Origin of the sequence: Balnearium lithotrophicum (genome assembly GCF_900182585.1) — a bacterium.
Classification (GTDB): Bacteria; Aquificota; Aquificia; order Desulfurobacteriales; family Desulfurobacteriaceae; genus Balnearium; species Balnearium lithotrophicum.
This window is the reverse complement of record NZ_FXTM01000006.1, coordinates 1-57671: the sequence shown is the minus strand read 5'-3', so window position 1 is coordinate 57671 and position 57671 is coordinate 1. Positions and strand designations below refer to the sequence as shown.

At 40.1% G+C, this 57671-nt stretch carries 63 protein-coding genes (1 of these 63 running past the window's edge); 36 read left to right on the top strand and 27 right to left on the bottom strand.

All coding sequences use genetic code 11. The annotated features are described in order from the left end of the window. The 8 genes from mutL to FN732_RS03270 all read left to right on the top strand — a co-directional run. Positions 1-378: the 3' portion of a DNA mismatch repair endonuclease MutL gene (mutL, locus tag FN732_RS03305; protein WP_142934688.1), read on the top strand. Its footprint begins 1056 nt before the window's first position; 378 of the gene's 1434 nt are visible here — the last part of the coding sequence; its start codon lies off the left edge, out of view; the stop codon is at positions 376-378. 8 nt (positions 379-386) lie between these two features. Continuing rightward, positions 387-1631, top strand: a complete 1245-nt coding sequence (locus tag FN732_RS03300) for an NCS2 family permease (protein WP_246051312.1) — start codon at positions 387-389, stop codon at positions 1629-1631. A gap of 11 nt (positions 1632-1642) precedes the next feature. Then, complete coding sequence (locus tag FN732_RS03295) at positions 1643-2551, top strand: zinc metalloprotease HtpX (protein WP_142934683.1); 909 nt, start codon at positions 1643-1645, stop codon at positions 2549-2551. Between the two features lie 8 nt (positions 2552-2559). Beyond that, entirely contained in the window at positions 2560-3879 is a 1320-nt protein-coding gene (locus FN732_RS03290) for a chloride channel protein (protein WP_185954225.1), read from the top strand. Beyond that, positions 3876-5057 carry a bifunctional phosphopantothenoylcysteine decarboxylase/phosphopantothenate--cysteine ligase CoaBC gene (coaBC, locus tag FN732_RS03285; protein ID WP_142934679.1) on the top strand — a complete coding sequence of 394 codons (1182 nt, stop codon included), beginning with the start codon at positions 3876-3878 and terminating at the stop codon, positions 5055-5057. The genes FN732_RS03290 and coaBC overlap by 4 nt, the downstream gene beginning before the upstream one ends. A gap of 76 nt (positions 5058-5133) precedes the next feature. Continuing rightward, positions 5134-5457: a NifB/NifX family molybdenum-iron cluster-binding protein gene (locus FN732_RS03280; protein WP_142934677.1), complete on the top strand. Its 324-nt coding sequence runs from the start codon at positions 5134-5136 to the stop codon at positions 5455-5457. Then, positions 5454-6308: a nucleotide-binding protein gene (locus tag FN732_RS03275; RefSeq protein ID WP_142934675.1), complete on the top strand. Its 855-nt coding sequence runs from the start codon at positions 5454-5456 to the stop codon at positions 6306-6308. Before FN732_RS03280 ends, FN732_RS03275 begins: the two co-directional genes overlap by 4 nt. Continuing rightward, complete coding sequence (locus FN732_RS03270; RefSeq protein WP_142934673.1) at positions 6299-7171, top strand: P-loop NTPase; 873 nt, start codon at positions 6299-6301, stop codon at positions 7169-7171. Before FN732_RS03275 ends, FN732_RS03270 begins: the two co-directional genes overlap by 10 nt. On the opposite strand, the gene FN732_RS03265 is transcribed toward FN732_RS03270, so the two are convergent. Beyond that, complete coding sequence (locus FN732_RS03265) at positions 7154-7450, bottom strand: NifB/NifX family molybdenum-iron cluster-binding protein (protein WP_142934671.1); 297 nt, start codon at positions 7448-7450, stop codon at positions 7154-7156. The genes FN732_RS03270 and FN732_RS03265 overlap by 18 nt on opposite strands. A 50-nt stretch (positions 7451-7500) precedes the next feature. Continuing rightward, positions 7501-8220: a 23S rRNA (guanosine(2251)-2'-O)-methyltransferase RlmB gene (gene rlmB, locus FN732_RS03260; RefSeq protein WP_142934669.1), complete on the bottom strand. Its 720-nt coding sequence runs from the start codon at positions 8218-8220 to the stop codon at positions 7501-7503. 68 nt (positions 8221-8288) lie between these two features. On the opposite strand from rlmB, the gene typA reads away from it, so the two are divergent. Then, on the top strand, positions 8289-10094 hold the full coding sequence (typA, locus tag FN732_RS03255) for a translational GTPase TypA (protein ID WP_142934667.1): 1806 nt from the start codon (positions 8289-8291) through the stop codon (positions 10092-10094). Between the two features lie 245 nt (positions 10095-10339). On the opposite strand, the gene FN732_RS03250 is transcribed toward typA, so the two are convergent. Next, positions 10340-11089: a pseudouridine synthase gene (locus FN732_RS03250; protein ID WP_142934665.1), complete on the bottom strand. Its 750-nt coding sequence runs from the start codon at positions 11087-11089 to the stop codon at positions 10340-10342. Between the two features lie 139 nt (positions 11090-11228). Between FN732_RS03250 and FN732_RS03245 the strand changes: the two genes are divergently transcribed. Genes FN732_RS03245 through FN732_RS03185 form a run of 13 tightly spaced genes read left to right on the top strand, consistent with a single transcriptional unit; the run spans position 11229 to position 21817 of the window. Continuing rightward, positions 11229-13286, top strand: a complete 2058-nt coding sequence (locus FN732_RS03245) for a TonB-dependent receptor (RefSeq protein ID WP_185954224.1) — start codon at positions 11229-11231, stop codon at positions 13284-13286. A 1-nt stretch (position 13287) separates the two neighbouring features. Continuing rightward, positions 13288-14355, top strand: a complete 1068-nt coding sequence (locus FN732_RS03240; protein WP_142934661.1) for an iron ABC transporter substrate-binding protein — start codon at positions 13288-13290, stop codon at positions 14353-14355. A 23-nt stretch (positions 14356-14378) separates the two neighbouring features. Continuing rightward, positions 14379-15374 carry a FecCD family ABC transporter permease gene (locus FN732_RS03235; RefSeq protein ID WP_246051313.1) on the top strand — a complete coding sequence of 332 codons (996 nt, stop codon included), beginning with the start codon at positions 14379-14381 and terminating at the stop codon, positions 15372-15374. Between the two features lie 19 nt (positions 15375-15393). Further along, positions 15394-16143: an ABC transporter ATP-binding protein gene (locus FN732_RS03230; protein WP_221928594.1), complete on the top strand. Its 750-nt coding sequence runs from the start codon at positions 15394-15396 to the stop codon at positions 16141-16143. Beyond that, entirely contained in the window at positions 16140-16703 is a 564-nt protein-coding gene (locus tag FN732_RS03225) for a MotA/TolQ/ExbB proton channel family protein (RefSeq protein ID WP_142934655.1), read from the top strand. The genes FN732_RS03230 and FN732_RS03225 overlap by 4 nt, the downstream gene beginning before the upstream one ends. Next, a complete protein-coding gene (locus FN732_RS03220) occupies positions 16681-17070 on the top strand; it encodes an ExbD/TolR family protein (RefSeq protein ID WP_142934653.1) in 390 nt (129 codons plus the stop codon). Before FN732_RS03225 ends, FN732_RS03220 begins: the two co-directional genes overlap by 23 nt. Beyond that, a complete protein-coding gene (locus FN732_RS03215) occupies positions 17045-17911 on the top strand; it encodes an energy transducer TonB (protein WP_185954223.1) in 867 nt (288 codons plus the stop codon). The genes FN732_RS03220 and FN732_RS03215 overlap by 26 nt, the downstream gene beginning before the upstream one ends. Before the next feature lie 13 nt (positions 17912-17924). Further along, the gene (gene deoC, locus FN732_RS03210) at positions 17925-18581 is read left to right on the top strand and encodes a deoxyribose-phosphate aldolase (protein ID WP_246051311.1); all 657 of its coding nucleotides are present in this window, start codon (positions 17925-17927) and stop codon (positions 18579-18581) included. Continuing rightward, positions 18541-19404 carry a riboflavin biosynthesis protein RibF gene (ribF, locus tag FN732_RS03205; protein ID WP_246051310.1) on the top strand — a complete coding sequence of 288 codons (864 nt, stop codon included), beginning with the start codon at positions 18541-18543 and terminating at the stop codon, positions 19402-19404. Before deoC ends, ribF begins: the two co-directional genes overlap by 41 nt. Then, positions 19382-20299, top strand: coding sequence for a GTPase Era (gene era, locus FN732_RS03200; RefSeq protein ID WP_142934643.1), 918 nt, complete (start codon positions 19382-19384; stop codon positions 20297-20299). Before ribF ends, era begins: the two co-directional genes overlap by 23 nt. Positions 20300-20309: 10 nt before the next feature. After that, the gene (locus FN732_RS03195) at positions 20310-20708 is read left to right on the top strand and encodes a hypothetical protein (RefSeq protein WP_142934641.1); all 399 of its coding nucleotides are present in this window, start codon (positions 20310-20312) and stop codon (positions 20706-20708) included. Further along, the gene (locus FN732_RS03190) at positions 20701-21114 is read left to right on the top strand and encodes a hypothetical protein (protein WP_142934639.1); all 414 of its coding nucleotides are present in this window, start codon (positions 20701-20703) and stop codon (positions 21112-21114) included. The genes FN732_RS03195 and FN732_RS03190 overlap by 8 nt, the downstream gene beginning before the upstream one ends. Next, on the top strand, positions 21101-21817 hold the full coding sequence (locus FN732_RS03185) for a pseudouridine synthase (RefSeq protein WP_142934637.1): 717 nt from the start codon (positions 21101-21103) through the stop codon (positions 21815-21817). The genes FN732_RS03190 and FN732_RS03185 overlap by 14 nt, the downstream gene beginning before the upstream one ends. Here the strand turns inward: FN732_RS03185 and hisH are convergent. From hisH to FN732_RS03165, 4 genes are read right to left on the bottom strand one after another with little or no spacing between them, the layout of a single operon-like run. Continuing rightward, entirely contained in the window at positions 21809-22429 is a 621-nt protein-coding gene (hisH, locus tag FN732_RS03180; RefSeq protein ID WP_142934635.1) for an imidazole glycerol phosphate synthase subunit HisH, read from the bottom strand. The genes FN732_RS03185 and hisH overlap by 9 nt on opposite strands. Then, positions 22426-24009 (bottom strand): MCE family protein, encoded by a 1584-nt coding sequence (locus tag FN732_RS03175; RefSeq protein ID WP_142934632.1) that lies wholly within the window; start codon positions 24007-24009, stop codon positions 22426-22428. Before FN732_RS03175 ends, hisH begins: the two co-directional genes overlap by 4 nt. After that, a complete protein-coding gene (locus tag FN732_RS03170) occupies positions 24002-24775 on the bottom strand; it encodes an ABC transporter ATP-binding protein (protein ID WP_142934630.1) in 774 nt (257 codons plus the stop codon). Before FN732_RS03170 ends, FN732_RS03175 begins: the two co-directional genes overlap by 8 nt. Beyond that, positions 24772-25557, bottom strand: coding sequence for an MlaE family ABC transporter permease (locus FN732_RS03165; protein WP_246051309.1), 786 nt, complete (start codon positions 25555-25557; stop codon positions 24772-24774). Before FN732_RS03165 ends, FN732_RS03170 begins: the two co-directional genes overlap by 4 nt. 100 nt (positions 25558-25657) lie before the next feature. Here FN732_RS03165 and ychF point away from each other — a divergent pair, with 100 nt between their 5' ends. The 4 genes from ychF to FN732_RS03145 are packed head-to-tail and all read left to right on the top strand — an operon-like array spanning position 25658 to position 29360. Then, positions 25658-26761 carry a redox-regulated ATPase YchF gene (ychF, locus tag FN732_RS03160; protein WP_142934628.1) on the top strand — a complete coding sequence of 368 codons (1104 nt, stop codon included), beginning with the start codon at positions 25658-25660 and terminating at the stop codon, positions 26759-26761. Next, positions 26761-27408, top strand: a complete 648-nt coding sequence (gene recO, locus FN732_RS03155; protein ID WP_142934626.1) for a DNA repair protein RecO — start codon at positions 26761-26763, stop codon at positions 27406-27408. Before ychF ends, recO begins: the two co-directional genes overlap by 1 nt. Before the next feature lie 45 nt (positions 27409-27453). Further along, positions 27454-28647 carry an NAD(P)/FAD-dependent oxidoreductase gene (locus tag FN732_RS03150; protein WP_142934624.1) on the top strand — a complete coding sequence of 398 codons (1194 nt, stop codon included), beginning with the start codon at positions 27454-27456 and terminating at the stop codon, positions 28645-28647. Then, complete coding sequence (locus FN732_RS03145) at positions 28647-29360, top strand: aminotransferase class IV (protein ID WP_142934622.1); 714 nt, start codon at positions 28647-28649, stop codon at positions 29358-29360. Before FN732_RS03150 ends, FN732_RS03145 begins: the two co-directional genes overlap by 1 nt. Here FN732_RS03145 and FN732_RS03140 read toward each other — a convergent pair whose 3' ends face one another. The 18 genes from FN732_RS03140 to prmC all read right to left on the bottom strand — a co-directional run bounded on the left by FN732_RS03140 (position 29361) and on the right by prmC (position 46611). Further along, positions 29361-29759 (bottom strand): chemotaxis response regulator CheY, encoded by a 399-nt coding sequence (locus tag FN732_RS03140; RefSeq protein WP_142934620.1) that lies wholly within the window; start codon positions 29757-29759, stop codon positions 29361-29363. A gap of 11 nt (positions 29760-29770) precedes the next feature. Beyond that, on the bottom strand, positions 29771-30733 hold the full coding sequence (locus FN732_RS03135) for a chemotaxis protein (protein WP_142934618.1): 963 nt from the start codon (positions 30731-30733) through the stop codon (positions 29771-29773). Positions 30734-30745: 12 nt separating this feature from the next. Then, positions 30746-32617, bottom strand: a complete 1872-nt coding sequence (locus FN732_RS03130) for a methyl-accepting chemotaxis protein (protein ID WP_142934616.1) — start codon at positions 32615-32617, stop codon at positions 30746-30748. Beyond that, positions 32618-33115, bottom strand: a complete 498-nt coding sequence (locus FN732_RS03125; protein ID WP_142934614.1) for a chemotaxis protein CheW — start codon at positions 33113-33115, stop codon at positions 32618-32620. Further along, positions 33108-35060, bottom strand: coding sequence for a chemotaxis protein CheA (locus tag FN732_RS03120; protein WP_142934612.1), 1953 nt, complete (start codon positions 35058-35060; stop codon positions 33108-33110). The genes FN732_RS03125 and FN732_RS03120 overlap by 8 nt, the downstream gene beginning before the upstream one ends. Before the next feature lie 10 nt (positions 35061-35070). Next, complete coding sequence (locus FN732_RS03115; RefSeq protein WP_142934610.1) at positions 35071-35589, bottom strand: hypothetical protein; 519 nt, start codon at positions 35587-35589, stop codon at positions 35071-35073. A gap of 15 nt (positions 35590-35604) precedes the next feature. Continuing rightward, positions 35605-36699, bottom strand: a complete 1095-nt coding sequence (ftsZ, locus tag FN732_RS03110) for a cell division protein FtsZ (protein ID WP_142934608.1) — start codon at positions 36697-36699, stop codon at positions 35605-35607. Between the two features lie 9 nt (positions 36700-36708). Beyond that, entirely contained in the window at positions 36709-37941 is a 1233-nt protein-coding gene (locus FN732_RS03105) for a cell division protein FtsA (protein WP_142934606.1), read from the bottom strand. After that, positions 37938-38570 (bottom strand): cell division protein FtsQ/DivIB, encoded by a 633-nt coding sequence (locus FN732_RS03100; RefSeq protein ID WP_185954222.1) that lies wholly within the window; start codon positions 38568-38570, stop codon positions 37938-37940. Before FN732_RS03100 ends, FN732_RS03105 begins: the two co-directional genes overlap by 4 nt. 65 nt (positions 38571-38635) lie before the next feature. Beyond that, positions 38636-39532 (bottom strand): D-alanine--D-alanine ligase family protein, encoded by an 897-nt coding sequence (locus FN732_RS03095; RefSeq protein WP_142934602.1) that lies wholly within the window; start codon positions 39530-39532, stop codon positions 38636-38638. Beyond that, the gene (locus tag FN732_RS03090) at positions 39529-40839 is read right to left on the bottom strand and encodes a UDP-N-acetylmuramoyl-tripeptide--D-alanyl-D-alanine ligase (RefSeq protein ID WP_142934600.1); all 1311 of its coding nucleotides are present in this window, start codon (positions 40837-40839) and stop codon (positions 39529-39531) included. Before FN732_RS03090 ends, FN732_RS03095 begins: the two co-directional genes overlap by 4 nt. Then, positions 40817-42247 (bottom strand): UDP-N-acetylmuramoyl-L-alanyl-D-glutamate--2,6-diaminopimelate ligase, encoded by a 1431-nt coding sequence (locus FN732_RS03085; RefSeq protein WP_142934597.1) that lies wholly within the window; start codon positions 42245-42247, stop codon positions 40817-40819. The genes FN732_RS03090 and FN732_RS03085 overlap by 23 nt, the downstream gene beginning before the upstream one ends. Positions 42248-42250: 3 nt before the next feature. Beyond that, positions 42251-42550, bottom strand: a complete 300-nt coding sequence (locus FN732_RS03080) for a YtxH domain-containing protein (RefSeq protein ID WP_142934595.1) — start codon at positions 42548-42550, stop codon at positions 42251-42253. Positions 42551-42589: 39 nt separating this feature from the next. Continuing rightward, entirely contained in the window at positions 42590-42844 is a 255-nt protein-coding gene (locus FN732_RS03075) for a hypothetical protein (RefSeq protein ID WP_142934592.1), read from the bottom strand. A 3-nt stretch (positions 42845-42847) separates the two neighbouring features. Continuing rightward, positions 42848-43816 carry a GTP 3',8-cyclase MoaA gene (moaA, locus tag FN732_RS03070; protein ID WP_142934590.1) on the bottom strand — a complete coding sequence of 323 codons (969 nt, stop codon included), beginning with the start codon at positions 43814-43816 and terminating at the stop codon, positions 42848-42850. 29 nt (positions 43817-43845) lie between these two features. Continuing rightward, on the bottom strand, positions 43846-44484 hold the full coding sequence (hisG, locus tag FN732_RS03065) for an ATP phosphoribosyltransferase (protein WP_142934588.1): 639 nt from the start codon (positions 44482-44484) through the stop codon (positions 43846-43848). A 10-nt stretch (positions 44485-44494) separates the two neighbouring features. Then, complete coding sequence (murA, locus tag FN732_RS03060) at positions 44495-45763, bottom strand: UDP-N-acetylglucosamine 1-carboxyvinyltransferase (RefSeq protein ID WP_142934586.1); 1269 nt, start codon at positions 45761-45763, stop codon at positions 44495-44497. Further along, positions 45763-46611, bottom strand: a complete 849-nt coding sequence (gene prmC, locus FN732_RS03055) for a peptide chain release factor N(5)-glutamine methyltransferase (protein WP_142934584.1) — start codon at positions 46609-46611, stop codon at positions 45763-45765. The genes murA and prmC overlap by 1 nt, the downstream gene beginning before the upstream one ends. Positions 46612-46646: 35 nt before the next feature. Here prmC and FN732_RS03050 point away from each other — a divergent pair, with 35 nt between their 5' ends. From FN732_RS03050 to FN732_RS03005, 10 genes are read left to right on the top strand one after another with little or no spacing between them, the layout of a single operon-like run. Further along, the gene (locus tag FN732_RS03050; RefSeq protein ID WP_142934582.1) at positions 46647-47336 is read left to right on the top strand and encodes a biotin--[acetyl-CoA-carboxylase] ligase; all 690 of its coding nucleotides are present in this window, start codon (positions 46647-46649) and stop codon (positions 47334-47336) included. After that, a complete protein-coding gene (locus FN732_RS03045) occupies positions 47333-48004 on the top strand; it encodes an HD domain-containing protein (protein ID WP_142934580.1) in 672 nt (223 codons plus the stop codon). The genes FN732_RS03050 and FN732_RS03045 overlap by 4 nt, the downstream gene beginning before the upstream one ends. A gap of 44 nt (positions 48005-48048) precedes the next feature. Further along, positions 48049-49719, top strand: coding sequence for a protein translocase subunit SecD (secD, locus tag FN732_RS03040; protein WP_142934578.1), 1671 nt, complete (start codon positions 48049-48051; stop codon positions 49717-49719). A 10-nt stretch (positions 49720-49729) separates the two neighbouring features. Then, complete coding sequence (gene secF / locus FN732_RS03035) at positions 49730-50611, top strand: protein translocase subunit SecF (protein ID WP_142934576.1); 882 nt, start codon at positions 49730-49732, stop codon at positions 50609-50611. Further along, positions 50608-51687, top strand: coding sequence for an LptF/LptG family permease (locus tag FN732_RS03030; RefSeq protein ID WP_142934574.1), 1080 nt, complete (start codon positions 50608-50610; stop codon positions 51685-51687). Before secF ends, FN732_RS03030 begins: the two co-directional genes overlap by 4 nt. Beyond that, positions 51681-52736, top strand: a complete 1056-nt coding sequence (locus FN732_RS03025; protein WP_142934572.1) for an LptF/LptG family permease — start codon at positions 51681-51683, stop codon at positions 52734-52736. Before FN732_RS03030 ends, FN732_RS03025 begins: the two co-directional genes overlap by 7 nt. Next, positions 52733-53428, top strand: a complete 696-nt coding sequence (locus FN732_RS03020; protein WP_142934570.1) for an endonuclease V — start codon at positions 52733-52735, stop codon at positions 53426-53428. The genes FN732_RS03025 and FN732_RS03020 overlap by 4 nt, the downstream gene beginning before the upstream one ends. Position 53429: 1 nt before the next feature. Next, a complete protein-coding gene (ndk, locus tag FN732_RS03015; protein ID WP_142934568.1) occupies positions 53430-53858 on the top strand; it encodes a nucleoside-diphosphate kinase in 429 nt (142 codons plus the stop codon). Positions 53859-53898: 40 nt separating this feature from the next. Next, positions 53899-54723 (top strand): hypothetical protein, encoded by an 825-nt coding sequence (locus FN732_RS03010; protein ID WP_142934566.1) that lies wholly within the window; start codon positions 53899-53901, stop codon positions 54721-54723. Between the two features lie 9 nt (positions 54724-54732). Next, positions 54733-55506: a fumarylacetoacetate hydrolase family protein gene (locus tag FN732_RS03005; RefSeq protein WP_142934564.1), complete on the top strand. Its 774-nt coding sequence runs from the start codon at positions 54733-54735 to the stop codon at positions 55504-55506. Between the two features lie 13 nt (positions 55507-55519). On the opposite strand, the gene FN732_RS03000 is transcribed toward FN732_RS03005, so the two are convergent. Together FN732_RS03000 and FN732_RS02995 are read right to left on the bottom strand one after the other, a co-directional pair. Continuing rightward, the gene (locus FN732_RS03000; protein WP_142934562.1) at positions 55520-57076 is read right to left on the bottom strand and encodes a hypothetical protein; all 1557 of its coding nucleotides are present in this window, start codon (positions 57074-57076) and stop codon (positions 55520-55522) included. Positions 57077-57212: 136 nt separating this feature from the next. Beyond that, positions 57213-57671: integrase core domain-containing protein (locus FN732_RS02995; protein ID WP_142934560.1), on the bottom strand; the 459-nt coding region annotated here is incomplete at its 5' end.

Genomic DNA, 57671 nt, shown 5'->3' with positions numbered 1-57671 from the left:
AGAAAGGGAGAAGTAAGAAAAGTCTCTCTCTCAAAACCTCTTGATTTGGACAAGGGGCTTTTAGAAAAACTCAAGGATTTGGGAATCGGTTTTGAGGAGAATGGAGAGAGGCTACTTGTTTATGAAATTCCAGAAATTCTATCTATTGAGGATATCCTCAATTTAAAAAATTCATCCCCTGAAACTGTTGCAGCTGTTGCCTGTAGGAGGGCCGTTAAATCCGGGTACAGAATAGTTAATTTGGAGGAAATGGAGGAGCTCTTTAATAGATACCTTCTATGTAAGGATAGGGAATTCTGTCCCCACGGAAGGCCGATATACTATAAAATGAAAAAACAGAAGGTATACTCCCAGTTGGGGAGGAAACTAAAGCTTTAGAGGAAATTTTGAGGGAGGAGATAAAGAGAGAGATAATCGCCGGTTTTACAACCTTTTTTACAATGGCCTACATACTCGTTGTAAATCCGGCAATTCTCTCTGACGCTGGAGTTCCAAAGAATGGAGCCATATTTGCAACTGCAGTATCCTCATTTATCGCTACTCTTTTGATGGGAGTTTATGCTGGCCTTCCATTTGCACTTGCTCCCGGAATGGGATTGAACGCCTACTTCGCCTACACGGTGTGTGGACAAATGGGGGTAAGCTGGAAGACTGCCCTGACTGCCGTCTTTTTCGAAGGAATCATCTTTCTAATAATGGCTCTTTTTGGAGCAAGAAGGGCAATATTTAGAGCTCTCCCAAAGTCACTTGCATACGGTATCTCCTCAGGAATCGGGGTATTTATAGCATTTATAGGTCTCAAGAATGCTGGAATAGTTGAGAGCTCAAAGGAAACCCTTGTAAAGTTGGGAGACATCTCTTCCCCTCCTGCCCTAATAACGTTGATAACTGTTATTTTCATAGGAGTTTTAGAGAGGAAAAGGGTGAAGGGAAGCCTTCTGTTGGGAATTGTTTTTGCCGTTCTTCTGGCAGTTCCCTTTGGACTTGTTCATAAACCGGAATCAGTTTTTGGAATCCCAAAACCCACTGCAGCCCTTCAACTTGACTTCTCCCACATATTTTCATACTCGATAGTCCCTGTCATAGTTGCTTTTCTGTTGGTTGACGTTTTTGACACTGTGGGAACTCTCTCAGCCCTTTCCGTCAGAATGGGTATACCACTAAGTGATGAAAAATTGGGAAGAGCCCTAACCAGCGATGCCGTTGGAACAACCGTTGGAGCTCTCTTAGGAACATCTACCGTAACCACCTATGTTGAAAGCGCAAGTGGTATTGCAGCAGGAGGAAGAACCGGTTTAACTGCTGTAATCGTATCACTACTCTTCCTAACGTCTTTAATCTTCTACCCCTTAATCTCTATTGTTCCTGTCTTTGCTACATCTCCAGTCCTTATCTACGTTGGCTACTTTATGATAGAACCTCTCAGAAAAGTGGAATGGTCGGATTTGACCGAATCACTTCCTGCCTTTATAACCTTTTTAGGTATTCCCCTTACTTACAGCATATCTGACGGAATGGGATTAGGTTTCATCACCTACACTTTTCTTAAACTCCTAACGGGAAGATTGCAAGATTTGAATCCAGTTTTAATTTTATTAACACTTATCTTTTTAATTAAATTCTCCCTGTAAAGGAGGAATCTATGAACTGGAACAGCATAAAAACCACTCTTTTATTGGGACTTTTAACGGGTATTCTACTTCTCTTTGGAAAGGTTTTAGGCGGTAACGCCGGAATGGTAGTTGCCCTGATTTTTGCTGCCATCATGAACTTTGGTAGCTGGTACTTCTCGGACAAAATTGTACTCTCCATGTATGGAGTGAAGCTCTTAGATGAGGAGGAAGCTCCTTGGCTTCACCAGACTGTTGAGAAACTTGCAAGAAATGCAGGAATTCCAAAGCCAAAAGTTGGAATTGCTCCTATGGATGTTCCCAACGCTTTTGCAACGGGTAGAAATCCCGAACACGGAGTTGTCGTTGTTACACCAAAGATTGTGGAGCTCCTAAACGAAGATGAGCTTGAGGGAGTTCTTGCCCATGAAATTTCCCATATAAAGAATAGAGATACTCTCATTCAGGCAGTTGCGGCTACAATTGCAGGTGCAATAACAATGCTTGCAAACATGGCCCAGTGGTTTCTCTTTTTTAGGAGCTCCGATGATGAAGAAGGAGGTTGGGCAGAAGTTATAGGTCTTATTCTCCTCGTAATCTTAGCTCCAATAGCTGCAGCAATCATTCAGATGGCAATATCGAGGGCAAGGGAATACAAGGCCGATGAGACGGGAGGAATAATCTCAGGAAAGCCTGAAGCTCTTGCAAGTGCCCTCAGAAAACTTGAGGAGTACGCCCACAGAATTCCTGAGGAACTTGTTAAGAGGGAAGTAAATCCTGCAACAAGCCACCTCTTTATTGTCAATCCGCTGAAAGGAGATGCAATAGCTGCCCTGTTTTCAACTCACCCGCCGACAGAAAAGAGAATAGCAAGGCTCTTAGAGCTTGCAAAGAAGCTCTTTGGTAGAATTAGGGAAATTTACTGGAGATTTGCGGAGTAATAAATTTTATGAGAGGGCGGTGGGAGTTCTTCAAGGAGTACATCAAAGGGTGTGCTAAAACAAACCTAACCCACCGCTTCGACCTCTCCTCCATTTCCATCTTCTTTGGAAGGTGGATCCCCTTTGCTTTCGCCGTTGGAATAGTTACAGGTTCGCTTGCTTCCTTAATGGACGTTGTAATAATAAACTTAAACGAATTTCTCACAAAGAATTCTATTCTGGTGCTTTTGTATCCATTAATTGTCTCTATAGTAGTGGGATATGCACTTCAGATTGACCCAGTAATTGGTGGGCCTGGTATAGGTTACTCGATTCTTCACCTTAAAACAAAAGCATATTTAAGAGTAAAGACAGTACTTCTTAAATTCCTAACTTCAACACTTGTCCTTTCGGGAGGGTTTATAGCAGGAAGGGAAGGTCCCTCCTTCTTCATAGGAGTAGCTGTTGGAGAGTGGTTTGGAAAAGCCTACGGACTTGGAAGAAAGTACAAGCAGCTAGTCGGGCTTATAGGAGGAGGGGCTTTTACAGGAGCCCTTCTTAAAGCTCCTTTAGGTAGTGCTATCTTTGCAATGGAACTTGAAGATATGTACAACTTTGACTATAGACCATTTGTTCCGATGATAATTGCCTCTATCGTAAGTTACCTTACCTTTTCATTTTTTAGGGGAGAACAGGCATTTATCCACTTGGTAAAGCTTCCCGAATGGGATTTAAAGACAATTCCTTACATAGTTGCAATGGGACTTGTAATCAGTTTTATCATTTACATTTACACATTTCTCTTCCATACATCAACGTGTACTTCAAAATTTTGCGATATAAAGGAAAGACCGGTAATAGGAACTGCCCTTTCACTGCCATTCCTTCTTTTTCTCTTTTTAGTAACGAACGATACAGATTTTCTATCAACGCCAGCCCATATGGGTGTAGTTTCAAAACTTGCTCAAGACCTATTTCCCATATGGATAGATGTACTACTTATTGTTTGTGTTTTAATAATAACAAGTTTTACATTGGGATTCGGAATTCCCGGCGGTCTTGTCCTTCCAAACCTTCTAATAGGTGCTGCAGTCGGAAACATGTTTGGCCACCTCTTTCCAAGTCAGATAGTTACGTTTACTTTGGCGGGAATGGGAGCAGCTCTTGCTGCAGGAGCTAAAACTCCACTTGCGGCAATTGTAATGATTACAGAAATGACCCATGCAGACGTTGTTATACCAATGACTGCAGCAATAATTACAAGCTACACAACGAGCTTCGGCTTTAGTCTCTATTTAGGTCAGGAGATTAAAGTAAAACCTATGGAAATTAGAAGGAAGAGTGAATGAGCTTTTTAAAGGACAGAAGAATTGTTTTGGGAATAACGGGAAGTATTGCTGCCTATAAATCTCCCTTAATTTTGAGAGAGCTCCAAAAAAGGGGAGCTCTCGTTAGAGTAGCCATAACTCCCTACGGAGAAAGATTTGTGTCAAAACTTACATTGGAGGTCCTATCGGGGTATAGCGTTTACTCTGAGGTTGTTCCAGAGAGCTCCCCAGAAATTAGACATACGAGCCTCTCTCAATGGGGGGAGCTTCTTTTAATAGCACCTGCAACTGCAAATACGATTGCAAAAATAGCCTGTGGAATTGCGGACACTCCTGTTACAGATTTAGCTCTGTGCTTTGGAAGGGGTATTATCTGCCCCGCAATGAACGTAAGGATGTACGAAAACTCACTAACTCAAGAAAACCTAAAAAAGTTAAAACAGTTTGGATGGGAGATTGTTGAACCCCAATCTGGATACCTTGCCTGTAAGGAGGAGGGAAAGGGAAGGCTTGCAGAGATTGAGGATATTGTCGAATGTGCTGAATACTGGTTCATTCCAAAATTACTAAGGGGAAAAAGAGTTGTAGTAACTGCTGGACCAACGAGGGAGTACATTGACCCTGTAAGGTTCATCTCAAATCCATCAAGTGGAAAGATGGGATACGCAATTGCTAAAGTAGCTAAGGGAATGGGAGCTGACGTTTTTTTAGTTTCGGGAAAGACCTGTCTAAGACCCCCTTACGGAGTTAAGAAAATTGAGGTTGAAACTGTTAACGAGATGAAGGATGCCGTTTTAAGCCTTGTTAAGGATGCAGACGTATACATTTCAGCAGCAGCGATAGGGGACTACACCCCTTTAAAGAAGTCAAGGGAGAAAATAAAAAAGGGAGAGGGTGAAATAATTCTAAGATTGAAGAGAACACCTGATATTCTAAAGTTGGTCGGGAAGAACAAGAAAAAGGGGCAGATAGTTGTAGGATTTGCGGCAGAAACGGAGAATTTAAAGGAAAATGCTCTAAAGAAAATAAAAACAAAAAACCTTGATGCTATAGTTGTAAACTATGTAAAAAGTGGTGTTTTCGGAGGGGATAAGAACGACGTACTATTCATTAGTAGTAAAGGGGAGGAAAGAGCGTTTTCAGGAACTAAAGAGGAGGTTGCTTTTAAAATCCTTCAAGAAATCTCTAAACTCTTGTAGTAATGTGGACTTAGCAGTTGACAGGTTATAAATTTATTAATTGAAAGTTAGTAAGTCCTAAATTAGGAGGAGAGAGATGAGAGTTGCAATACCCGTTGAAACAAATGAGGAGGAAAACTCTGTGGTTTGTGAACACTTTGGAAGAACTCCTTACTTTGCCTATGTTGATATTGATGAAAATGGAAACTACTCTGTAACTGTTGAGGAAAATCCGCTCATAGAACATACAGAGGGAGCTCTTCCAGAACTTCTGAAGAATAAGGGAGTTGATTTAATAGTAGCCTCTCGAATGGGACAAAAGGCTCAGGCCTTTTTCAACCAGTGGGGAATAAAGGTCGTTTTAGGAGCTCATGGAAGAGTTGCAGATGTTGTCAGAGAGCTTAAGGAGGTAATCGGTTGATAATTTCCGTTTCTGGTGGTAAGGGTGGAACTGGTAAGTCAACCGTTTCAACCAATTTAGCTCTTTTGTTAAAAGAATTTGCTCTTGTCGATTTGGACGTTGAAGCACCAAACGACTACATCCTACTCAACGAAGAGCTCTACAGAGGAATTCCTGTTAAGAACTTTAAGCCACGTTTTAATCACACCTACTGTACTGGATGTGGAGAGTGTGCGAGGGTCTGCAACGACAACGCCATAATAATGACAAAGGAAAATAGACCTGTTCTCTTAGAGGAGCTCTGCTCCGGCTGTACTGCCTGTAAACTTGTCTGTCCAGCGGATGGTGCAATAGAGGAAGATTTCAAAACGGTAGGATTTATCTATTTAAACGAAACAAAGTACGGATTTCCCCTCGTAACTGGCTCCCTAATAGAGGGAGAGGAGAGAACCTACAGGGTTGTTCTTGAAACGAGAAAATTTGCAATGGAAAGGTTTAAGAATTTAATCTTTGACACCGCCGCTGGAGCTGGAAACTCAACATTTAAATCCTTGGAGAATTCAGACCTCGTTGTTGCAGTTACAGAACCTACACCCTTTGGAGCGAGGGATTTATCAAAAACCCTCGAAATAACAAAGCACCTACGAATACCTACCGTTATTGTTATTAACAAGAGTGGAGTAGGAGATAAAAGACCAATCCTGGAACTTTCAAAAAAGTACGGAGCTCCCATTGTTGGAGAAATTCCGTACAGTGAGAACATTGTTAAAAGTTACTTCTTTAAAAAACCAGTAGTTACTGAGAATCTTCCTGAGGCAGAAGTATTTCATCAAATTAAGGAGAAAATTTTAGGAGTTGTTAGATGCAGATAGCAGTAGCAAGCGGAAAGGGAGGAGTGGGTAAATCCTCCATAACCTCCTCACTCTCTCTTCTATTTTCAAAGGGGAGCAAAATTACGGTAGTCGATGCAGATGCAGATACACCAAACCTTGAAATTCTCTTAAACGTGAAGGAGTGGAAAGAAAAAACGCCTCTAAAGGGGGAAAGAGTTGCAGAAATAGACCCGCAGAAGTGTACAGGATGCGGTATATGTTCTCTCCACTGTCCTTACGAGTGTATATATCCGGAGGAAAACTACTTTAAAGTTGAGGAAGTTCTGTGTGAGGGATGTAACGTCTGCTCAATTGTCTGTCCGGAGAAGGACGTTATTTCATTTAAACCCTCCATTCCAGGTTACGTTAAGTGGGGAGTAACACGTTACGGATTCAACTTAGTTATGGCGGAGCTCCTTCCGGGAAGACCAAACTCCGGTAAGCTCGTTTTTGAGGCAAAGAAAAAGGCATCTGAGCTTAATTCAGATATTGTTTTAATAGACTCGGCGGCAGGAATCGGCTGTTCCGTAATAGCAAGTTTAAACGGAAGCGATTTAGCCGTTGTTGTTGTTGAACCAACCGATGCTTCACTTTCCGATGCAAAAAGATTACTTAAAATAGTAAGCCAATTCAAGATAAGGGCTGTAGGAATTATTAATAAGTTTGACATCAATCCAGATTTCTCTGACAGGATAGAAAAGGAATTGGAAAGTGAGGAGGTTCCTGTTATTGGAAAACTACCCTACGACAAGTCTGTTGTAGAGTCTATTGTAAAGGGAAAGCCTCCAGTGGAGACTTTCCCCGATTCTCCATTTTCCCGTTCTATGTTAGAAATTTTTGGGAATTTAAAGAACTTCGTTTAACTTTTTTAAGTTTTCCTTGATTTCAACCTCTATTCCTGCAGTTTTGAGTGCCGACTCTGCGTGAGGGCCTACGTTTTTTCTGATAATTACCTTATCAACTCCTAAATCAACTGCAAACTGAGCGGCCTTTACACCTGCTCCACCTGAAGCGGAAGCTCCGGGATTTTCAAAAAATTCAACCTTTTCATTCTCCACAACGGCAAAGTAGGGAGCTCTACCAAACTCCTTTGAAACCTCGGCATCTTCCTTTTTCTCTAAAACCGGTACTAAGACCTTCATTTCTCCTCCTGAGTTAGTATTTACTAATTAATTTAAATCTAAAATACAAATTAATCAAGTGACCTAAAGACTTCCCAAATCGAGATAGCAGCAGATACGGATACGTTTAATGAGGGAGTCTTTCCAACTGTAGGAATTGTTAGAACCCTTTTACTGATTGAAAGTAACTCCTCAGAGATACCCTTCCCCTCAGAGCCTAAAATGAGAGAGAGGGGTTTCTCAAATGAAACCTTCCTTATATCCTCACCTCCCGTTTCAACGGAGTAAACACTCCCACCCATTGAAATGAATCTTTCAAGGGAATCTTTGAGGTTGGAGCTCCTTGTAACCTTTAAGTGAAAAATTGCCCCCGATGATGCCTTAACAACTACCCGATTTATAGGAGACGAACCCTTTGAAGGAAGTAGTATTCCAACACCTCCAAAGGATTCAACGGTTCTTGCTATTGTTCCAACGTTCTGAGGCTCAGTTACACCGTCCAAAACAACAAAGAATGAATTTTTCCTGAATGTTTCATTAAAGAGCTCCTCCTCTCCAGCGTACCTTATTGGAGATAGAATGGCTACAATACCCTGGTTTTTCCTCGTTCCCGATAGCTTTTCTAACTGCTCCCTCTTTGTCCATTGAAACCTTATCCCTTTCTCCTTCAGTAGATTCAAAAACTCCGGAGTGAAAAATTTACCGTGCTGAAGGTAGACTTTCTCAATTTCCCTTCCTGACTTAAGTGCTTCCTCAACGGCATTCTTTCCATGAACTACGAGCTCCTCCAAGTTTCCTCCCAAGTAAATAAGGAATAAGTTTCTTTACACTAATTTAGATTTAGATTAGGAGTGATGTAATGGAAATTAGAAACGTTGCAGTAATTGCCCACGTTGACCACGGTAAAACAACTTTAGTTGACCAGATGTTAAAGCAAAGCGGAACTTTAAAGGAGTTAGTTGAGGAGAGAGTTCTCGATTCAAACGAGCTTGAGAGGGAAAGGGGAATAACAATTCTGTCCAAAAATACGGCCATTCTTTATAAGAACTACAAGATAAACATAATCGATACACCCGGACATGCCGACTTTGGCGGTGAAGTTGAAAGGGTCTTAAAGATGGTTGATGGAGTCCTTCTTTTAGTTGATGCCCAGGAAGGGGTAATGCCCCAAACGAAGTTCGTTGTAAAGAAAGCCCTTGAAGCGGGTTTAAAGCCAATAGTGGTTTTAAATAAGGTTGATAAGCCAGCGGCTGAGCCCGATAGAGTTATTGACGAGGTTTTTGACCTCTTTGTGAGTTTTGAGGCAACAGATGAGCAGTTGGACTTTCCAGTAATCTACACCTCTGCCAAATTGGGATTTGCAAGGTATGATTTAGAGGACAAAAATGGGGATTTAACTCCCCTCTTTGAAACAATAGTAAAGCACACTCCTCCACCTTCAGGTTCAAAGGAAGAGCCGCTTCAGATGCAAATTTTCACGCTGGATTACGATAACTACGTTGGTAGGATAGGAATAGCAAGAATTTTTAACGGTGAGGCTAAAAGGGGAGACGAGGTTGTTTTGGTAGAGCAGAAAACAGGAAACGTTCAAAAGGGAAGAATAACGAAGCTCTTTACGTTTAAAGGGCTCGAGAGATTAGAGGTGGATAGAGCTCCCGCAGGTGACATTGTGGCGGTTGCAGGATTTGAGGACGTTGAAATTGGCGATACCATTGCCTCCCCTGAAAATCCCGTTCCCCTTCCTCCTCTTCACATCGAAGAGCCTACGATAAGCGTTTTCATCAGCGTAAACGACTCTCCCCTTGCCGGAACTGAAGGAGAGCACGTAACTGCAACAAAGCTTAAAAACAGGTTGCAGAAGGAAATGAGAACCAACGTTGCCATGAAGTTTGAGGAGATAGGAGAGGGAAAGTTTAAAGTATCGGGAAGGGGGGAACTCCAAATAGCAATTTTGGCGGAAACTTTGAGAAGGGAAGGTTTTGAGTTTTCTATAAGCAGGCCGGAAGTTGTTGTTAAGGAGGAGGAGGGAGAGAAATTGGAGCCCTTTGAACTCCTGGTTGTAGAGGTTCCCGACGAGTATACCGGAGCAGTTATAGAGGAACTTGGAAGGAGAAAGGGAGAACTCCTTTCTATGAATAAGAGTGGGGATGGAAGAACGAGACTTGAGTTTGTAATCCCTTCAAGGGGACTTATAGGATACCGGAGCAAGTTCCTTACAGACACAAAGGGTGAAGGAATAATGGCAAGCTCTTTCCTCGACTTTAGAAAGTTTAGTGGAAAACCATACAGGAGAAAGAACGGAGCCATCGTTTCTGTAGAGAACGGAGAGGCAACTGCTTACTCGCTCGGTTACATTCAGGAGAGAGGGAAGCTCTTTATAAAGCCTGGAGATAAGGTTTACAGGGGGATGGTTATCGGCGAGCACAACAGGGAGGGAGACCTCGATGTTAACCCTGTTAGGGGAAAGAAGCTGACGAACGTCAGGGCTGCAGGAAGTGATGAAAATGTTAAGTTGGCTCCCCCAGTTGAGATGAGCTTAGAGAGAGCTTTAGAGTGGATTGAGGAGGATGAGCTTGTAGAGGTAACTCCGCTGTCAATCAGGATAAGAAAGAAATTCTTGAACCCAAACGATAGGAAGAGATACCAAAAAAGAACAGTATCGTGAACTACCTGACGGACGGAGCTCCTGAGGGAGTTTGACTGCTTTTCCCTACCCTTATCCCTCGTGGCGGGTTCATTCCGCCACATACCCCAGGGATACCTTCGCTATCCCGTTCTGTAGATTCTTATTTTCATTACTCTCTCAAACCCAATTAGTCTTAATGATGCTTACGCACCTGCGGGCTTTCATCTCCTCCTTTTGATGTGGGGGTCTTCCCACCCGCAGATGATATAAAGTTCCAAAAAAACCTAATTTTCCAAACCAGCAGCTTTTTTGAGCTTTTTAACTTCCTCAGGAGTTAACTCTCTGTATGCACCTTTCGGTAAATCCCCCAACTTTATCGGTCCAACTGCAACTCTCTTTAATTTTAAAACTCCGTGGTCAAACCTATCGAAAAATCTCCTTACAACTCTATTTTTTCCCTGGTCTATTGTTATTTGAACGTAAGTATTTCTACCCGTCTTTGATGGGTGGAGAAGTTTAACGTCGATTGGTTTTATGAAAAACCTGTTTCCCTTATCGTCAACCAAGAGAGCTCCCTTCCTCATCCTGTCAATTTCTGACGGCTTAACTCTACCCTTAACCTTTGCAATGTAAGTTTTTGGAACGTGATACCTTGGATGGGCAAGTCTATCTGCAAGTTCTCCATCGTTTGTCATTATGAGAAGGCCTTCGGTGTTGTAGTCCAACCTTCCCACGGGAAAGAGGCGAACGGGGTACTTCCTGAAAAAGTCTGCAACAATCGGTCTTCTATCTCCGGGAGCTCTCTCCATTGCGGTTAAAACTCCCTGAGGTTTATTAAAGACGATGTATACAAATTTCTTAGGAAGTCTGACCCTTTCTCCATCAACCTTAACAACGTCCTTTTTAGGGTCAACCTCAAATGCAGGATTTGTAACAACCTCTCTGTTTACTTCTACTCTCCCCTGCTTGATTATCTCCTCAACCTTTCTCCTTGCTCCAAACCCGGCGTATGCTAAAAACTTATTCAGCCTCATAGTTTCCTCCTTTAATTTGTGTATTAAAAGCTAAGCCGAAAGAATCTATTTAGCTAATTATTAATTTTCTCAATTGTTGACTTCTAATTAAGATTTTCTCTAAAATATTTCATAACAACTCTTAATTAGGAGGATGTTAATGAATAAAAAAGTTTTGTTCTTAGCAACCATATTCCTACTAATTCAGAGTTTCTTACAGGCAAGGGCTGATTCCACCCCAACAATTACGGTTAAAGCTACCCCGGTAAGTCCAACAGAGCATACAGTAGAGGCAGGAGCAGTTTATCCTATAAGGAGAGTTACTTCTGTAGTTGACCTCTTTAAGGACACACCCGGAGTTATTTTTCAAAATTCTCAGTTTGGAAAGAAGGTCTTCATAAAGGGATTGGACGATGAAAAGTACAGAATCATGATTAACGGTGTTCCTCTTGCAAACCGAGGAACCTACCATACGAGGGGATTTGAATGGGATACGATTCCTTACGAGAATATAAAATCTGTAAAGCTTGTGGAAGGACCGTTCTCTGCAGAGTACGGCTACCAATCGGGAGGTGTGATTAACCTGATAACGGAAAAGCCAAAGGAAGGATTAAGGGGAAAGATATCGGTAGAAGGTGGTAAATTTAACGAACACCAAGAGTCCTTTCTATTAAATGCAGGAACGAAGAACTTTGGTTTAATCTCCACTGGGAGATTTTTAGAAACCGATACTCAGCTTGACCATCAGCACATAAAGAACTACGACTTTAGCTTATTACCAACTTTTCAGTTCAACGACCTTAAGGTTAGCTCACTGGTTTTCCATAACTACAAGAAGGAAAAGTATCCTTTCGATAAGGATATGAAGTTCAACATTTACGAGAAGTGGAAGTATGAGCCGGGAAGTTATTTTGAATACTTTAACGATTACTACAACACTAATTTAAACTATAAGTCCCTTGACTTTAACATTTACTACAACGAACAGGAGAGAAAGGACTATCCTGAAACCTACTACGTAAAGTCAAAGGACGGTTATAAAAGATTACCCTACAAATTAAAGTACAACATGGACCACACCAACGTTTACTTCCCGGGTTTAAAATTGAAGTGGAATCAGAGTATTCCTGCACTGGGGAAACTGAAGTTAGGTTTTGAATTTAGAAGGCCAAAATCAAGGGTTCACTTTTTAGTTCCCTTCCTAAAACAGGGGTCATTAATCTGGCTCAACGAGTACGTCAGGGTCCACAACAACATGTATGCCCTATTTGGGGAGTTAAAGAGGCCATTAGGAGAAACCTTTAGCTCTACAACGGGAGTGAGGTTTGATTGGTTCAACTTCTACGGTTCAAGTAACAGACACCTTCCAAACGGTAAGTTGGAAAAGTTAGGTTATAGTTCTGATAGACATCACTTCAGCCTTTCAGAAACTCTAACATTTTCACCATCGGAAACCTTTTCCTCCTATGCATCTGTTGGAACAATATTTACTCCACCGACAATAATGGACTACTTTAGGTGGCTCAGTAACTACAGCTTAAGTGCAAGGGCAAGGCAGGTTATATTGGGGACACCTTCTTTAAAGGAAAGATTTGTAGTTAATGGACAGGTAGATAAGAAGAAATGGCAAGAGGCCCTTGGAAAACTTAAGCCCGAAACCGGTTACGGTATTGAATTAGGAACAAAGTACAAAATGAAGGGATTTTCCCTCAAATTGAAAGGATTTTATTCCTACATTAACGACTACATTGCCAAGTATCCAACAAACCATGCTCCTACCTACAATGTAGATTCTGTAAAACTCTATGGATTAAACTTTGAGGGGAGAAAAGCAGTAACAGAGTTTGCAAATTTAAGGTTTTCTGTAACCTATGAAAATACGAGGAAATCTGGTGATAGGTTGTTAACAGATTCTAAGAGGCTTCCAAACGTTCCAAAGTGGAAGTTTGACGGTTATTTGACACTTATTCCCTTTGAAAATCTCTACATTACTCCTTCTGTTCACTACGTTGGGAAGAGGCCAACCGGAGGAGCTCCCCTCCAAACAATTGATACTTTGGGAGGTTATACAACCTACGACCTTGCAGTTAACTACCTGTTTAAAGGCTTTCAATTTGACTTTTTGGTTGAAAACATTTTTGATAGAAAAGCCTACGAGAGGATAGATTCTCCAATCACTGAAAGGTGCTTCACATTCAGAGTAACGAAGGAGTTTTAATATGAAGTTTTTAAAGTTCCTGTTTTTATGTCTATTGGTCTTATCTTTCGGATGTTCCTATTCAGGCAAAAACAAGGGCAGAGTTATTGTTGATTACGATGGAAGAAGGGTTACAGTTCCTGAAAAAGTTGAAAGGATTGTCTGCTGTGGGCCGGGAGCTCTAAGGCTCATTACCTATTTGGAGGCAACAGATAGAGTAGTTGGAATAGAGAACTTTGAAAGAAGACACATGAAAGGGAAGCCCTACATTCTTGCCCACACAGAATTATTAAAACTTCCATCTATAGGAGAGGGAGGGCCCGGAAGGCTGCCAAACTATGAGGCTTTATTAAAATTAAAGCCTGACGTTATTTTTATCACCTATGTAAGCCGCTCAACGGCAGACGAGTTACAGAAGAAGACGGGCATTCCCGTTGTTGTTCTTTCCTACGGGAAACTTGCAACTTTTGATGAAAAAGCAGTTTTTAAATCCCTCCGTATAGCTGCAAAGGTACTTGGAAAGGAAAGGAGGGAAGAGGAAATAGAGAAGTTTATCCTACAAATAGAGAACGATTTAAGACAGAGAAGCAGAAAACCAATTAAGTATACCGTTTACGTCGGTGGAGTAAGTGCAAAGGGAACTCACGTTATAGAAAGCACTGTTGCTGACTATCCACCATTCAAGTTTCTAAACTTGAAAAATGTAGCTTCATCCACAGGTCTCAAGGGTTACCTTGTTGTAACAAAAGAACAGCTCCTATCGTGGAATCCGGACTTTATTTTCATAGATGTAGGAGGACTGAACATTATTAAAGAGGACTACAAAAGGCACAAATCTTTTTACAATTCACTCAAGGCGTTTAAAACAGGGAACGTTTACGGTCTTCTTCCCTATAACTTCTACGCTACCAATATAGGTACTGCTTTGGCTGATGCTTACTACATTGGAAAGGTTTTAAGACCGGATGAGTTTAAAGATATCAATATAGCCGATAAAACAAACGAGATAACCAAGTTCTTGGTAGGAAAACCACTGTTTAAGGAACTTAGGGAAAATTGGAAGGAAGGCTTTCAGAGATTAGAGTTTTAAGGGAAAAGCATTCGATATCTTATATGACGAGGAAGAAGTACAATTATTTTCTAATAGCTACTTTACTTGTCTTATTAATTTTTGTTTCTCTCCTTTCAATATTTTGGGGACAGTTCAATGTAACTTTAAATGAACTGTTGAGAAATTTAGTATCTCCAAAGGGAGAGGTTGGAGCTCTCCTATGGGATATCAGAATTCCCAGGCTCTTCACCTCCATCTTAGTTGGTGCAAGTCTCTCCTTAGCAGGTGTTTTACTTCAGTCCACTCTCCGAAATCCTATGGCAAGTCCAATAACCTTAGGTATTTCACACGGAGCAATGTTCGGAGCAGCCTTTGCAATACTCTTCCTACCCCTTAAACTCCCTTTTGTTGTAACCTTTTCTGCCTTTGTAGGTTCACTTTTGACAGCAGTTTTCATACTTTTTCTCTCCTACATAAAAAGACTAAGTGCAGAGGCCATTGTTCTTTCAGGTATAGCAATTAACATGCTTTTAACTTCTGCAACTATGTTTCTTAAGTACCTTTCAAATGAAATCCAGCTTTCAGAAATTGTCTACTGGAGTTTTGGAGATGTAAACAGGGGAAACTGGGACACTATTATTCTACAGTTCTTATTTTTCGTACCAATTTTCCTCTTTGTTTTGCTAAAAAGGTGGGATTTCAATGCCTTCTATTTAGGAGAGGAAGTAAGTAAATCATTAGGTATAAATGTTGAAATAGTTAGGTTATTAGGCTTAACTTTAGCCTCTCTTTTAACAGCATTTTCAGTTTCAGCTGTTGGAATAATACCCTTTTTAGGCCTTATCTCTCCCCACTTAGCCCGTCTGATTTCTGGTAATGAACACGGTCAGTTGATCTTTACATCCTCCCTCGTGGGGGCAGTACTTTTGGTGTTATCAGACATCCTATCAAGAGTTGTTCTGTCTCCTACGGTAGTTCCCGTAAGTATCGTTACATCCTTTTTAGGGGTTCCAATCTTTCTGTATCTACTGATTAAACTGGAGGGGAGGCGCTATTAGTTATCTTAGTGTAGATAATTTGAGTTTTTCATACAGGGATAGTAAGCTGATAGTTAAGGATATCAGTTTTCAGGTTAGTTCTGGAGAGTTTCTCTCTATCATTGGCCCAAACGGTTCTGGAAAATCAACTATTTTGAAGTGTATAGCAAGGTTGTTAAAGCCAAGCAACGGTACAATTCTTATAAACTTTAAAGATGTTAGTTCCTACAGTCCAAATGAATTCGCTAAAGAGGTTTCTTACTCCCCCCAAGAGCTTGTAAGGTCGCAGATTTCTGTCTTTGATGCTCTATTAATCAGTAGAAAACCTTACATGAGGTTTTCAGAGAGTAGAGAGGACATTGAGAAGGTTGAAGAAATTATTGAAGCCTTTAAGTTGGAGGAAATTGCTTTTAAAAGCCTAAACTCGATAAGTGGAGGAGAGCTCCAGAAAGTCTGGATTGCAAGAGCTCTCGTTCAAGAACCTAACGTTCTCCTTTTAGACGAGCCCACAAACAACTTAGACATATACAACCAAATAGAGATTATGGAGCTTGTAAAAAACTGGACTAAGAAGAGAGATATAGTTACAGTTGGTGTTCTCCACGATATCAATATTGCCCTAAGAGTTTCAGATAAATTTTTGGCTGTAAAGAATGGACTTTTAATCTCTTACGGAGGTAGAGAGATATTAACTCCTAAACTTTTAAAGGAACTTTTTAGGATAAAGGCTGATATTTTGGAAATTAATGGCATTCCTACGGTAATTATAAAAGGCTTGGAGGAAGTATGATCCCTGAATTTTCAATACTTCAAAAAGGAGGAGTAATAGTATACATCATTTTGCTTCTCTCTTTCTTGGTAACTGCTTTTTTTATAGAAAGGCTCCTCTTTTTACTGATAAAAGTGAGAAAATTCAAAAAACTTAAGTCCTCTAATAACTGTTTTATTGAATTTGACCAGGAGACTGAAGGAAAAAATATTGATGATATTTTGGAAAACTACAGGAAAAGGGAGGAAAGTTCACTCTACAAGTACACTGAAATTTTTCCCTTTACAGCTGAAGTTAGCCCTATGTTGGGTTTACTCGGAACCGTCTTAGGTCTGATTAAGTCCTTCATGGCTATTGAGGCCATGGGGGGGAAGGTGAATGTTTCGGCTCTATCGGCCGGTATGTGGGAGGCATTGCTAACAACAGCGGTAGGCCTTACAGTATCAATATTTGCCGTTTCATTTCAGGAGGTTGTTCAATGGCTAATAAATAAAGTTGAATTAGAGCTTGAAGAATTTCTTAATCACTGTAGAGAAACTTTAAAGAAGGTAAACCTTAATGAGAAAAATAAGGAAGCCTAAAAGTCCCATTACTTCTTTAATAGACATATCACTGCTTTTACTGGTGTACTTTATGCTAATCACAAATTATTCTCAAACAAACGTAGTTGAAGTTAATCCTCCCTCTATGAAAAATTGTGAAACTATTGAACAGGAAAAAACTGTTTTTATTACAATCACCAAAAATGGCAAAATCTTTTTGGATGGAAAGGAAGTTAATTACAATCAATTGAGTGATTTATTGAAAAACTATAATCCGAAAACAACCTTCATTATAAAGGCAGATAAGGAAACTGCTTTCAAAAATGTATTAAATCTTGTTGATAAATTAAAAAGTTTAAATTTAAACTACTTCGTTGCAGTTGAAAGAACTGAAGATGAAAAATAGATTAGTAGTTATTGGCGTTATTGTTTCTCTCTTTATTCACAGTCTACTTCTGTACGGTATGTCTATGAGGAAAATTAATCTCTCCTCTCCGGTGAAAAAGGAGTCTCATTTACGTTTAAATGTTATTCCACTAAATTACAACAAACCAAAGAAAAGTGAGAGAAAAGTTGAGAAGATAAAGAAACATTTTAAGAAAACTCGAAGAAGAAAAATGACAAAGAAGAATAAAAAAGTGCATTTCAAGAGACCTAAAATAAGACCTAAAAAAATAAAATCGGCACCGGTAAAAGACAAAGTAATTAAGAACTTAGATAAAGTAAGTACAAAATTGGTTAAATTTAATCCAATTGAAAAACTGCAAAAAGAACAACAAAGTAAAAAAATTCAAATCTGCAAAAAAAGTTTTATTAAAAATGTAGTTGGATATCGATATCAAAATAGAACTAATGAAGAACCAATGAACATTAGTTTGTCTAAAGATTTAGAAGCTCTTTCAGAAAATAGTAGGAGAGGAATTAATGATACCCTTTTAAAGAATGAAAATCAGAATCAAAATTATTTAAAGCAAAATTATTTAAAGGAAGTTTTAAAGAGAATTGAAAAACACAAGTATTACCCTTACATTGCTCGATTAAACGAGGAAGAGGGAAAGGTTAAAATTCAAATTACGATAGGTAAAAATGGCCAATTGAAGAAGTTCAAGATTTTGGAGAGCTCCGGTTACATCCACTTAGACAGAGCTGCAGTAAAAACCGTTAAGAGGGCATCTCCCTTTCCAAAACCCCCTTCAAAAAGGGAGGAAACAATCAATGTTATAATAAATTTTAGGCTTGAAAACTAATACAGAGGGAGAGATGGATATTCTTTCTAAAATTGATTATTCCATTTTAAAAGCCACTACTACAGATGAGGAGGTTTTAAGGGCAGCTGAGGAGACCAAAAAGTACGGCTTTGCAACTCTGTGCGTCTTTCCTAAACATATAAAAACTGCAAGGATAGTCCTTCCAGAGGAAAAAGTCTGCTCCGTTGTGGCATTTCCCCTTTCAACTGTTCCGACTCAACTTAAAGTTGCAGAGGCCATTTTTTCGGCGGAGGAAGGTGCCGGAGAGTTGGATGTAGTCGTTGACGTTGGGGCTGTTAAAGCGTGGAACTGGAAAAAGGTTGAAGACGAACTTTTGGAGATAAGAAACAATCTGCCAAACAAAGTACTGAAACTTATTATGGAGTGTTGCTACTTAACGGAAGAGGAAAAAACAACTCTCTGTAAACTGGCCATTGAAACGGGATGGGACTTTGTTAAAACATCTACGGGATACGGTCCCTACGGCGCGCAAATTAGTGATGTTGAACTTTTAGTTAAATGTTCAGAGGGGAAAATAAAAGTCAAGGCAGCTGGCGGTATAAGGGATTTACCCACAGCAGAGAAGTTCATAGAGATTGGAGCCGAAAGAATTGGAACAAGCTCAGCAGTTGAAATTGCAAAAGAGATGCTGCACGGTAGGGAAGTTTGAATCCTTCCACAGAGGACACAGAAAACTCATAGAAACTGCAAAGAGGATTTGTAGTGAAATTGTCGTAATATCAATTAGAGGTCTTGGGAAGAAAATCTTCTCTGAGGAGGAAAGGGAGAAAATTGCAGAGAGCTTAAATATAAGGTTGATAAATGTTCCATTTTCAGAGATAAGGAATTTGACTCCAAAGGAGTTCATGAAATTCCTAAAGGATTTGGGCTGTTCAGTTTTAGTAGTTGGAAGTGAGTGGAAGTTCGGCAAAAACAGAGCAGGCGATGTCAATACAGCAAGGGAAATAGGGAAGTCCTTGGGAATAGAAGTTGTTTCGGTGGAAACAGTAAAGGAAGATAGTGAGAAGATAAGTACAAGCAGGATTCTTGAGTTTTTGAGAAAAGGAAAAGTAGAAGAAGCCAACAAACTTTTAGGATTTCCCTATTTTGCAGTGGGGGTAGTAGTAAAGGGAAAAAAATTGGGTCGGGAGATAGGATTTCCCACTGTAAATATTGAAACTCAAAAGGAACTCCCCCTTCCTTTAGGAGTTTATGCCGTCAGGCTTTACTTAGGAAATAGGGTTTTTGACGGAATTTCAAACTATGGGAGAGCTCCAACCTTAAAAAACAGCAATCCAACACTTGAAGTTTTCATTCCAGAGAAAGAATTACCTCCAGTTTACGGACAGAAGGTTAAGGTTGAGTTCTTCAAGTTCCTCAGACCTGAAAGGAAATTTAATTCTGTTGAAGAACTTGTAAATCAGATTAAATTTGACCTGAAGAACTTGAGGGAATTTTGGAGGGAAAGAGTTGGAAGAGGAGAAGAAGTTTAAATCCGGTTATGTGGCAATTCTTGGAAGGCCTAACGTTGGAAAATCGACTCTGCTAAACAGCCTACTTGGAACAAAGGTTGCAATTGTTACAGATAAGCCACAAACAACGAGACACAGAATTGTTGGCGTTAAACACATGAAGGATGCTCAAATTGTGTTTTTGGATACGCCTGGCATTCACAAGGAGAAGTTTGAGCTCAACAGATACATGAACGAGATAGCCTTCAGCGTTATTCCCGATGCGGATGTTATTCTTTTTCTAATTGATTCAAGGGAAGGACTAACCGAAGCAGATAGGAAAATTCTTGAAAGGATAGGTGAGGAAAGGAGAAAGGATTCAAAGGTTATTGTAGTTTTGAACAAAATAGACGGGGTGAAGAAGGAAGAGCTCCTTCCACTAATAGACAGAATAAGCAAGGAGTTTCCATTTGTTAACGACATTGTTCCTATTTCTGCAACGAGGGGAACAAATCTTGATAGGCTGCTTGATTTAATAGTTAAATACCTTCCAGAGGGTCCTAAGTACTATGAAGAACATATGGTGACAGACCAGCCCTTAGAGCAGTTTATAGCGGAAATAATTAGAGAAAAAATCATGCTTTTAACAAGAGAGGAAGTTCCCCATGCAACAACCGTTCAGGTTGTAAATATCCAACCGGGGGATAGAAATCCCAACATGTTGGTTATTGATGCCGACATAATAGTGGAAAAGGACTCCCAGAAAGCCATTATCATAGGGAAGGGTGGTCAGAGATTGAAGAAGATAGGGCAGCTCGCAAGAGAGGAACTTGAGCAGCTTTTAAACAAGAAGGTTTATCTGAGGCTCTGGGTAAAGGTTAAGGAGGACTGGAGGAGCAGGCCAGAACAGTTGAGGGGACTCGGATACTCTTACTGAGGAGAGGGGTGTGAATAGAAAAATTAAAGTATTTTTAATCTACGCTTACAGTTTTATCTTCCTCTACATGTTTAACAGCTTAGTAACATGGCTCTTTGTGAGATTTAAACTATCTCCCCTTATCGGTACGTTTTTAGAAGCTCTTATAATGATTGTTGGACTTTTTTTCTCATTCCGTTATTTAATAAAGAAGTACTATTTGGTTGATGACGATAAACTTATAACGAAAGCTTGGCTTTTTCACTTTATACCCTTCATAGTTACATCCTTTCTCCTCTTTTTCCTTATTTTCTCGTTCATAAAAATTCCTTCATTTGCAATTTTTGTTTACCTCAACTTGGATATCCTACTCCTGTTCTTTACCTACAAGTTTGCAGTCGAGAAATTCATAGAGGAGAGAAATGGTTAAATACTTTCAAGGCGCTGCCTTTTACCTATTTTTCTATTTAATCTTAGGACTTATAAATTCACTAATAATGTATGCTGGCGTTAAGCTTTTACACATAACTCCCACTATTATTCTAGGATTCTTGATATTTTTAACCATTTTTGTTCTATTTTTTGGATTTAAAAAATCAATAGAAGTTATTTTTGGAATTAGGTCAGAGGATAAAAGGATAATTCTTGCCTGGATTATTCAATTTATAACATTTATAGTTCTGTCAAGTTTTATTGAGATTCAAATTTCGAAATTTATCTCAAAAGTTAAACTTTTTCAGATACTTTCTGTTTTTATAAACTTCACTATTTTCTTTATTACATACTGGTTGAGCGTTAAAGTAATTGTTATGAGGGAAAAACTTGAGGTTGGATAAGCTACTATCCCTGTCAGGATTTGGGAGTCGCTCTGAAGTAAAGAGGCTAATTAAAAAGGAAAGAGTAGAGGTTAACGGAGAAATCGTAAAAGAGCCTTCTTTTCAAGTTAACCCTGAAGTGGATGAGGTAACAGTTAACGGAGAACCTGTTACCTACGAGGAGAATTACTACCTAATCCTTAACAAACCAGCCGGATACATAACTTCAACAAAGGATAGGGAACTTACAGTTATGGAGCTCGTTTCTGACATCCCAAAATTTGAAAGGCTCTTTCCAGTGGGGAGGTTGGACAAAGATGCAGAAGGACTCCTTCTCATAACCTCTGACGGTGAACTTGCCCACAGGTTGACCCATCCTAAGTGGAAGGTACCCAAAACTTACTACGTTGTAGTTGAAGGGAAAGTAAGAGAGGAAGACATAGAACCCTTAAGGAAGGGAGTTCAGCTCAAGGACTTTAAAACTAAACCGGCCGAAGTAGAAATTTTACGTTCTGGAGAGGAAAGCTCAGAGTTGAAGATAACGATAAAGGAAGGAAAGTATCACCAGGTAAAGAGGATGTTTTCTGCAATAGGTCATCCCGTTAAGTATTTAAAGAGGATAAGATTCGGAAATTTAGAACTTGGAGAGCTCCCCGTAGGAGAGTACAGGCACCTAACTGAAGAGGAGCTCCAGAAACTTAAGAAGTTAGTTAAATTAATCTAACTTTTTACAGAAGTTTAAAAAGTTCTCCAAAAGTTTAAGTCCTACCTTTTGGCTCTTTTCAGGGTGAAACTGAGTGGCAAATACGTTCTCAAATTCAATTGACGATGTAAAGTAGATTCCGTAGTCCGTTTCTGTCAAAACAACACTTTTGCTCGAAGGTTTTACGTAGTAGGAGTGAACAAAGTAGAAAAATTCCCCCTCTCTAATTCCTTCCAAAAGTTTTGACTCCTTTTTTTTGTATATCTGGTTCCAACCCATGTGGGGAATCTTGTAGTCCTTTGGTAGTTCAAACCTTACAACTTCACCCTTAATGATTCCCAAACCCTCTGTCTCTCCGAACTCGTAACTCTTTTCAAAGAGGAGTTGAAGCCCAAGACATATTCCTAAGAAAGGTTTTCCATTTCTAATTTCTTCAACAATTGGTTCCCAAAGGCAAAGTTTTTTCAAATTACTAACAGCATCTCTAAAGGCGCCAACGCCCGGTAAAACTATTCCTCTTGCATCTTTCAAATCCCCTGGATTTGATGTTACTTTTACCGTAGCTCCAATGTGTTCTAAGGCCTTGCTCACACTCCTCAAGTTTCCCATCTCGTAGTCAACAACTGCAATCACTTTATACCTCCGGGCATAGAACCTAAAAGGTACTTAATATCTTCATCTCCAAAGAGAACTCCCAAGCCTAAGAATGCCCCTCTCCACTTGTGGTAGAGGAGCTCATCCCCTCCTCCGTATACGAACCAATTCTTCTTCAAGAAGTACCTAACTCCAACTCTAAGGTGAGGGGGAATGTCGTCGCCGTCAGAGTCCTTCCTTCCCGTGTCCCAGATATCTGATGTAAAGATTAACTTTGGATTGTAGATGTAATCTAAACCAAACCCTCCTGTGCTTTCCTTTAATCCTCCCCTTAAGACAAACTTTCCTCCCTCGTGGAGCCACTTATCGTCAAAGACCCTTGCATACTGGAGGGTAAATTCAGTTCTGTAGTTTGTTTCGATTTCCTCCTGCCAGTGGGGAGAAGAACCTGATGAGATGTAGTACTTCTTTCTCTCAACCTTACCCTGAGAGTCTCCAACAACCTCAAGCAAGTAATAGTGGTCATTCGAGGGAACAATTTGGAAGGTGAAAGCTCCCCTTCCTTCTCCCGTTCTTGTGTTAACATCTCCTCTAAATCCTATGTAAGTCTTTGTATTCTCCACTTTACTTGCAAGTTTTCCAAGTGTCTCTGTAGTCTTCGTTAGATTTTGGTAGAGCTTTTCATCGTTAAAGAGCTTTCCAATGGTTCCGTTTCCTTCGTTAACCTTGGCAAGAATCTCCTTAAGCTCTGCCGTTGTTTTCTCTATATTTTCTAAAGTGGTTTGAATCTCCCGAGTGTTTTCTTCGTTGAGAATCTGATTCAGCCTTTCAGTTAAGTTGTCAAGATTTTGGGCAATTTGCGGCGCTTTTTCAGATGCTTCCTTCAGGTTAACAACAATTTTCCTAATATCCTCTCTATTCTCGAGAGTCATCTGTGAAAGCTGTGATGTGAGGGTATTTACATTTTCGAGAACCTGAGGGAGGTCCTCCTTCAGCATTTCGGAAAGGGAAAGGGCATTCTCAAGAACCTGCTTTATTGTTTTCTTGTTTTCCTCAACAACGGAGTTTAAATTTACAACTGCTCTGTTTACGCTGCTTGTAAGCTGGGAAACCTTGTCCATTATTATTGCCATTCTGTTTCTTCCATCTGGAGTTGTGACTGCCTGGTTAAACTTCGTTAGGAGTTCGTTTAAAGAGGTCATCACTTCGTCCATCGAAGAGGGAATCTGAGTGTTTTGAATAACGGAGTTTGGCTTTAATAGAGGAGCCGGTGGATTTCCCGGGGATATTTCAACGTACTTCTCTCCCATAAGTCCCATTGTCTCAATCTTTGCAACGGCATTTTTATAGAGATTAACAGGCTTAAAGAGGAGGATTTTTACTTTTGCCTTTCCATCAACAACATCAACGGACAAAACCTTTCCAACTGTAACACCTGCAACCCTAACCGGAGCATCCTTTTCAAGACCTGCTGCATTTTCAAAGTAAATAGTGTACTCCTCGTGATACTTTCCCCTTTGAAACTTTAACGGTTCTATCGTTGTTGCTATTATTCCAAGCCCTACCAATCCCGCAACTACAAAGGCTCCTACCTTTGCCTCTAAAGTTAACCTACCCATTTTTTCTCTCCAAAACAGCAGTTATAGGTCCTTCGGGTTCTCCATTTATAAACTGCTTAACAACAGGATTTTCACTTCTTTTAATTTCATCCGGCGTTCCAATCTCAACAATTTTTCCGTTAAATAGAATTGCGATTCTATCTGCAATTCTAAAGGCACTCGTAACATCGTGGCTTACAACAACACAGGTTTTGCTGAACTCCCTCTTTAGCCTTAAAACTAATCTGTCAAGGATTGCCGTCATAACAGGATCCAAACCGCTTGTCGGCTCGTCAAAAAGGATACACTTTGGATTCATACAGAGGGCTCTCGCAACGGCAACCCTCTTTCTCATACCACCTGAGAGTTCCGAAGGATAAAGGTCTTCCGTTCCGGAAAGTCCCAAGAGGGATAGGTAGTAACTTGCCTTTTCCCTTGCTATCTTTTTCTTAACTCCCTTCTTCTCTATCAGGTAGAAGGCAACGTTGTACCAGACAGGGTATGAGTCAAAGAGAGCTCCACTCTGAAAGACGTACGTGAGTGTTTCTCTGAACTTTTCAAGTTCCTCATTCTTTAGTTTTAGAACATCCATTCCATAAACAGAAATTTCTCCCTCGTCAGGTTCAATAAGCTTTGCTATCTGTTTAAGAAGAACACTCTTTCCCGTCCCAGAAGGCCCCATTATCACAAAGGCTTCACCATCGTAAACTGTGAAACTTACTCCGTCATGAACAACCTTCTCCCCAAAATTCTTTCTTAAGTTCCGAACTACTATTGCCTCTTTCATAGGTTGAACAACCTCAAAATGTAGGTAATCAGGTAGTCAAAAATGAGAATGGCCATTGATGAACTAACTACGGCCTTTGTAGTGGATTCTCCCACTCCCTTTGCTCCACCTCTTGTGTAGTATCCGTAAAAACAGCTTATCGTTGAAAGTAAAAAGCCAAAAACTGCTGCCTTTATAAGACCGTGGTAAACGTCGTCCATTTCAGTTAGGTTCTGAGTATACCTGAGGTAGAGTGTTTTATTTACACCAAAAAGATAAACGCTTACTATGTATCCACCTATGTAGCCTATAATGTCTGAAAAGAGGGTTAGTACAACAGTTGAAATAATTGTCGTATAAACTCTTGGGGATATTAGATACTTAATCGGATTTACAGCCATCATCTCAAGTGCATCTATCTGTTCAGTTACCCTCATAGTTCCAATCTCTGCGGCCATTGCAGAACCTGAACGGGCAGTAACTAAGAGGGAGGATAAAACCGGCCCCAACTCCCTTGCCATTGCAATCGCAACAACGGCCCCAATCATGTATTCAGCGTTAAATCGATGAAAGGCAGAGTAGGTTTCAAGTGCAATAACTCCTCCTGTAAACAATGAGGTAATAGCTATAACGGGAAATGAGTTAGCTCCAATGTCAGCCAAGTAGTATATGTACCTCTCAATCCTGAAGGGAGGTTTAAAGGCAATCGATAGGGATTTGACGGATAGTAGAAACCACCCTCCCCAAAACTCCAGGAAGAAGATAACACCTCTTCCTATCCTTTCCAAAAGTTCAACTATCAAAGGAAACTCCTACAGTTCATTCATTTAACTTTTAGAATTATAAGCAAATTTTCAGTAAAAATACTAAATTTGAACTGGACAAAATTGGAGGAGCTGAGAAATGGGATTTAACTGTGGAATTGTTGGGCTACCAAACGTAGGAAAGTCAACCCTTTTTAATGCTTTAACGAATACAATGAAGGCTGAAGCGGCAAACTATCCTTTCTGTACGATTGAACCCAACGTTGGAGTTGTTGAGGTTCCAGATGAGAGGCTCTACAGAATAGCTGAATTGGTGAAACCTAAAAAGATTACTCCTACAACGATTGAGTTTGTTGATATAGCGGGCCTTGTTAGAGGAGCAAGCAAAGGGGAAGGGTTGGGAAATCAATTCCTTGCAAACATTAGAAATGTTGATGCTATTGCTCACGTCGTTAGGTGCTTCCAGGATGAAAATGTCGTTCATGTTGATGGAAAAGTTAACCCTTTAAGGGATATTGAGACGATAAACCTTGAGCTGATTTTTAAGGATTTAGAGAGTGTAGAAAAGAGGCTCCAGAGGGTTTTAAAGCAGGCAAAGAGCGGCGATAAAAGGGCAAGGGCAGAGGTAGAAGCCCTCGAGAAACTAAAAAGCATCTTAGAAAACGGCAAGAGAATAAATCCTTTCCTAAGCGAACTGAGTGACGGAGAAAAAAGAGTTGTTAAAGAACTTCAGCTCTTAACTGCAAAGCCCGTTATGTACATTGCAAATGTTGATGAGGAAGGGCTATTTGAGGACAACGACCTGGTTAAATCGGTTAGGGAGCTTGCGGAGAAGGAGAAAGCTCCCGTCGTGAAAATTTGCGCAAAGATTGAGGCGGAACTCTCAGAGCTCCCTCCAGAGGAGAAGGAGGAATTCCTCAAGGAACTTGGATTGGAGGAGCCTGGACTTAACTCAGTTATAAGGGAAGGATACAAACTCCTCAACCTTATAACCTTTTTCACGGCAGGAGAGCCAGAGGTTAAGGCCTGGACGGTAAGAAAGGGAACAAAGGCACCTCAGGCGGCCGGAAAGATTCATTCAGACATTGAGAGAGGATTTATCCGAGCTGAGGTCATAAAGTACGAGGATTTAATCAGAGAGGGTTCACTTCAGGCCTGCAGAGAGAAGGGGCTTATGAGGCTTGAAGGAAAAGATTACGAAGTTCAGGATGGGGACATAATTTACTTTAGGTTTAACGTTTAATGAAGGTAAAGGGAATTGTTCTAAGGAGTAAAAACTTAGGAGATAGGTTGAGATACGTATCCCTCTATACGGATAGGTTGGGTAGGGTTAATCTTGTCTTTAAGCTCGATAATTCACAGTTTCCGTTGAAGTATGAACCCTTCTCTGTAAGCGAGTTTGAATTACTTCAAAAGGAAGATAGGTGGGAGTTGAAAGGGGCAAAGCTAATAGAGGAAAACTTCCCAAAGACCTTCGATGAATTGATTTATAGGTCCAAAATCTCAAAGCTAATCTACCCTTACGAGTTACAGCCAAGTAAAAAGCTTTTTAACTTAATAAGAACTTACTTACGTTTAAATAATTATTTTGAGCTCTCCTACGTGGCTTTCCTGTCAAAGTTCCTCTACATTGAGGGAATATTCCCAAGGCTCTTCAGCTGTGTTAGGTGTGGCTCTAAGGGAATTTCCGGATTTTCCTTTGAGGAAGGGGGAGTCGTCTGTGAAAACTGCAAAAGGGAAGGGGAGATTGATTGGAACAGACTCTCTTCCCTTCAGCTAAGGGAGATAACGAAAGGGGCAATAAGTGAAATCAAGAAAAAAAAGTTCAATCAACTCAACAGGATAAAGTATGCCCTTGAGAAACATGCACAGTATCGATTAAACAAATAAATTTGGATATAATTTAATTCTTGAAATGCAATTAATGGAGGAGAAATGGGAGCTCCAAAAGTTTTGGTATTAGGGGGAGGAATAGGGGGAGTTGAGGCAGCTTTTGCACTATGCCACAAGTGTTTTGATGTAGAGCTCATTTCCGACAGGGACTACCTTTACATATATCCTATTTCAATATGGATTCCAACCCACGAGTACGAATGGGAGGATGTAACACTTCCCCTTGAGGAAATAGCAAAAGTTAACGGGTTTAAGCTGACCATTGGGAAGGTTGAGAGAATTTCAACGGCAGAGAAGAGGGTATATCTTGAGGATGGAACTGTTAAGGACTACGACTACTTAGTCATTGCTCTGGGAGGAACAAAGGTCAAACACAAGGGGAGTGAGAACTTCCTCTCTATATGTGGTAGGCCTGAAGAGTCATTAAAACTTAGGGAGAAAATCGACCAGCTCATTGAGAGGGGAGGAGGAATAATTGCTGCGGGTTTTGGAGGAAATCCCAAGGACCCTTGCGGAGTGAGGGGAGGGCCAGCATTTGAGTTTGTTTTCAATTTGGACTGCTACTTTAAGAAAAAGGGAATTAGGGATAAGTTTGAACTTCACTTCTTTGCTCCCATGCCAAAGCCCGGAGTAAGACTTGGAGAAAAGAATGCAGAAAGAGCCTACAGAATGCTCGATAAGTTGGGAATTAAGAGGCACTTTGGAAAGAAAATAAAGGAGTTTAAGCCAGACGGAGTTCTCTTTGAGGATGACTCCTTCTTAAGGACTGACTTAACAATGTTCATCCCTGCAACTGACGGTCATCCTGTTTTTAAAAATTCAGACCTTCCGTTGAACGAAGCCGGATTTGTAAAGATAGAGCCAACGTGTGCAGTTGTTGGGACGAACGAAACGGTTTGGGCTATTGGCGATAGTGCAGCTTTTGAAGGGCCCCAGTGGAAGGCAAAACAGGGACACATTGCAGAGGTCATGGGAAGAATCGTTGCAAGGAACCTTGAAAATAAGGTTAAAGGAGACCCTAAGAGGGAGGAGTACATTCACCACCTCCACATTCTCTGTCTAATGGATATGGGACCATGCTGGATGAGTGGAGCTCTGGTTTACAGGGATGATAAAAGGTCTATCATGCTACCGCTTCCGTTTGTTGGTCATACTCTCAAAAAAATTTGGGGATGGTACTACAAGGCAAGCAAACTTAAAAAGGTTCCGAGAATTCCGGGGTTTGACGCACCGTAATGGAGAGATTTGGAATATTTGAAACTGTAAGGGTTGAAAGTGGGAAACCTGTTTTAATTGATTACCACTACAGCAGGTTAAGGAGGAGCTCCTTCTTTTTGGATATTCCTTTAAAACTAAGTAGGGAGGAGTTTGATAGAGTTTTAGTGGAGGGAGCCCCTCATGGCACAAAGCTTGTAAGGTTTACACTCTATAAACGTGGAAATTTTGAAATCTCGGTGAGAGACTGTAAAAAGAGAAAGTTTGTTTCTCTCTTTCCAGTTTACTCTGTAAGGAGAAGTTACTCTATCCTATCTGAGCACAAAACGATTGACATTATGGACTCCCTCACTGCTATTGATGAGGCTAAGAGGTTTGGTTACGATGAGGCACTACTGTTCGACGAAAAGGGTTTTGTTTCAGAAACTGCTTTTGCCAACATATTTTTCTTCAAGGATGGTATTCTCTTTACCCCCTCCTTAATGTGTGGCTGTTTAAGGGGAACAAGGAGGGAGTTTATAAGGGATATCTGTAAAGAAATGGGATTACCCATTGTTGAGGGTTTTTTTAAACTGAAGGATGTTCTAAATGCAGATGAAGTTTTCATTACAAGTTCAAGAGAGGATACGTGTTTAGTGAACAAAATTGGAAGCTATAGAATTAAAATCCCAAAAGGGGAGCCGATAAGTGAGAGGATTAAAAAGGTAATCCTTCGGCTCCACTCGTTGAATTAGTTACTTTTTAAGTGATTTAAAGATAGCTTCTATCTTTTCCTTTAGTGTTTCAGCCGTAAAAGGTTTAACAATGTAGTTGTTAACTCCAGCCTTTATTGCTGTAAGGACGTTTTCCTTTTTAGCTTCAGCTGTTACCATCAAAATTGGAAGGTGTTTTAGTCTCTTATCACTCCTAATCGCCTGAACAAGCTCTATTCCAGTCATATTTGGCATGTTCCAATCTGTAATAACAAGACCGTATTTATCTGGATTCTGTCTCAATTTCTCCAGAGCCTGTTTTCCATCCTCAGCTTCATCTATGTTTTTAAATCCCAACTGGGTTAGGAGGGTCCTTAAAATTTTCCTCATAGCTGCCATGTCATCAACTACTAAGATGTTAATATCTTCAGGAATAACCATTAAATCCTCCTTTACTTCTTAATTGCATATTGATGCACAAGTTTTAGTAAATCAGGTGCATCAAATTTTACAAGATGAGCATCTGCTCCAACAAGTTTGCTTTTATCAACGTTAGCCCTATCGCTAAGAGAGGTATTAATAATTACAGGTAGTTTAGAAAGTTCAGGGTCTTCCTTAACTTTCTTTGTAAAGGTTAATCCATCCATTCCAGGCATTTCGACATCAGAAATTATCAATTGGACATAGTCTGTAATGTCTCTTCCTTCCCTTTTAGCCTCCTCAAGCCACTGGTGAAGGATTTTTAACCCTTCTATTCCATTTTGTGCTTCAATAACAGTGTGTCCATCAGATTCAAGAATTCTCCTTATAATCTTCCTGGCAACTGGACTATCATCGAGTATCAGTATTTTAAAGTGTCCCTTCCTCTCTATATTCTCCGCCTCAGCAGTTGTTTCCATTCCAAATATCTTAATCATTCCCAGTTCATCAAGTATTCCTTCAAAATCAAGAAGTAGGAGGAGTTTATTATCCTCTATTTCAACAACTCCTATTACTTTTCCTCCTAACTTCTCGTCAATACTTTTAGGTGGTCTCTTAATATCCGTCCACCTAATTCTCCTAATTCTCTTTGCTTCATGAACTATAACCCCAACAGTCTCTCTCAAAAATTCCATTACTATTACATACTTTCCTGCATTTGGAGGTTCCTTAATCTTCATCCATTTTGCCAGATTAATGATTGGAACCATCTGACCTCTTATTTTTGCCAATCCTTCAGCTTCCGAAGGAAGTCCTGGAGCTTTTATAATATCCTTAGGTTTAAAAATAACTTCCTTAACCTTAGCTACGTTTACCCCCAATATCCATTCATAGATGGAGCCATCATCAAGAACCTCATACATTCGAAAATCTATTATCTCAAGTTCGTTGGCTCCTGTTTCCAGAATTTTTGGTAAGAGCTCTTTCTTAGCCATTATTCAGTCCTTTTAACTTTTTGATACTGTGTTTAATATTTCTGATATAGCTCCAATTACGCTTGATGACAACTTATCTACAAGTTTGGCTATCTCTTTCTCCTTATTTTTAATTTCGTTAGTATTATCACAGTTCATCGCAACAAAAAGCTCCTTTAAAAGGAGTTTTACTTCAAAAAGTGAATCTTCAACATCTAAAAAGTATTTTTCAATTGAAGGATATTTATCTAAGAGCTTTGAAATTTCTTTATTTTGTGGACTTAACTCTTTTACAAGAGAATCAACTTCAGATAGAAGCGAAATATCAGGATTCATTCCATCTATAAATTTAGCCTTGACTGTATCGTTAACCTTTCCTGCAAATTCCCCTAACTTCGATAGCTTATCAAACAGAACGGAAGCATCTCCAAGATTTACAATGTAAAATGTCTCCCAAATCTTGTGTAGACTTGTATCAGTTTTCTCTGCAATTTTAATAACAATTTCTGAGTGATTTCTTACTTCAGAGATAATATCATTAACTCTGTGAATATTTTTAACAATATCCTCAATGTTGTTCTTTTGAACAGAAACTATTTTGGAAAGGTCATTTATTACACCTAACACACTTTCAGAAGACATTTTAAGAGATTTGTACGTCTCTTGGTTATCCTTAAAGATGCTCATTCCTTCATCAACAGCTTTAACGCTCTTATGGGTTATCTCTGCGGTTTTTGACATTTGTTCTCTCATATTCTTTACAACTTCTCTAATTTCAATAGCAGATTTATTAGTTCTCTCAGCTAACTTCCTAACCTCATCAGCAACAACTGCAAATCCCCTACCAGCTTCTCCTGCCCTTGCGGCCTCTATTGCTGCATTCAGTGCAAGTAAGTTTGTCTGCTCAGTAATCGACGTTATAACTTCAACAACCCTATCTATTTGCTCCGTTTGAGACTGCAGAGCCTTAACAACCTCTTCCATCTGTTTGGTTATACTTCTTATATATTCCATTTGGTCTATAGACTCAAAGGTTTTCTTTTCAGCTTCCTCAAGTTTTGAAAGAACAAATTTATAGTTTTCCATTAATCTATTGGAAACTTCTATCAACTTATTTACAGTTTCCTCTATCTCCTCAGTCGAAGACATCTGCTTTTTAGAAAGTTTGATAACATCTCTCAATTCTTTAATTGCAAGAGAAATTGATACAATCGTTTCTAAGTTGTTAACGAGAGATTGCTTAGTTGCCTTCAGGTTCTGAAGAAACATTTTTCTGGCCTTTTCAAGCTGCTCCTTTACCTCCCTATCTGCAGTAGCATCTTTCCAGGTTGCCATGTAGTAACGAACAGAGCCGTCTCTATTCGCTATTGCATGGCGATACGATGCCATAACGTAAGGACCGATAGGAATATCAGCATTTTTCTTATGTTCTCCAGGCCTTGTCTCTTTTAGGAGCTCTTTAACCCTTTCAGGGTCCTTATGGAAAACGTGTATGCTCGTTCCAATTAGCTTGTCAGGATTTATACCGAATTCACTAATAAATACATCCCTCCACTTGTTTACTATCTCGAAAGCTCTTCTGTTTGCATAAACAATTTCATTTCCTTCTCTTCCCGGTTTAAACTCCGGCGTTGCAAGGAAGATTGCCTCCTCCATTAAAGAATCCAGAATTTGTTGGTACATGAAGATATCGTTCTCTTTTTCTTCTACCTGTTTCTGAAGTTCTTCAGTTTTTCTAAGTAGTTCAATGTTACTTTGAGAAAGTCTTTTAACCTCATCTTGAAGTTCCTTTCTTTCTTTTTCACACTCTTCATAATTTTTTTTAATTTGAGCATTTTCTATTTTTAACGTTTCTATTTCTTTTCTTAATCTTTCAATTTCTCTCTTTTCCCAAGAGCAGAACATCTATCCCTCCTCACTAAAAATAGATTCAACGTTAAGTATTATTAATAGCTCGTCTTCAAGTTGAACTACACCGGTAATAAATTTAACATCTATACCTATTGTTCCTATAGGTTCTGGAAGTAAATCTCCTTCTGGAAACTTAATAGACCCTATAATTTCATCAACGACAACTCCAACTTCTCCCTTTGGAGTATCCAAAATAACTATTTTGTTATTCTCATATATGTTTTCAGGTATTTGATAAGGAATCCGCAGGTGCTCCTTTAAATTAATAACTGGAACAATCTTACCCCTTAAATTCATAACGCCTATAACGAAGGAAGGAGCTTTAGGAACTGGAGTTATATCTCTATTAATCGTAATTTCAATAATCTGTTCGATAGGTACGCCCACCAATTCCTTGTTCAATTTAAAAGCAATTACTTGGACTTCCTTTTCATGAGTTTCTCCTATTAATTCCTCTACTCCCAATATTTTCAACTCTTTATCTTCAGCCATTCTTTACTCCTAAAAGCTTGGCCTTGTAATCTGAAACGAGAGAGTTTAGGTCCAGTATGAGAACAACCTTTCCATCTCCAGCTATCGTAGCACCTGCAATTCCTGGAATATCGGCTAAGAGCTCTCCGAGGGACTTGATAACTATTTCTTCCTCTCCAAAAAGCTTTGATATTGAAATGGCTATTAATTTCTCTGCTACTTTTACAATTGCAACGAACGACTTTTCATCATCGTCAGGAACTTCAAGTAACTCGTTTAAGGAGAAGAGTGGTAAAACCTCATCACGCAGCATAAAGCTTCTGAAATTTCCTACGTCCTTTACCAAGTTTTCGTTGTACCTTACTATTTCCACAACGGAGTGGAGAGGAACGGCATAGACCTGTCCTTTACAACCAAGCATTAAGGTTCTTATGATAGCTACAGTTAATGGTAGTTTTAGGACTATTCTAGTTCCTTTTTCTAACTTACTATCAATCTCTATTGAACCTCTTAGAGAATGTATCGTACTTGCAACAACATCCATTCCAACACCACGTCCTGAAACATCGCTAACTTTCTCAGCAGTGGAAAATCCAGGAAGGAATATAAGCTCGTAAGCTTCCTTATCGCTCATCTGAGCTGCCTGTTCAGGGGTAATTAGTCCCCTTTCAACAGCTTTCTTCTTAATTTTCTCAGGGTCTATTCCCCTTCCATCATCTTCAATTCCAACAACGATGTGGTCTCCCTCATGATAGGCAAAAAGCCTTATTGTGCCTACCTCCGGTTTTCCCTTTGCAATCCTCTCTTCCGGAGGTTCAATTCCGTGGTCTAAAGAGTTCCTAATAAGGTGAATTAGAGGGTCTTCAAGTTTATCAAGAATTGAACGGTCAAGTTCTGTATCTTCACCTTCGATAACAAGTTGAACCTTTTTATTTAGTTTTCTTGCAAGGTCTCTAACCAAACGAGGGAACTTGCTGAAAATCTTCTTTATTGGTTGCATTCTAAGTTTCATAACTGCGACCTGAAGGTCGCTCACTGTCCTGTCAAGACTCGTCACGGCTTCCACTAACTTCTCTACTGTCTCGCTTCTACAGTCCCTTTCAACATCGGCTGTTACTTTCAAGATTCTATTCCTATCAAGGACAATCTCACCGACTAAGTTCATTAAGTTCTCAACCCTTTCAACATCAACTCTTATTGTTTCGGAACTTACTTTTGTACTCTTTTTTTCTTTCTTGGTTGTTTTTCTTTCCTCTTTCTTACTCACTTCTTTTTTTACTTGACTTTCCTGTTCTAATACGGGCTTTTCTTCTTTTTTCTTTTTAACTATTATGTCCTTAACGTCCTTTCCTTCCTCAATTAATTTCTCTATTTCTGGAATAACGTCCATAGGCCTTTCGTCAGGAGGCATGAGTATTATTTCATCTAGAATTCCAGCCAAATCTTTATCTGGATACTTCAAAATAAGTTCCTTGAGTTTTTCTGAAATACCATCAACAAATTCTATTTCCTCTCCTTCTTTAGAAGAGTTAACATTTCCTTCCTTTTTTTCTTGTTTTTCTTCTCCCTTGAGAATAGAATCGAGCTTAGATAAAAGGTCTTCTATTTCCTCTAAATCGGGGAGCTCCCCGTCTTCCTTTAACATAGTGAGGGATTCCTTTAATTTATCTATTCCCTCAAGAATAACGTCCATAATCTCCGGTGTTAATACCATTTCTTCGTTTCTTAGCTTATTGAAAATGTCCTCGATTCTATGAGCTATCTCCACAATGGGAGTAAGATTTAAAAAGCCTGCTCCCCCTTTAAGGGTATGCATACCTCTAAATATTTTGTTTAAGAGCTCTTTATCGTTAGGATTCGACTCTAACTCTACTAAATCTTGGTCTAAATTTTCCAGAATTTCCTCAGCCTCTATTAAAAACTCTTCTAAAATCTCCTTAAGTTCATCGGGAATATTAGCTTTCATTTCTTATCCTCTATAGGCCAAATTCCTTCATTATTTCATCTATCTCTTCTTGAGAAACTTCCTTCTTCCATTCGAGTTCCTCAAGTTTTTCCTGAATTTTTTTCTTCGATAAATATTTTTCATCCTCCAATCCAGCTGTAATTATCATTTTAAGTATACTTTTTTCTAAATCACTTAGAAATTTTTTTATCTTTAAAAGTCTTTGAGCCAAAATGTCTTGAAATTCAAGAAAAGTTAGAGAGTTCGTCAAGATAGAAATAAGATTGTTTATCTTCTCTTCAGCAATTTCCCTGTCTCTATCTCCAAGTTTTTCTACTACTAATTTAAGTTCGTTCAGTTCATCTAAGGCTTTACTAATCATATCAATCAACTTTTTAACTGCCTCTTCACTTTCTGAGATAGATTCATCTATATGTTTACTAACAGCCTTTAATCCCTCCTTTTTAGAGGAAATCTCTGACAAGTCCCTCTTAAAATCCTCAATCAAAGAGAGCAAACTCTGTAGTTCTTTGAGTAATCCCCTTTCCATTCTTTCCCCTCATATTTAATCTTCGTTTAATTCTTCTAAAAGTTTAGATATGTCTAAATCTAAAACTTCTGTAGCCTCCTTTGCCTGAAATGGTGTAGTAGACTCACTTTTAGAGACGAGGTCGGAGAAACCAGAAATAACGGGTCTTCCCTTTTCGTCAAAGCCTGTGGCAATAACGGTAACCTGTATGGAACCCTCTAATTCCTCTGAAAGGGTAACACCGAAGAAGAAGTTTGTATCGTCCCTCTTAGCTCTCTCCTTTATCAAACCGGCAGCAGCGTAAGCCTCATCCAACGTTAAGTCACTTCCTCCACTTATGTTGACCAAAATTCTGCTTGCCCCTTCAACCTGAACATTTTCCAAAAGAGGATTGTCTATAGCCTTACGGGCTGCAGTGAGAGCTCTGTCCTCTCCACTTGCCTCCCCTATTCCTATAAGTGCATATCCGCCGCTGTGCATTACAGACTTAACGTCTGCAAAGTCAAGGTTTATGAGGCCTGCCTTTGTTATGACTTCCGTTATACCCTTAACTGCCTGGTACAGAACGTTATCAGCCAATTTAAAAGCGTTGAGTATGTTCATATCCTTAGGCGCAATTGTCAAAAGCTTTTGGTTCGGAATTACCATTAGGGTATCAACAAACTCCTTCAACCTCCTTATTCCAACTTCTGCAAACTCCATTCTCCTTCTACCCTCAAAGTCAAAGGGACGTGTAACAACACCTACTGTAAGTATTCCCATATCCTTTGCAATTTTTGCAACAATTGGAGCAGCTCCCGTTCCCGTTCCTCCTCCCATACCTGCAGTTATAAAGACCATGTCTGAACCTTCTAAAACCTCCCTGATTTTCGGTTCGTCCTCTAATGCAGCCTGCTCACCAATTTCCGGTTTGCCACCAGCTCCAAGCCCCTTTGTGAGCTTTTCTCCAATCTGAACCTTTATAGGAACAGGAAGCTTTGAAAGAACCTGAGCATCCGTATTGACAACTATAAAATCAACGCCTTCTATTCCCATTTCGTACATTCTCGCTACTGCATTTCCACCACCACCGCCTACACCTATAACCTTTATCACAGGTCCCTGAAAGAGTTCATCTGCTATGTCAAACATGCTCACCTCCTATATTAAGTCCATTAAAAATCTAATAATTCCCTGAAACCACCCTACCTTTCCGTAGGTTTTTCTAATATCCTCTTTAATGTCGGTAAGCTTTTCCCTATTTTCCAGAGAGGATAAATAGTTTGAAACTCCTACAACGGGTGAGAGTGAAGAATCACTGACTGTGTCCGGTTTAGAGATGACAGTTGGAGCTTTGAAAATCCTTTGGGATAGAACCTCGATGTCCCTCAAGTTGGACAAGCCACCGGTTAGGAAGACCGTGTTTAAATTTTTTACATAGCTCGGGTCCTCGTTCTCTAAGGTTGATTTAATGTCCTTGAAAATTCCCTGTAGTTTTTTCTGAATCAATGCAGGAATGACAATTCTTGGAATTTTTACCGTACGGCTGGCATAGTTGACATCAATAAGCTCCTCCTTGCTAAACTTCAAAGCATAGGCACTACCGTATTCAAAAAAGAGCCTTTCGGCTTCCTTCCTATTTACCTTCAAACTCTTTATTAGAAACTCTAAAATGTCCTGACTTCCCGTAGGAAGGTGTTTGATAAGTACCGGTTTATCCTCTCTAAAGTACAGAAACTCCGTATTTCCGGCACCTAAATAAACGATGAGGTTATTGTTGTAGTAAAAGTTAGGGTCCCTTATACCGTAAAAAGCAGCAACAGGTTGGGCTATAAACCTCTCAACAGATAGATTTACATCTTTAAGTAAGCTCTCTACTGTTTTAAGGTGGTTTTTACCTCCAAGGACTACTATTGCCCTCATTGTTAGTTTTTGTCCGCTTCTTCCTATTGGATTTTGTATTCCGTCAATTTTGTCAACGATGAACTCCTGGGGAATTACGTGAATTATTTCATAGTAGTTCTTTAAGTAGAGATTTCCTCGAAAGAGCTCCTTCTGTGCTTTGTTTTTTACTTCGTTAACTTCGTTGTGTGTAATAGTTGTTATTCCAGGAAACTCAATTGTTGATTCCACCTGAAAGTTAACAATAAAGTTCCCAGGGACTATAACACAGGCACTATTGGGAAGGACGGTCGGGGAATCCAGCTTCAGTTTATTGAGTACGATACTTAAAGACTCTTTTGCTGATGCAGGATTTATTATATTTCCACCTTTTATTCCCCTTGAGGGAGCCTTCTTTACGATAAATTCCCTCTTATTGTTCCTGTATATAGATAAAACAACCCTTATAGAGCTTGTTCCCAAGTCAATGGTTAGATTTTTATAAGGTGTCATCTTCCTTTCCTCCCCTGTAAAACTAAAAGACCTGAATACCTGAAATCGTAAATTCCCGGTTTGAGAAATCCCTCCTTCAAGATGGAAGCAAACCTCTTCCAACTATTATCGTTAAAACTCAAATAAACGATACATGAAGGAGCTTTAAGCAGTATTAGGACACCAACATCCATCAGGACTATTTGAACTTCTTTACTTTCCAAGTTAAGCTCTTTTATCTTGTCCTTTACGAGGTTGACTTCAATTCTAACAAAATTTCTAAGCTTTAAGAATCCGTTTTCCAGCTTAAACGGTGATAGCTTACCCCTGTATGAGAAAACTTCTCCTTGACTAACCTTTAATGGCCTTTCCTCGAGAACAAATCCATTTCTACCTATTAAGTACAATTTTCCCCTGAAAATTAGAGAAAACGCAGTAGGTTCTTCCCAGATTTTTACCTCTAACGTTCCCCCCCTTATATCCAATTTGCAGTGTTCGACCCAGGGAAGGGAGTTTATCCTCTCCTTTAGAGTCCTCAAGTTATCAGGATTTAGGTCCAGTCCTGGCTTTAAGAAGGGGAGAATACTTTGAACAATTTTTCCTCTCCAAGGACCCGTCTCCTTTACAACCACAAACTTAACATTTTCCAACTTTGAGGGAGAATTTAACAGCCCATAAATCACTACTCCAAAGAATAAAAACAGAAGAACTGCAATTAAAAAGAGCCTTTTTCTGCGTCCCTTAATATTTCCTCCACCAATCTGTCAAAAGTGTATCCTGAAACCTGTGCTGACTTGGGAAGAAGACTTCTCTCAGTAAGTCCTGGAATTGTATTGACTTCAAGAACGTAAGGTGAATTGAAATTATCCAACTTAAAGTCAACCCTAATTGCACCTCTACACTCTAAGACCTTGTAGACTCTTTCAGATAGCTTTTTAAGTCTCTCCTCCAACCTTTTTGGAAGTGAAGCTGGAATCCTGTACTCCGTAGAACTACTCACGTATTTGGATTCGTAGTCGTAAAATTCCCCTGCCGGAACTATTTCCACTGGCGGAAGAGCTCTTCCCCTTAAGACTGCAACTGTAACTTCCCTACCTTGTAGGTACTCTTCGATTAAAACCTTGGAGTCGTAGGAGAAGGCCTCCTTAAGGGCTTTTGGGAGCTCCCCTTCCCCCTTAACCAAAAAAATCCCCACACTTGAGCCTGCCCTCGCAGGTTTTACAATACAGGGGAATTCCAAATTTTTAGGAATTTCATCTCCTTTAAAGAGTGTTATCCCCGAGGGAACAGGAATTCCATAACTCTTCAAAACCCTCTTTGTTAAATCCTTATCTATTGAGACAGCGCTTGGAATTACTCCAGAACCAGTGTACGGAACCTTCATTATTTCAAGTAGTCCCTGAACCGTTCCATCTTCACCTGGAGAACCGTGAAGAGAAATGAAGACTACATCAGGCTCAATCTCCTTTACCATTTCTGGAAAGTTTCTGGAAAGTTCAACCGGAATTACCTCATGCCCAAGTCTCTTTAATGATTCGATAACGCTTCTTGCACTCTTCCTTGAAACCTCAGCTTCCGGGGACTCTCCTCCGTAGACAACTAAAACTTTCACCTTCCGAACCTCTCTTTCACTATTTCTGCAACCTCTTCTAACCTGTTGGCTCGAGAACCCTTTATGAGAACAGCCTTCCCTTCAAATCGGTACTTTGATACAAAATTTAACAGTTCCTCTTTCACTTTAAAGTGATAGAATTCTCCTTTAAATTCTTTTACCATTTCCTCCACTTCCTCTCCGTAGGCAATAACTTCAGAGATGCCCAATTCGTTCATAAGCCTTCCCAACTTTTTGTGCTCCTCCCTTGAAATCTCCCCCAACTCCAACATGTCTCCAGCAATTACAACCTTTTTACCTGGGAACTTGGAGAGAACTTCAAGTGCATTTCTGAAGGATGCAGGATTTGCATTGTATGAGTCGTTGATGAGAACTCCTTCTTGAAATCTACAAATTTCCATACGGAGATAGGGAGGAGAAAAGGAGGAAACTGCATCTAACAGATTGAGGGGAAGTCCCAATATTAGGAGGAGAGCTCCACAGACCATTGAGGAATTAACAACGGAAAAGCCGGGAACTGGGGAGAAGAGCTTTACTCTTTTCCCTGATACTGAAATCTCAAAATCTGTTCCTTCTGAAGAGGTGTTAAAGGAAATGAGTTTAACATCCCCTTTTCTTCCAAACGTTAACGTCTCAAAGGACTTTGAAAAGTCTCGATACTTGTAAGGAACTATTGAAAATCTTAAACCTTCTGTTATTGAGAATTTTTCCTCTATAAGCTCTTCAAAGTCTTTAAATTTTTCCATATGAGCCCTTTCCACAGAAGTGACTATTCCCACTTCAGGACTCACAAACTCCCTTATTTGAGAAACCTCTCCCGGTGAATTTGTACCAATTTCCTGGACGTAAATATCGGTATTTGGAGGAAGGTTGGATAGTGTATAGGTTACCCCAAGTTCATTGTTAAAACTTCTCTCATTTCTATAGGTTCTAACTCCACCTTCTAAGAGCACTTTTGATACTAATTCCTTGGTTGTAGTTTTTCCTACACTTCCAGTAATTCCTACAACTGTTCCGGAAAATTTCCTTCTCCTGTAGAGGGCAATCTCTTTAAAAGCTTTGAATGTATCCGGGACAAAAATACCGAACTTTTGGGGTGGAATCTCTACGTTTTGAGAGAACAAAACTCCCGAAGCTCCCCTTTTAAAAGCATCCTCAGTGAATTTATGGCCGTCCCTCCTTCCCTTAATTGGAATAAAAACGTTTCCTTCTTTTACCTCTCTCGAGTCAAAGTGAAAACCTGAAATAGGTCTATTTTTCCCTACTAATTTTCCTCCAACAATTTCAGATAGCTTTTTTGCATCCATAGAACTCCTCAACAACCTTCCTATCGCTAAAGGGAATTTTTACACTTCCAATTATCTGGTAGTTTTCATGACCTTTGCCTGCAATTAAAACGGTATCTTCCTCCTTTTTCATTGAAAGGGCAAGATTTATTGCCTCCCTCCTTGAAAGCTCAACCGTAACTTTCTCCTTTCTATCAATTCCTGATAGTATGTCAGAAATTATTCTCTCTACGGGTTCACTCCTTGGGTTATCACTTGTAAGAATAACTAAATCAGCAATTTCAGATGCTACCCTTCCCATCGGAGCTCTCTTCTCCCTATCCCTATTACCTCCAGCTCCAAAGACCACTATCAACCTGCCGGTTGTTATATCCCTCAGGGTTTTTAGGACCTTCTTTAGAGCATCTGGAGTGTGTGCATAGTCGATGAATACCCCTCTACGAACCTCCTCAAGCCTTCCGGGAACCTTTACTCCCGTGTAGGAAACTGCAAGCTCATCCTTTGGAAAGCCCAACTCCGAAAGGAGTGAAAAGGAAGCTGTTAGATTGTAGGCATTGAAAAATCCCTTTAGCTCCGTTTCCACTCTGTATTTACTTCCCTCATGAGAGATTTCTACGTATCTGCCATCTCTAAATTGATTTATTCTGTAGTCGCCCTCCACTCCATAGGAGAGAAACTTTCTGGTAAAAATGCCCCTCAAGCCGTAGAGACACTTCCCAAACGGGTCATCACCGTTTACAACCGAAACTTTCGATTTGAAGAAGAGTTTCTCCTTTGATAGGAAGTAGTTGTAAATATCTCCGTGGAAATCGAGGTGGTCATGGGATAGATTGGTAAATACCGAACCCTTAAACTCTACTCCGTAAACCCTATCAAGTTCTAAGGCGTGGGATGAAACCTCACAGACGACCCATTTAACTCTCCTGTCCCTGAAGTAGGCAAGAATCCTGAAAAAGTCTGTTGGAGAAGGGGTTGTCATATCTGAGGGAAACCTCTCCTCCTCCGTTCCCCACTCTACAGTTCCAACGATTCCTGCCCTTTCTCCAATTCTGTTGATAGCGCTAAAGGTAAGGTAGGAAGTTGTTGTCTTACCGTTTGTTCCAGTAATACCTATTATTGAGAGCTCCCTCTCCGGGTTTCCGTAAAACCTCGCAGAGAGAACTGCTAAGTCCTTTCTCGGATTTTCCGTTAGAAAGACAGGAATGAGTGAACGGAGCTCCCTGTACGTTTTGAGTGAATCTGTAAAAACTACAGAGGCTCCCCTTTTTATAGCCTCCTTTACAAAGAGGTTCCCATCTGAGGAGAGACCTTTGTAGGCAAAGAAAATGAAGTTAGGCAGAACCTTTTTAGAGTTCTCAGTGATTCCCTCAACCCAGAAATTACCTTCAAACCTTAAACCTAAGGGCTTTAGTAGAAGGGAGAGCTCCAAAAATTACTCTCCCTCCTTCTGAATTGTCTCTTCAAGTTTTTGAATCTTCTGCTCAACTTCCTCTAAGATTGTCCTCTTCTCCTCCTCAGACATCTCCTCTTCGCCACTCGTTAAGAGCTCCTTGATAGACCTTGAAATATCCTCTACCAGAGCCCTTGCCCTTTCAGGAAGGTCGCTCTCCTTAATCTGCTCCTGGAGCTCCTCTATTTTCTTGAGGATTTCCTCCTTCCTCGTAGTTGCAACGTAAGCTGCTCCTGCACCTATTAAACTACCTAATAAAAACATCAGTGAACTCTTTCTCATCTCTTCCTCCAAATTAATTCTTCAATATTTAAACTTATGCTACTTTTTTGACTTTTTAAACTTACCTACAAAGGAGAGGGCTCCCGAAACTACCTTTAAGTTTTCAGTAATCGAAACGATTGTCCTTTTTAAGTCGATAACTGCCGGTTTAAGCTGAGAGTTAACCGTATCAACCCCCTCCTCCATCTTTTTTAAAATTCTGTACGCAATAATTAAAACAGCTATTAAACCAACAGTTATAAGAACAGAGCAAACTGCAATAACTGTTAAATCAACTGCTATTAATTTTTCCATTGACTATCCCCCTATTGTAAACATTTTCCTCGAGCAGCCTAACCCCTCAAGGGCCTCTATTCCGTTTATTCCCCTCTTTAAAAGAAGAGCTCCCCTTACTACAGAGACCAAATTTTCCCTCTTGTAGGAGGGAGACCTTAAAATCCCCTTAATATCTATTTCCTTTTCCGACATTAGACAGAGCCGAAGTTTTCCATCAGATGTCAGTCTTAGTCTGTTACACTCTGAACAGAAGTGTTCACTAACAGAAGGAATAAATCCAACAACGGCCTTTGTTCCTTCAATTTTAAAGCTCTTTGCGGGTCCCATCTTTTTTGTTTTATGTGGAACGAGTTTTCCAAACTGTTTAACTATTTTCTCCTTTATCTCTGAAGCCGGAATAAAGTTCTCGGAGCTAAAGAACTTCCCGCCTACAGGCATCAACTCTATAAATCTCACCTCTACACCAAATCTTTCCGAAAATCTGATAAAACCCTCCAACTCTCCATCGTTAAAATTCCTAATTAGGACTGTGTTTATCTTTACAGGCTCAATTCCAATCGATTTCGCCTCTTCAACTCCCTCAATGACCCTAAAGAGGGCATCTCTTTCTCTTCCTGTAATAAACGAAAATTTCTCCGGAATTAAGGTATCAATGCTAACGTTTACCCTGTTTAGCCCATTCTCCTTTAACGTTCTCGCCTTTTCCTTGAGGAAATATCCGTTGGTCGTTAATGTTACCTCCTCTATACCTTCAATACTCTTTAGCTGAAAAATTAATTCCTCTAAACCCTTTCTAACTAAGGGTTCCCCCCCTGTTAATCTAATAGATTTAACCCCAAAGGTTGTAAATACCCTTACAATTTCGGTTATTTCCTCGTATCTGAGTATTTCTGGATGGGGTATGAACTCCTGATTTCCCTCAGGCATACAGTACTTACACCTGAAGTTACACCTATCGGTAACTGAAACCCTTAAGTAAGTTATCCTCATAAAGCCCGCCGATTAAAATTTAATTTATTCTATAAAATAACTTCCTTCATCCTATCTATTACTGGCTTCAAGATTAAGTACTTTGTTTTCAAGCTTGCCCTGTTTATAACCAGCCTTGCAGTCGAATGGAGAATAACATCCACTTCCCTTAAACCATTCTCCTTAAGTGTCGTTCCAGTTTGAACAAGGTCAACTATCCTATCTGAAAGACCTACGAGTGGAGCCAATTCCACGGAACCGTAGAGGACTATTATTTCAGGGTGAATTCCCTTACTTCTAAAGTACCTGTCGGTTATCTTCGGATACTTTGTGGCAACTCTTATGTAGGAGAGCTTTTCTATGTCGTAGGGTTCATCTATATCCTGAGGTTCTGCAACGGAAAGCCTGCACGCTCCAAACTTAAGGTCCAACGGTTCGTAGAGGTCAAACCCCTTTTCCTCGATAACGTCCTTTCCCGCTATTCCAATATCGGCAGTTCCGTAGTAAACGTACGTTGGAACGTCCATAGGTTTAACTAAGATGAACTTAAAGTTTTTCCACTGGAAGATGAGCTTTCTCGTTTTAGTAAGGGTTTCCGATGCATCTATCCCACATGATTCAAGGAAACCAACAGCCTCCTTCAGTAGTCTTCCCTTTGGAAGTGCAACAGTTATTGATTTGTAGTCCATCTTTCAACTCCTAATACTTAAGCTCACTTGGGACTCTCTCTATCTCTGCACCCAACGAATTGAGCTTCCTCTCCAATTTCTCGTAGCCCCTATCAAGGTGGTATATCCTGTAAACCTCCGTTGTGTTTTCAGCTCCGAGTCCTGCTATAACCAACGATGCACTTGCCCTTAAGTCTGTTGCCGTAACCTTTGCTCCAATTAACTTGTCTACACCTTTGACAACGACGGTATTGCCCTCAATCTTTAAGTCTGCACCCATTCTCTGGAGCTCCAGAGCATGCATAAACCTGTTCTCAAATATCGTTTCCTTTATTACAGATACCCCATCTGCTATGCACATTGCAGCCATAAACTGAGCCTGCATATCCGTTGGAAAGCCCGGATAGGGTTGTGTAACTATATCCGTTCCCTTTAGTCTATCTCTTTTTTTCACTAAAACTCTACCTTCCGAAATTTCCTCAATAGAGAGTCCCGATTCAACAAACTTCTCAACAACCGACTCTAAGGCAAACGTTGGAAATTCCTCTATTTCCACTTCTCCACCTGCAGAGGCCACTGCAGAGAGAAACGTTCCTGCCTCTATTCTGTCGGGCATAACCCTGTACTCGATAGGGCCAATTTCGTCCACCCCCTCTACCTCTATGACGTCCGTTCCCTCTCCCTCTATCCTTGCTCCTCCCTTTTTTAGAGCTCTTGCCAAATCGACAATTTCTGGCTCCTTTGCTGCATTTCTTATAACCGTTTTTCCCTTTGCAAGAACGGCAGCCATAAGTATATTCTCCGTTCCACCGACAGTTGGAAAGTCCAACGTTACATCGACGCCCTTTAACCTTCCCCTTACCTCTCCAACTACGTACCCGTGGGAAATTCTCAAATCTGCTCCCATCTTTGAAAGGCCCTTCAGGTGAAGGTCGACCGGCCTTAAGCCGATTGCACACCCTCCGGGGAGCGAAACACTGGCCCTTCCAAACTTGGACAGAAGAGGCCCTAAACAGAGGATGGAAGCCCTCATTGTTTTAACCAATTCGTAGGGAGCCTCAGGATTAATTCTTCCCGTGAACTCCACTTCAACAGTATCACTGTTCCTTACAACGTTAAATCCCATTATCTCGAGGAGTTTACATGCAGTTGAAACATCCCTAAGGTCTGGAACGTTTGAAAGTTTGAGACTTCCCGATAGGATTGAGGAGAAGAGAATGGGGAGTGAGGCATTCTTTGAACCAGAAACCCTAACCTTGCCGTGGAGCTCCCTTCCTCCTCTTATAACAAACTTCTCCATTATTCCTTAACCCCCGTAACTACCCTCTCAATTCCAGATAAATCCCTGTAAGTTTTAATATCTTCAAATCCTGAGCTCCTGAGTAAGTTACTCACCTTATCACTCTGGCCTATACCAACTTCTAAAGCCAAAAGTCCACCCCTTTTTAATTTCTCCGAGGACTGCTCAACTAACCTCTCAATTACCTCAAGTCCAGTTCTCCCTCCAAAGAGAGCTCCCGCAGGCTCAAACTTTAGAACCTCCCTTTCCAATTTGGGGTCGTTAACTGAAACGTAAGGGGGATTTGAAACGACAACATCTACAGAAAAGTCGATAGGGGAGAGTAGGTCTCCCTTTAAAAACTCAACCTTGGAACACCCCAACTTTTCCCTATTCTTCTCAGAAATTTCCAAAGCCTTCTTGGATATGTCTATTCCAAAGAATTTATGTCTCTCACCCGTCAACTTACAGAGCGTTAGGACGATGCACCCTGAACCTGTTCCGACGTCAACAACAGTTAAACCCTCCTTATTTCTCAAAAATTCAAAAACAACCTCGACTAAGAACTCCGTTTCTGGCCTTGGAATGAGAACTCCCCTATCAACAGAAAATTCAAAACCAAAGAACTCCCTATTTCCCGTTATGTAGGCAACCGGTTCTCCCTTTGCCCTTCTGACTATCAACTTTCTGTATCTTTCAACCTCATCCTCAGATAGAGGTCTATCAAAGTTTGTGTAGAGCTCCACTCTACTTTTTAGTCCAAGTGAATGGACTAAGAGGAGCTCTGCGTCCAACCTCGGGGTTTTACTTCCTCTTTCCCTTAAAATCTCAGCAGCCCTTTTAACCAAGCTTCCAACAGTCCACTCCATAGCGGAGGAATTATAACCTCTGTATAATTCCCTCCATGAAAGTTATCTACGTTGACAGAACAGACTCAACAAACGAGGAAGCAAAGAGAGTTCCCTTTTTCCACGGCCTCTGTATAGTTGCAAGGGAGCAAACGGGTGGAAAGGGAAGAAGAGGTAGACGTTGGCTCTCAAAAAGGGACAAGGGACTTTACGTCTCATTCATCCTTGAGAGACCGAGCAGAAACTTTGGAATTTCAAGTTTGGCCTTCGGTTACTCAACACTTAAAGCCCTTTTAAGGTTCGGAGATGGGTTCTACTTGAAGTGGCCAAACGACGTTTATATAAACGGAAAAAAGATTGCCGGTGTTCTTCCAGAGCTCTGCAGGGACAGGTTGGTTGTAGGAATAGGAATAAACCTAACATACTCAAAGGAGGAGCTCAGTAGCTTCCCCGTTCCGGCAACATCACTGAGAGTTGAAGGAATAGAATTTGATAGGGATGAGCTCCTATCACTTCTCCACAGAGAAGTTGTTAAAGTTCACAGTTTGCTAAAGGAGGGAAACTTTAGTATTGAGGAGTTTGAAAGACACTGTCCTATGATTAGAAGGGAAGTTAAAGTGGTCGAGGAGGGGAACTCCTACGTCGGGAGAGCTCTTAAAGTTGATACTGATGGAGCTCTCATTGTTAAGACGGAGGAGGGTCTTAAAAAAGTATTTGCAGCAGACGTTAGCGTGAGGGAGAGGTGAAAGAGATAGAGTTTCCAACTTACAGGGATTTGATGAAGGACAGGAGAATTCTCTACTACATTGAAAGGAGCGATTACTTCTTGGAGAGAATGGGATACACGGACCACGGAATAAAGCACGTCGGATGGGTTGCCGAAAAGGCAAGGTGGCTGCTTATGGAGATAACGGGAGATAGGAGGAGGGCAGAACTTGCAGGAGTGGCAGGTTTTCTCCACGATATCGGTCACATTGTTTCAAGGCACAATCACGCTCAGAGTGGAGCCCTTCTTGCTTTCCAACTCTTAAAGGGGAAAGGTTACTTGGATGATGACCTAACAGAAATAACCTTTGCAATTGGAAATCACGAGGAGGAAACGGGATTTCCCGTTACCGAGGTCTCAGCTGCCGTTGTTATTGCCGACAAGTCCCACGTCCACAGAACAAGGGTAAGAACCAGGAGAACAATTGGAGAGGACATTCATGACAGGGTTAACTACGCAGTTCTGTACAGTAACCTTGAGGTTGATAAGGTAACGAGAACTGTAAAACTCATTCTCAAAATTGATACGAGAATTTCAGACCTACTTGACTACTTCTCCATATTCCAGCCCCGAATGGAGATGTGCAGGAGGGCTACGGAGGTTTTTGGCTACAAATTCAGGCTCAGGATAAACGATACAGACCTTTAATTTTGTATTATTCATGGAGCAAAGTTTAAAGGTGAGGAGTTCTTATGAAAAACCTTAAGTGGAAAATACTGTTCGTTCTGATAGTCCTATTAGGTGCCCTCTATATTGATTTAACGAAGCCCATAAACTTAGGGCTTGACCTCAAAGGCGGTACCCACTTGGTTCTCCAGATTGATACGGAGAAAGCCCTTGAGAATGAGGTTTCAACGGCTCTGAGGGAGATTAAGAGGAGTTTGGAGGAGGAGAACATTCCCGTTGTATCCGTCGAAAGGAGAAAAACAAACATAGAGATTTTCCTGTTATCTCCCGACTACGTTAAACAGGCCGTTTCAAAAATAGAGGATGACTACTCAGATATGTTTAACATCAAGGTCAAGGGAAAGGAGATAGAGCTCTCACTTAAACCATCCTACAAGTCAAAGGAGATAGATAGGCTTGCAGAACAGGCCCTTGAAACGATAAGGAACAGAATAGACCAGTTAGGTGTAGCAGAACCTGTTATTGTTAGAAACGGAAAGGACAGGATTATTGTGGAGCTTCCTGGGGTTAAGAACCCAGAAAGGGCCAAGAAGGTAATTGGAAAGGTTGCAAACCTTGAATTTAAGGAAGTGGTTGATACGGCAAGGAGTGTAGAGGAACTTATAACAAAGTTGGGAGGAACGGTTCCAGAAGGAGCAAGGATTGTTGTCAAACCTTCACCATCGGGACCAACGTTCTACGAAGTCAAGAACGGAAAGGAGGAAAAGCTTCCCTTCCGCTCTCCTGAGGATGTGGTTAAGGCCTTTGGCGGAAAGGTACCGGATGACCAGCAGGTTCTAATTCAGGAGATTAAGAACAAATCTGGAAAGGTTGTGGCCTACAACTTCTTCATAGTTAAGAGGGAACCGATACTAACCGGAGCCTACCTAAAGGATGCCTACCCAAGTAGGGATGAAAACGGCATGCCTGCAGTGAGCTTCGTCCTAAAACCTGAGGGAGCAAGGATATTTAAGGAATACACGGCGAAACACGTAGGAACGAGACTTGCAATCGTACTTGACGGTAAAGTTCAGTCCGCTCCCGTAATAAGGAGCGCTATCGGTTCGAGGGGACAGATAACTGGACAGTTCTCCTATCAGGAGGCAAGGGACCTATCTATAGTTTTAAGGGCTGGAGCTCTACCTGCACCTGTAAAAATTGTTGAGGAGACAACGGTAGGACCATCCTTGGGTAAGGAGTCCGTTGAAAAGGGAATAAAGGCAGGTGTGGCAGGAATAGTTATTGTTATGCTGTTTATGCTCCTTTACTACAAGTTTGCCGGATTGGCCGCCGATTTAGCCCTCCTTATGAACGTAGTTCTCCTATGGTCCATGATGGTTCTCTTAGGAGCTACCTTAACTCTGCCAGGAATAGCTGGTTACATCTTAACCGTAGGTATGGCCGTTGATGCCAACGTAATCATATTCGAGAGAATAAAGGAGGAAATTAGAAAGGGAAGGAACCTTTTTTCCTCCGTTGAAGCAGGCTTCTCAAGAGCCTGGGGAACAATACTCGATGCCAACGTAACAACCTTAATTGCTGCAGCAGTCCTCTTTCAATTTGGAACAGGTCCTATAAAGGGTTTTGCCGTTACACTCTCCTTAGGTATCCTGTCAAGTATGTTTACTGCTGTTTTCGTTACAAAGGTTATTCTTGACCTTATTGTTAAGTACAAACCTAACCTATTCAAAATTTAGGGAGTAGTGGATGAGAAAAATTGACTTTATAGGAAAAAGGTACTTTGCCTATTTACTTTCACTGTCACTTATAGTAGGAAGCTGGCTCTACGGGATATTTATTGTTAAACCTAAGTTTGGAATAGACTTTACAGGTGGAGTTTTAGTTCAGGTAAAGGTGGATGAGAAGAACATAAATACAGAGAAAATCAGGCAGATATTTAACGGAAAAATTGAAGGAATCTTAGTTCAAAACATTGAGGGTAAAAATGAGTTTCTTATAAAAGCTCCTGCTATAAAAGACCCAAATAAAACTGCCGATTTGATAAGAGAAGTTTTAAGGGAAAAGTTCGGAAATAAAGTTGAAATAAGAAGAGTTGAAATGATAGGTCCTACAATTGGTAAGGAGTTGAGGGAAAAGGGAATAATGGCCGTAATCTATGCCCTGATTGGTATTCTCATTTACGTTGCCTGGAGATTTGAGCCGATTTTTGCCTTTGGTGCAGTCCTTGCCTTGGTTCACGACGCTCTGGCAACAACGGGAGTATTTATGTCTGTAGGTAGGGAATTCAGTTTACCTGTTATTGCGGCTCTCTTAACAGTTATCGGTTACTCTATAAACGATACAATCGTTGTTTACGACAGAATCAGGGAAAATATGAAAGTTTTACTGAGAAGTAAGCCCTTTGAGGAAATCGTTAATGACAGTATAAACCAAACGCTCTCAAGAACCCTAATAACATCTCTGACCACTCTATTTGTTGTTTTCTGTCTCTACATGTTTGGAGGAGGTGTAATAAACGACTTTGCTTTCGTTCTCCTTGTAGGTATAACGGTAGGTACCTATTCCTCAATCTTTATTGCAAGTGCTTTGGTTGTTGATTGGTACAGATACGTTAAGAAGGAAAAATGAAGACTCTTTACAGGTACATTTTCTATGAACTGTTTAAAACGGTAATCTTCACCTTTTTGCTGTTTTTATTTGTAATAGTGATTGATAGGGCCTCTCAAATAGCGGAAACAGTTATAGGTCAGGGAGTTTCTTTCACAGAGTTTCTCTCTGTTTTAGTAAAAACCCTTCCTGCCTTTTTTGGAGTTGTTATTTCTGTGTCCTTTGTAATTTCAGTCTTAATCGTATTTCTCCAGATGGAGAGCAATAATGAAATTACCGTTTTAAGGTCCTGCGGTGTCAGTATTCGCCAGATATCCATTCCCGTCCTTCTGTTAGGTATTCTCTTTTCACTCTTTTCTCTCTACTCTACGATGTACTTAGCTCCAAAAAGCAACGTTGCTGTTAAAAAGGAGATTGAGGAACTTGTAAAGAAGAAGCTAACTATGAGTATAACTCCAAAGAACTTCTCGTCAAACTTTCCTGGAGTTACGTTCTACGTGGATAGAATCTTTCCTAAACAGGGACTAATTGAGAACTTTATGGTCTCACTTGATAGAAAGGATAAATTCATAGTAATATTTGGAAGAGAAGGCGGTTTAAGGACTGAAAACAATACGGTCTTTTTGGATATTTACAACGGAACTGCACAGGTTTTAAACTGGGAAAAACCGGAGGAGTTTCAGTTTTTAAAGTTTAAAAACTATACACTGGAGCTCTACAAGTTTTCCGAAGGCGAAAAGTTCGAAGCTAAAAAGTACAAAACACTAAGCCAGCTTTTAAAGAAAAGGGATTCCGAGAGTTTAACCGAAATCCTAAAGAGGTTATCCTTATCCCTATCCTCACTAATTGTAGGAATTCTGATTTTCTCAGTATCCGTATCTCTTCCAAGGGGAGCTTACGGAATGGGAATTATCATAAGTCTAACTGTAATTGTTCTCTACTACGTTCTGTACGTTTTCTCAAAGAAGCTTGCTCTAAGCTCAAACTTTCCTCCTCTAACCCTTCTGCCGGATTTAGTATTCGGAGTTCTCTCCTCCATTTTTTACTACCTTGCAGTTAAGGAAAAAATTAGGATTTACGCAGGAACGAGATGGTAAAGATTTTAGATAGGTACGTTTTCTCTGAAGGGCTGAAGCTTCTGTTTTTGACACTGTTAACGTTTCTAACGATATTTGGAATAATCGACTTCGTGAGCCACATCAGTATCTCTATGAAATTAGGACTTAAGTCTGAGCTCCAGTTCATATCTGGTAGGTTTCCCCTTTACACCGTCAGAGTTTTACCCATAGCAGTTCTAATCTCAACTGTGGTAACTCTCTCCCGATTTTCGTCAACGAGTGAACTAACGGTTATCAGGGCTCTCGGGATAAGTACCTATAGATTCTCAGTTCCACTTTTAGTCTTGGCTCTCCTCTCCTCACTTTTCTCACTCCTCGTTCACGAGCTTTTTGTTCCAAAGGGACTGAAGGTTTCCTCAGAAATTGAGAGAAAGGTGGAAAAAGCCAGCCCTAAGAAGGTAAGTGAGGTCTGGTTTAAAAGCGGAAGTAGGAAATTTGTGTTTATAAGGAAGTTGAATGTAAAGGAGAGAAGGGGAAAGTGGGGAAGTGTTATAGAGGAGGAGAACTTTCAACCTACAAGGAGAATCGATGGAAGAGAGGTTTTCTATGAAGGTAACGGAGTTTGGAAGTTTAAAGACGTTTTTATAAGGGATTTAAATAAATTAAAAACTGAGAGGTTAAACGAGCTTTCACTCAACTTAGGTGTTGATATTAAGGATTTAAAGTCGTCAGAAACACTGCCTGAGGCTAAGAGCTTAAGTGAGTTGTTTATAACCATTAAGAGGCTTGAAAGGTTGGGTTACGATACGAGGCAATTTCAGATGGAGCTCTACTCAAAACTGGCAATATCCCTCTATCCCTTGGTTGTAACTCTTATTGGAATACCCTTTGGTGTTTTTAACCCGAGGAACAGAAAGGGGTACACGGTCTTGATTGTGAGCACCCTAATCGTTCTAATGTGGGTCACAACGTCGCTCTTTATAAGTTTAGGAAAGAGTGGAGCTCTACCACCAATCTATGCATCCTTTGCTCCTTTAATTCTCTTCACTTCAGTAGGTCTTATACTCTTTGGAAGGGTTGAGACGTGAAGATTTCCTTCAAGAAGGCGGAGAGGGCTCAGAGGGAGCTCCTTAAAAAACTAAAACTCAGACCACTTGAGAGGGAGATAAAACTCATCGGAGGGTGTGATTTAACCTTTATTGACCCTTATAAAAATCCTACAGTTGGAATTGGAGCATTTGTAATTCTTGAGTTTTCAAGTCTAAAAGTAGTTGAGGAAATTTACGACACAATGGAAGTAAAGGTTCCATACGTTCCGGGATTTCTGGCCTTCCGTGAGGTTCCACTTTTGGTCAAAACCTACTTAAAACTAAAAAACAAACCTGATTTAGTAGTTGTTGACGGACACGGAATAGCCCATCCGAGGAGGCTTGGAATAGCTACACACTTTGGAATTGTTATGAACGTACCTACGATAGGGTGTGCAAAGAAGATTCTCTACGGAAAATTTGAGGAGCCCTGCGAAAAGGCAGGCTGCAGTTCACCTATCGTTGACCCAAAAACTAAGGAAATTCTCGGATATGCCGTTAGGATGAGGGACAGAGTTAAACCCGTTTTTGTCTCTCCTGGAAATCTGATAACTCCTGAGGAGTCCCTTGAAATTGTTCTAAAACTTGGAAGGGGGTATAAGCTTCCTGAACCTACGAGACTTGCCCACAATTACCTTCAAACAGTTAGAAAGGGTATAATACAGCGCAAATTAGAAAGGACGGAGGAGTAAAATGGCAGTTGAGAGGACTCTTGTAATTGTAAAGCCCGATGCTGTTAAGAAGAATGCAGTTGGAGACATCGTTAGAATTCTACAGGAGAACGACTTGAAGCTCTTGGCAATTAAGATGGTTCACCTTTCAAAGGAACAGGCTAAAAAGTTTTACATAGTCCACAAGGATAGGCCGTTTTACGATGAACTAACAGATTTCATGTCATCCGGCCCCTGTGTCCCGATGGTTCTTGAGGGAGAAAATGCGATAAGCAGAGTAAGGGAAATCATAGGGGCTACAGACCCTGCCAAAGCTGCAGAAGGAACTATCAGGAAGAAGTACGGAACTGACGTTGGGAGAAACGCGGTTCATGCATCGGACTCTCCCGAATCTGCAAGCTACGAAATTCCCTTCTTCTTTAATCAACTTGAAATTCATGACCAGTACTAAGGGGGTATTTCCCCCTTACTAAACCAGTTTGGGAGAATTTATGGACGATAGTTTCAGTTTACTGGGACTGGACAGGGAGCTCTGTGAAAGGGCAGTTGATGAAGGAGAGGAAGTAACAGTTAAACATTACGTCTTTGACGACCTATTGGATACATCAGAAAAACTGACCTGTAGCCACTTAGAAGTTGATGAAAATTTCTCAATCTTTAACTACCTGTTGAAAAAGGAAAAACTATCATTCTTTTCAAGGTCTGAAGAAATTCCCCTTGGCTGTTATGTAGGTTATAAGAATGGAAGTCTCTTTACCTTTGAGGACTTTAACTTTAAAATCCAATCGTTGGACGAGTTCACACTCTTGGTTGAGGCAATAGAGGTCACAACCGGCAAGGCCTTTCACTTTGAGCTCTGTAACTTGTGTCAACTTCCCGAGAAGCTATCAAGTGAGATGGACGTTGCCTTAACTATTTACTCAAACAGGGTAAAAAGGCTACCTCCCCTTTCACACTTTGACCAGGTGGCCGATGAGAACAGGGAGCTCCTAAAGTTGGCGATAAAGGGAAACGAAAAAGCCAGAGAGAAATTGGAAAGGAGTTTAGGGGAGGAGGAAACAGTTAGGCTTTTAGGGGAGTTTTCCCAAAAGCCTGAGGAACTCTTTGATACCTGTATCCTTTCAGATAGGGAAAACTACACGGTAATCGGAATAGTTACCTCTGTATCAGAAATTGGCTTTGAAGGTAAATCCCTTTATTCTGTTGACCTCTTTTCTGAGGACTTGGAGCTGAAACTCCTTACTCCTGAATACCCTTTAAGTGAAGGAGAAAGATTTTTAGCAGTTGGTAAAATGTACGGCGTGGCCACTGTTTAGGAGGGAAAGTTGAAGGTAGGAAGGTTTAAGTACGGGGATAGGACAATCTTCGGACTTATAAGGGGAAAGGAGATTCTTCCCTTGAAGGAAAGAAGGGTTTCTGAACTTATGGAGGGTGTTACACCCGAGGGAGAGCCCCTATCCTTTAAGGATGTGAAGTTCCTGTCTCCGACGAGGCCGACAAAAATTGTTGCAGTTGGACTTAACTACAGAGCCCATGCAGAGGAGATGGGAAAACCCATTCCTGAGGAGCCTCTCATTTTCCTCAAACCCTCAACGGCTGTAATATCGAACAAGATGAAGATTGTTCTTCCAAAAATGTCAAATAGAGTTGACTATGAAGGGGAACTTGCCGTAGTTATTGGTAGAAAGTGTAGAAAAGTATCTCCTGAAGAAGCGAAGGAGTACATATTGGGATACTCCTGTTTTAACGATGTAACAGCAAGGGATTTGCAGAAGAAGGACGGCCAATATACGAGGGCAAAGTCCTTTGACACATTTGCTCCTTACGGCCCATGGATTAATACAGATATCGACCCGATAGGACTTAGGATTGAGACGAGAGTTAACGGGGAGGTAAGACAGAGGGGAAACACTGAAGACATGATATTTTCCCCGTTTGAGCTCGTTTCCTTTGTTTCTCAAATCATGACACTCTTACCCGGAGATGTAATCTCGACAGGAACTCCTCCCGGAGTAGGTCCCCTAAATCCTGATGATAGGGTAGAGGTTGAGATTGAGGGGATAGGAACGCTCATTAACTACGTTACTCTTGAGAGCTAAAGTAGCTGATAAGTTATTCCCATTTAGCTTTTACGTTTCTATAACTTGAATATAAATATATAAATGCCAAACTCAAAGAAGACAAAATCAATGGAACTGTGAAAACAGGATCTTTAATTAATGTCGTTATATTTGTTAAATATTCATAATAAGACAATCTTCCTCCAGTTCCGCCTCTAATTATGCTAGCTAAAGTAAACATTAGTGAAACAAGTACCAATAAAATAGTAACTAGATTTTGAGAATTAAAAGCATTAATATAGATTTCTTTAAGAAATATATTGTATTTTACCATATTTAATTTGTGAAAGTTTTCTAGGCTTCGGCGCACATTGCTATATATATCCCAACCTTGCAGAAGATTTTTAAGAATACTATCTAAAATGCGAAGAACGAAAGTTGTAAGGATATATATAGGAAATGTAAGAACTATAAGAAAGTTTGGCTCTACTTTAAATCTTAAATTAAATTCTTCTACTATTCCTCCTTCTTCTGGAGAAAGGAGTATATTAGTATGTTCATTTGCTATATATAAGTGATAGGCAATTGTTTTATCTAAGAAATATCTGGAAACTAAAATATTTGCTGGTTTTATATTAAATGCAAAATCCCAAGAATACTTCTCAGTTTTTGCGTATTTTGGAGGTTCACATTGAGTTGCAAATTCGGGAACTTGAAGCCATATATCACTATGAGGTTTTAGAATGTTAGGATCTTCCTTTTTCAATTTTAAAAAGTAGTTTCTTACTTTTCCTTTTAACTTTTCAAAGCTTTCGTTGATTTTATCAACGATTATAAAAACATCTTTATCTTCATCTTCAATTTCTCTGATACTAAAACTATTAACTATATTTTGAATTTCCGTTTTGCTTTCATTTAGAAATTCCTCAATTGCCTTCAATCCGTCTTCTTTATGGATTAAGGTTAGTATAGAACTGTTTGATATAGCTTTTTTCTCATCAGGAAATAAGGCATACATACTTCCTAACGTTTCAGGAGTAAATATATGTATTTTATATTGTTCCTTTTTCTCCGGGCTACTCATAACTATAGAAAACCTGATGGCTACAATTCCTGCTTGGATTAACTTCCCATTCTTCCTAAAAACTTCTATTTTTATACATTCCCCATAATCAATAACTTTTATTCCTAGATCTAGGTAAATAGTAGCTTTTATTCCATCTATAAGAATATTACGAGTAAGTAAACTTTCATTGTCGATAGGATAACAAATTTTAATACTTTTATAGTTTTTACTTTCATAGGCATCATAATTGTTTGTATGGGTAGCAATAAGGAAGGTTTTTGTAAAATTAACAACTCCGTTTTCAAGCTTTTCATCATATATTCTTTCCATTAAGTTATGTAAAAATGAACCATGAAAATTTTCAACTTTACCATGAAGATAAATATTTAGACTATAACAATCTATCGGAACAAAAAGCAAAATTTCCTCATGAACCATAGGATGATTAGGTTCTATAACTAAGTGCAATTCAAATAACCGAAGAGCCATTACGGGAATATGGAAGCCATAAACAGAAAAGCCACTCAAACCTACTAAGGCCACCTTCTCCCTCCTCCCCTGCGAATTATAAAAGAAAAGTTCGAACTACTATCTACTATATCGCAGCATTAGGTCTTGTCTTTAATGTCCTCATATCTATCCTCCTATGCTTTTATTTATTTTTACTATCTTAACTGCGTTAATCAAAGTTTATAAAATCAATGAGATTTCGTCTGTTCTCGTTCAATACATGGTGGACACCCTGGTGTTTTTTAATATATTCCTCAAACTTCTCTACTGGAGTCTTATAACCAAGACCTTGATGAGGCCTAACGAAGTTGTAAAAGTTTAGATACCTAAATAGTTTCCTGTTCATTTCATCAATTTTCGGCTCAGTCCCTTCTATCATCCACAGTTCCTTCTCCACCGTCTGTATGAACCTTTCAACGTGGGAATTGGTCTTGGGAGACCTCGGATAGCTGAAGTAGTGTTCTATTCCCCTCTCCTTAAGGTAATCCTCTAACTCTCCTATAAACTCACTTCCGTTATCAGTTTGAACCTTTTCTATTTTGAAGGGAAGAAACTTTTCAAGTTCCTGGAAGAACCTTTTCCCACTCCTGCTGCTTTTTGTAGAATAAACCTTAGCAAAGCCTATTCT

Bases quoted from the DNA above. Each gene is read 5' to 3' on its own strand.
- FN732_RS03295 (WP_142934683.1), top strand. From the start codon at position 1,643: ATGAACTGGAACAGCATAAAAACCACTCTTTTATTGGGACTTTTAACG.
- FN732_RS03290 (WP_185954225.1), top strand. From the start codon at position 2,560: ATGAGAGGGCGGTGGGAGTTCTTCAAGGAGTACATCAAAGGGTGTGCT.
- coaBC (WP_142934679.1), top strand. From the start codon at position 3,876: ATGAGCTTTTTAAAGGACAGAAGAATTGTTTTGGGAATAACGGGAAGT.
- FN732_RS03280 (WP_142934677.1), top strand. From the start codon at position 5,134: ATGAGAGTTGCAATACCCGTTGAAACAAATGAGGAGGAAAACTCTGTG.
- FN732_RS03270 (WP_142934673.1), top strand. From the start codon at position 6,299: ATGCAGATAGCAGTAGCAAGCGGAAAGGGAGGAGTGGGTAAATCCTCC.
- FN732_RS03265 (WP_142934671.1), bottom strand. From the start codon at position 7,450: ATGAAGGTCTTAGTACCGGTTTTAGAGAAAAAGGAAGATGCCGAGGTT.
- typA (WP_142934667.1), top strand. From the start codon at position 8,289: ATGGAAATTAGAAACGTTGCAGTAATTGCCCACGTTGACCACGGTAAA.
- FN732_RS03250 (WP_142934665.1), bottom strand. From the start codon at position 11,089: ATGAGGCTGAATAAGTTTTTAGCATACGCCGGGTTTGGAGCAAGGAGA.
- FN732_RS03245 (WP_185954224.1), top strand. From the start codon at position 11,229: ATGAATAAAAAAGTTTTGTTCTTAGCAACCATATTCCTACTAATTCAG.
- FN732_RS03240 (WP_142934661.1), top strand. From the start codon at position 13,288: ATGAAGTTTTTAAAGTTCCTGTTTTTATGTCTATTGGTCTTATCTTTC.
- FN732_RS03235 (WP_246051313.1), top strand. From the start codon at position 14,379: ATGACGAGGAAGAAGTACAATTATTTTCTAATAGCTACTTTACTTGTC.
- FN732_RS03225 (WP_142934655.1), top strand. From the start codon at position 16,140: ATGATCCCTGAATTTTCAATACTTCAAAAAGGAGGAGTAATAGTATAC.
- FN732_RS03220 (WP_142934653.1), top strand. From the start codon at position 16,681: ATGAGAAAAATAAGGAAGCCTAAAAGTCCCATTACTTCTTTAATAGAC.
- deoC (WP_246051311.1), top strand. From the start codon at position 17,925: ATGGATATTCTTTCTAAAATTGATTATTCCATTTTAAAAGCCACTACT.
- FN732_RS03190 (WP_142934639.1), top strand. From the start codon at position 20,701: ATGGTTAAATACTTTCAAGGCGCTGCCTTTTACCTATTTTTCTATTTA.
- FN732_RS03175 (WP_142934632.1), bottom strand. From the start codon at position 24,009: ATGGGTAGGTTAACTTTAGAGGCAAAGGTAGGAGCCTTTGTAGTTGCG.
- FN732_RS03170 (WP_142934630.1), bottom strand. From the start codon at position 24,775: ATGAAAGAGGCAATAGTAGTTCGGAACTTAAGAAAGAATTTTGGGGAG.
- ychF (WP_142934628.1), top strand. From the start codon at position 25,658: ATGGGATTTAACTGTGGAATTGTTGGGCTACCAAACGTAGGAAAGTCA.
- recO (WP_142934626.1), top strand. From the start codon at position 26,761: ATGAAGGTAAAGGGAATTGTTCTAAGGAGTAAAAACTTAGGAGATAGG.
- FN732_RS03150 (WP_142934624.1), top strand. From the start codon at position 27,454: ATGGGAGCTCCAAAAGTTTTGGTATTAGGGGGAGGAATAGGGGGAGTT.
- FN732_RS03145 (WP_142934622.1), top strand. From the start codon at position 28,647: ATGGAGAGATTTGGAATATTTGAAACTGTAAGGGTTGAAAGTGGGAAA.
- FN732_RS03140 (WP_142934620.1), bottom strand. From the start codon at position 29,759: ATGGTTATTCCTGAAGATATTAACATCTTAGTAGTTGATGACATGGCA.
- FN732_RS03135 (WP_142934618.1), bottom strand. From the start codon at position 30,733: ATGGCTAAGAAAGAGCTCTTACCAAAAATTCTGGAAACAGGAGCCAAC.
- FN732_RS03130 (WP_142934616.1), bottom strand. From the start codon at position 32,617: ATGTTCTGCTCTTGGGAAAAGAGAGAAATTGAAAGATTAAGAAAAGAA.
- FN732_RS03125 (WP_142934614.1), bottom strand. From the start codon at position 33,115: ATGGCTGAAGATAAAGAGTTGAAAATATTGGGAGTAGAGGAATTAATA.
- FN732_RS03120 (WP_142934612.1), bottom strand. From the start codon at position 35,060: ATGAAAGCTAATATTCCCGATGAACTTAAGGAGATTTTAGAAGAGTTT.
- FN732_RS03115 (WP_142934610.1), bottom strand. From the start codon at position 35,589: ATGGAAAGGGGATTACTCAAAGAACTACAGAGTTTGCTCTCTTTGATT.
- ftsZ (WP_142934608.1), bottom strand. From the start codon at position 36,699: ATGTTTGACATAGCAGATGAACTCTTTCAGGGACCTGTGATAAAGGTT.
- FN732_RS03105 (WP_142934606.1), bottom strand. From the start codon at position 37,941: ATGACACCTTATAAAAATCTAACCATTGACTTGGGAACAAGCTCTATA.
- FN732_RS03090 (WP_142934600.1), bottom strand. From the start codon at position 40,839: ATGGATGCAAAAAAGCTATCTGAAATTGTTGGAGGAAAATTAGTAGGG.
- FN732_RS03080 (WP_142934595.1), bottom strand. From the start codon at position 42,550: ATGAGAAAGAGTTCACTGATGTTTTTATTAGGTAGTTTAATAGGTGCA.
- FN732_RS03075 (WP_142934592.1), bottom strand. From the start codon at position 42,844: ATGGAAAAATTAATAGCAGTTGATTTAACAGTTATTGCAGTTTGCTCT.
- moaA (WP_142934590.1), bottom strand. From the start codon at position 43,816: ATGAGGATAACTTACTTAAGGGTTTCAGTTACCGATAGGTGTAACTTC.
- hisG (WP_142934588.1), bottom strand. From the start codon at position 44,484: ATGGACTACAAATCAATAACTGTTGCACTTCCAAAGGGAAGACTACTG.
- murA (WP_142934586.1), bottom strand. From the start codon at position 45,763: ATGGAGAAGTTTGTTATAAGAGGAGGAAGGGAGCTCCACGGCAAGGTT.
- prmC (WP_142934584.1), bottom strand. From the start codon at position 46,611: ATGGAGTGGACTGTTGGAAGCTTGGTTAAAAGGGCTGCTGAGATTTTA.
- FN732_RS03050 (WP_142934582.1), top strand. From the start codon at position 46,647: ATGAAAGTTATCTACGTTGACAGAACAGACTCAACAAACGAGGAAGCA.
- secD (WP_142934578.1), top strand. From the start codon at position 48,049: ATGAAAAACCTTAAGTGGAAAATACTGTTCGTTCTGATAGTCCTATTA.
- secF (WP_142934576.1), top strand. From the start codon at position 49,730: ATGAGAAAAATTGACTTTATAGGAAAAAGGTACTTTGCCTATTTACTT.
- FN732_RS03030 (WP_142934574.1), top strand. From the start codon at position 50,608: ATGAAGACTCTTTACAGGTACATTTTCTATGAACTGTTTAAAACGGTA.
- FN732_RS03025 (WP_142934572.1), top strand. From the start codon at position 51,681: ATGGTAAAGATTTTAGATAGGTACGTTTTCTCTGAAGGGCTGAAGCTT.
- ndk (WP_142934568.1), top strand. From the start codon at position 53,430: ATGGCAGTTGAGAGGACTCTTGTAATTGTAAAGCCCGATGCTGTTAAG.
- FN732_RS03010 (WP_142934566.1), top strand. From the start codon at position 53,899: ATGGACGATAGTTTCAGTTTACTGGGACTGGACAGGGAGCTCTGTGAA.